Consider the following 57,671-nt stretch of genomic DNA (forward strand, 5'->3'; position numbering starts at 1 on the left):
TTGTCGACCACCGACTGACAGGTCGGCGTGCCGTTGACGTTGACGACGTTCACGGCGTTGGCGAAGCGCGTGCTGTTGATCTCGTTGCGATCGGACAGCGTGTTCTCGACCCGCGAGGCGATGAAGTTGACGTCATAGTGCCAGCCGTCGAACAGGTCGCCCTTCGCGCCGGCGCTGACCCGATAGTCGGCATTGACGATGCGGTTGCGAACCGGCGTGCTGCCCGGTCCTTCCTGCAGCAGATAGTAATGAGCGCCGACGACGCTCGAACTGCCGGCCGCCCCGCCGCAGAGGCTCTGAGCCTGACTGGCCGACAGGAAGGGATTGCTGCAATTGATGCTGACGTCCTGATCGAAGGCGCCGGACTGCTGCTCGATGGAGACGTCGCGCATCACCAGCAGGTTGCTGTAGACCTCGAGCGCGTCGTTGAAGCGATAGTTGGCGAACAGGCCGCCGGTGAATCGCTTGTCGGCGCGGATGAAATTCCAATCCTTGCGGGTGTTGCTGGCGTAGTCGGAGGAATTGGCGGTCGAGACGAAGCTCTGGGTGCCGTCCTTGTTGACATAGTAGCCGTTGTTGGCGGTGTCGAGGCGGCCCCAGGGCGTGTAGCTGGTGTTGACCGAGCACGACAGCGCGGTGGTGGTGTTGGCCACCCGGCAGGATGAATAGTCGCGTTCACGCCACTTCACCGGCTTCTGGTCGCGATAGTCGGCGAAGACGCTGATATTGCCGTCGCCGTCGGCGAAATTCTTGCCGGCGGCGAAATTGATGTTCCACCGGCCGCCGTCTGTCACGTGCTTCGAGGGTAGCGGAAAGTTCGGATACTGCGAGATCAGCGACCGCATGGCGGTGTTGTCGTTGGTGTGCTGGTAGAAGCTGTAGGACGAGTTGACCTGCACGCCGTCGAACTTCTTGTTCAGCACGAAGTTGACCACGCCGGCCACGGCGTCCGAGCCGTAGGTCGAGGACGCGCCGCCCGACAGCACGTCGACGCGCGAGATCAGGGCCACCGGCACGATGTTGAGGTCGATGGCCTGCACGGGCAGCAGGCGCTCGCCGTCCAGCAGGACCAGCGTGCGCTGGTTGCCCAGCCGGCGCAGGTTGACCTTGGCCTGACCGCCATTGTCGAAGCCAGCGCCGAACTGGTTGTTGTCGGCCCGAACCTGCGGAAGGCGGTTGAGGGCGTCCTCGATGTTCACCACGCCCTGGAACTGCAGTTCCTGCTTGTCCATGCTGACGATCGGCGCCGCCGACTGGGCGTTCGGGCGGCGGATGCGCGTGCCGGTGACGATGACCGCCTCGACCGTGTCGCCCTTGTCGGCCTTCGTTTCGGCCTGTTGGGCCTGTGCCGCCTGGGAGAAGGCCAGGGCCGACATGGCGATCGACGCCATGAGTCCCGCTTTGAACCGAGCAGATTTGCCAACCATCTTGATAGACCCCTAGGCGCGGGTGAATTCCCGGCGTCCCCTAGAGGTCAAGACGGACGCCCGCTGCGGTTCCTTGGGCGAATTGACGAATTTATGTGATTTTCACGACAATCCTTGTCCGCCGCCGGCGCCGCCGTTGGGCGGCCTCGAAATTGGCGGTTCGCTGCACCTTCCAAAGGCAGGGGCGAAAAAGGGGAGGGCGGACAGTGTTCTTGACTCGTCGCCCCCTGAGGGCGCCCCTAATAGCGCCGCTTGCCTCAGAGTCGCCCCTCCCGATGATCGACCAGACCGCGCCAAAATCTACGGCGTCGCCCGCACGGCCGCTGCTCGGCCTTTCGAGGCAGGGCGCGCCGTGACGTCCAATCGGGAACACATCGTCAGATGGGTCGCCGAGCAGGTCATGCCGCACGAGGCGGGGGTGCGCGCCTGGTTGCGTCGCGCGCGCGTGCCCGCCGACGAGATCGACGACCTGATGCAGGAGGCCTACGCCAAGCTGGTCGGCTTGCAGCAGGTCGACCAGATCGAGAGCCCGGACGGCTATTTCTTCCAGGTGGTTCGCAACCTGCTCACCGACAAGCTGCGGCGCGCCAAGGTGGTTCGCATCGAGGCGGTTACGGAAATCGAAGCGCTGTCCGTCTGTTCAGATGAGCCTTCACCCGAACAGGCCACGGCCGCGCGTCGCGAACTGTCCAGGGTGCAGGCCCTGATCCAAGCTTTGCCGGAACGCTGCCGGCGGGTATTCGAATTGCGAAAGGTGCTGGGCGTGCCGCAACGTGAAATCGCTCGACGGCTGGGCATCAGCGAAAGCGCCGTCGAGAACGAGGCGGTCAAAGGCATGCGCTTGATCATGCGCGCGCTTGAGGAAGAGGGCGCCGACTTGCGCGGCGACCGGATGAGAAAGACGAATGACCGATCGCGAAAAGGCTGAGGATATCGAGGCGGAAGCCGCCCGATGGGTCTGGCGATTGGACCGCGACGGCCGCGCCCCGGAACTGGAAGCTCAGCTCGAGGCCTGGCTCGAGGGCGACGCGCGCCGCCGCGGCGCCTTCCTGAAGGCCGAGTCGGTCTGGACCTTGCTGGACCGGGCGCGGGAAACCGGGTCGCGGCCGCTCGCCAGGCCTGCGCGGCCAGTGTCGCGCCGCGCGCTGCTGGCCGGCGCGGGCGGAGCGATCGCGGCGGCGATGGTCGGGGCCGGGGTCCTGATCCTGCGCGAGGAGCGATTCAGCACCGGCCTCGGCGAGGTTCGCCGCGTGCCGTTGGGGGACGGCTCGGCCGTCGCCATCAACACCGCCTCGGCTGTGGAGGTGGCTTTCCGGCGGACGCAGCGCACGGTTCGTCTGCAGGAGGGCGAGGCCTGGTTCCAGGTCGCTCACGACGTCCAGCGGCCGTTCGTGGTCGAGGCCGGCTCGGTCCGCGTGCGCGCCGTCGGCACGGCTTTCTCGGTGCGGCGACGGGCGAACGGCGCCGACGTCCTGGTCACCGAGGGGGTCGTCGAGGTCTGGGCCGAGGGGGCGACCCGTCCCCCCGCCCGCCTGAAGGCCGGGCAGAGCGCCTTCGTCGACGCGACCGCCGTCGTTCGGCCGGCGCTCGCCGGGCCCGAAGCCGTCGATCGAAAGCTGGAATGGCGTTACGGAAAGATCGACCTGGCCGGCGAGACCCTGGGCGAGGCGGTGGCCGATTTCAATCGCTACAACGACCGCAAGCTGGTTATCGCCGATCCGGGCATCGCCAGCGAGCGGCTCTATGGCGCCTTCAACACGGGCGGTCCGGACGCGTTTGCCGCGGCGGTCGGCGCCAGCCTGGGCGTCGAGGTCGAGGTCCGCGACAGCGAAATCATCCTGGGTCGGAGGCGTACATCATAGCCGCGCCGACCGTTCCCGAAGATGTCGCGCAGGGTGCGGGCGCATCGCCTTGCTCCGGGTCGAAAACGTGGTCTTCGCCTGGGCGCCGGCGACGCCTTCTGGTCTGCCTGGTCGCGATCGGGGCGGGGTTGGCCCAGCCGGCCCTGGCGGGCGTGAAGACCTTCCACATCAAGGCCCAGGACGCCGGACCGGCCGCGACGGAATTCGCCCGCCAGGCGGATGTGCAACTGGTGCTGTCCGCCGCCGCGGCCAGAGGCAAGCGCACCAACGCCGTGAACGGCGCCTTCGACGTCGGCGAGGGGCTGGAACTGATGCTGAAAGGCACGGGTTTGCGGGCGCGTCGGCTAGCGCCGGGGATCTATGTCGTCACCCAGGAGGCCAGGGCTCCGCCGGTGAAGCCCGTGGCAGTCCCGCTAGGCGCGCCGCCCGAACTGGTCACGCCATCGCCCATCGACGCGTTGGTGGTGACGGGCACGCGCATCCGTCGGGCCAACACCGCCGCGGCCGCGCCGGTGACGACCCTGTCCCAGGCAGACCTGCGCCTGGGCGGCGTGCTTAATCTGGAGGAGGCGATCAACCGGCTGCCCGAGGCGCGCGCCGACACGACGCAGTTCACCAACGGCTCGGACGCCGACGGCCGGGCCCAGATCAACCTTCGCAACCTGGGTCATCAAAGGACCCTGATCCTGCTGGATGGCGAACGCCTGGCGCCCGTGCAGGCGGTCGACCTCAACATCATACCGGCCGCCCTGGTCAAGCGCATCGACATCCTGACCGGCGGCGCCTCGACCGCCTACGGCTCGGACGCGGTGGCCGGGGTCGCCAACTTCGTGCTGGATCGCGATTTCGAGGGCGTCCGGATCGACGGCGGCTACAGCGTCTACCAGCACGCCAACGACGATGTCGCGGTTCGCGGCGTGGCCGCCCGCTTCGCCAATGTGAAGACCCCGGCTTGGCGCAAGACCGACGGCGTCCGCAAGGATTTGACGATCGCGGCGGGGACGCGGTTCGCGGGAGGGCGCGGCGAGATCGCGCTTTTCGGCGCCTACCGCAGCCAGGATCCCGTCCAGTGGAAGGACCGCGACTTCTCCGCCTGCCGGATCGTCGCGGCCGAGACCGACGGCGGGCCATCCTGCGCGGTCAGCACGCTCTACACGCACCACGGCCGGTTTCGGCCGATCACCGGTCCCTCGGCGGGGCAGGTCTTCTACACCGGCGCGGACGGCGTGTTCGCGCCGGAAGCCGACGGCGACCTCTACGCGACCAACACCCGCGAGAGCTTCAACTTCATGAGGTCCGACGAGCGCCGATCGGCGGGCGCCTTCATGAATTTCAAGGCCTCCGAGGCCGCCGAATTCCACGCCAGCCTGCTCTACATGAAGGACGCGACCTACAGCCAGTTCTACCCCTACATCAACACCGCCGACGTCCCGACGGGCGGCTTCCAGATCAACTGCCGCAACCCGTTCCTGTCGGCCAGCCAGGCGGCGTTGCTCTGCGGTCCGGCGGCCGGATCGAGCCAGTTGGTCTCCACCGCATACACCGCGATCATGAGCGGTCCCGCCACCCGGCCGCTACGCGCCGAGGCGATCAACCAGGACTACCGGATCAGTCTGGGCGTCGGCGGCGAGGTGTTCGAGCATTGGCGCTACGACCTGTCGGCGATCCGCTCGGTGGTGTTCAGCTCGCTGTCCGACAGCAACGAGATCGACCCGGTCCGGCTCAACAACGCCCTGAACGTCGAACTGGTCGATGGAGCCCCGACCTGCGTCGCCAAGCTCAGCGGCGTCGATCCGGCCTGCGTGCCAGCCGACATCTTCCGGCAGAACGGATTGGATCCGCGCTTCTACGCCTACGCTTATCGCGACTATGTCTGGGCCAACCATTATGGCCAGACGGATCTTGTCGCCAACCTGTCGGGGGACCTGACCGGCTATGGCGCGAAGAGTCCGTGGGCCAACCGGGGCCTCGCCGTGGCGCTTGGCCTCGAATATCGGGCGGACTCCCTCAAGCAGAAAATCGATGCGGCGACACTGGCCTTCGAGCAGTTGAGCCCGCCGTTACGCGGCCGGCAGTCGGTCTATGAGATCTATGGCGAGATGCAGGCGCCGATCGCCGAGGGACGGCGCGGAGTCGAACGCCTGGAGGTCAATGCGGGCGTTCGATATTCCAAGTACGATACCGACGACGACCTTCTGGCCACCCGAAAATACGAGCTGCAGTATCAGCCCACGCGCGACTGGCTGGTCCGCGCCAGCCTGAACAAGGCCGCCCGGGCGCCGAACATCTCCGAGCTCTATACCGGCTCGAGCTACGGCGTGGTCGGTCTGTCGGATCCCTGCTCGGGCGCTTCTCCCACGGCCAGCCTCGTCGCCTGCCAGCGGACCGGCGTGACGGCCGCCCAGTACGGCCACATCCCCGATTGCCCCGACCATCTGTGCCAGACCTATGGCGGCAACGGGAACCGGAGCCTGCGCGCCGAGAACGCCAGGACCCGGACCATCGGCCTGGTCTATACGCCCCGAGCCCTGCCGGGCTTCAGCCTGTCGGCCGACTACTACCGGATCGCGGTGAAGGGCTACATCGGACCGATCCTGGCCGACAACGTGTTCCGGAACTGCCTGGACAAGGGCGGGGACTACTACTGCCAGTTCGTGCACCGCGCAGCCGACACGGGCGGCCTGTTCGGCAGCCCGGCGACCGGCGGGTACATCGCCGCCGGCGCCCAGAACACCGCCCTGCTGATCAACGAGGGCGTCGACGTCCAGGCGAGCTACGACCTGTCGCTGGGCGCGCTCGGTCGGCTTGGCTTCGACCTGACGGGGGTGCGGCTGGTCACCACCGGCGGCAAGAGCGCGCCGGACGATCCCCTGCACAACTGCGCCGGCTATTTCGGGCCGCCCCAGTGCTACGCGCCCCAGCCGCTTTGGCGCCATAACCTCGGCGTCACCTGGCGGCCGCCTTGGCGCGAGGCGGTCGTGGCCCTGACCTGGCGCCACATCGGCCCGACGCGGCTGGCCGCCAACAGCGCCGATCCGACGATCAACGCGGGCGCGACGCCCTACGCCTATGGGCCGTTCACCAGGCTCGAGGCCTACGACTATATCGACCTCGGGGTCTCGGTGCGGCTGCGCCCAGGCCTGACCGTGCGCGTGGTGGCCAACAACCTGTTCGACAGGACCCCGCCGGTCGTTCCGTCGACCTTCGTGGACGGCACCACCAACAACCCCAACACCTACACCGGAACCTACGACCCGCTGGGGCGCGACCTGCATCTCGCCTTCAGCCTAGGCTTCTAGGCCGGCTCTTTTCCATCCTTTCCTTGAGTTCTGTCATGACGCGTCATCGTCCCTTTATCTCCATAATCGCCATCGCGCTTGGGCTTGCGGCGCCCATCACAGTCGCTTGGGCGCAAGGCGCCGTTCCGGCGGGTTTCGCCGCCCCGCCGCTGCCGGCCTTGGGCGTCAACACAGTCGCCGATGTCGAGCCGCGCGTTCCGCGGCCGCCCGGAGAGCCCTGCGTCGCGCCGCTGTTCGCCCCACGGCAATTCGAGGGCGTGGAGCCGGTCGCTTTCGCCTACGCGCCGCCCGCCGGCTGTCGCGGCCCCTGGGCCAAGGTCGTGCTGGAAGCCGATTTCGACGTCAGCGCCGGCCGGCAGTTCGACCGCACCGCCATCATCCACCTGGGCGGCGTGAACCTCTATTACGGCACCACGATGGAGCCACGAAAGGCCATCGCGCCGGCCTGGCATGTGGAGCGGGACGTGAGCGACTACGCCGCTCTGCTAACCCAGCCGGGCGCCGGCGAGGTGCTGATCGCCAATGTCGTTAACGAAACCTACACCGGACGTCTGACCGCCAGCGCGCGTCTGCTGTTCTATCCCGCCGCAGCCTCGACGTCGCCCCCGGCCGCGCCGCAGCTCGTGCAGCCGATCTCCAACGGCTTGGCCAAGCTCACCAAGGACAACGACCGCCTGGCGCGGACCGTGGTGTTGCCGACCAATGTCGAGCACCTGGCGCTGGACGTCATCGCCCAAGGGCAGGCCGACGACGAGTTCTGGTACGACTGCGTTCCCGACGTCCTGGCTTCCGACAAGGAAGGCCGATGCGGGGGCGGGGCCTTCCGACAGGTGGAGGTGTTCATCGACGGCCAACGCGCCGGCTTGGCCTCGCTGTTTCCCTGGATCTTCACGGGCGGGATCAATCCGTACCTATGGTTCCCCGTCCCCGCGCCGGAGACCTTGAACTTCACGCCGTCCCGGATCGACCTGACGCCGTTCGCCGGCGTGGTGAACGATGGCCGGCCGCATCGCATCGAGGTTTCTGTCCCTGGCGTGCGCAACTACTACCTGGTCACCGCCAGCCTGCTGGTCTGGCGTGACGCCGGGGCCAGCTCGACCCGGGGACGGCTGGTGCGCAACACCCTGACCGCGCCGCGCGAGACCACGGACGCTCGTCGCGTGAAGGCCGACAAGCAGGGCCTCAATGGGCGGATCGACACGCGCCTGGTCCAGGACGGGGAAGTGGCGGGCGTCCTCCAGACCTCCCACGGCGAAGTCGCCACCCGGGTACGCTACGCCATGTCGTTCTCGAACCGCCAGGACTACGTCTCCAACGACAAGGTCCAGATCGGGCGGATGCGACAACTGACGCGCCTGCGGGTCGACACGCGGCGCACCGACCCGTCCGGAACCGCCACCCGTCGGGAAGTCCTGTCCTACCCGTTGAGCACCGTCACCCAGGAGACGGTCACGGTCGACGGGACCGACCAGACCGCCACTGTCGATCTGACCTTGGGCCGGACCGAGCGCGAAGTCGCTTCGGATGGTCGGGTCTGGACCCGCGCGCTCAGCAACCACGTCGCGCCCACCGCCCATGGCCAGTTCAACCGCGCAGCCCGGCGCTTCCAGAACGCTTCGGGATCATCGGTCCAGCGATATCGGCTCGAGGACAGCGCCATCGGTTGCTACGGCCGCACCGTCGTCGTGAAGGACAACGCCGTGGTCACGGCGCGGGACGGATGCTGACCCGAAGGATCGCGACCGGGCGTCTCGCATGAAGCGGACCTGAGACTCCGCGACGGCGTCTGGCCGAGGCCGCTGACATCGGCGGCCGTCGGCCGACGGCGTCGAGACCCGCCATTTTCATGGCCCCAAGAATTTGCTTGGAGAGCGTTACGGTATAACATAATAGAGGCGGGAGCATTCTTTCATGAGGGTCAAATGCGACTGCGTACGATGTTGCTGGCGGCGGCCGGAGCCGGGGGTCTGTTGGCCTGCGCCAGCCAAGCCGGAGCCCAGGATCTAGGCCATTCGGTGTCCGAGGTGGTGATTACCGCTTCCCCCCTGGCGGGTGACCCCGATCGCTTCGCGACGATCGTCGAGCAGGTGAGCCGTGACCAGGTTCTGAGCAACGGCGGGGCCAGCCTGGCCGACGCCCTGCGCAACGTGCCTGGCGTGGCCGGGACGGGCTTCGCGGCCGGCGCCAGCCGTCCAGTCATCCGCGGCATGGACGCCCAGCGCGTGAAGCTGGCCGAGAACGGCCTGTCCAGTTCGGACGTCTCGGACGTCGGGCCCGACCACGGCGTGCCGATCGATCCGCTGGCGGCGCAGCAGATCGAAGTGGTCCGCGGCGCGGCCACCCTGCGCTACGGCAGCCAGGCGATCGGCGGCGTGGTCAACGTCATCAACAACCGCATCCCGCTCAAGCCGATCGACGGGATCGAGGGCGAAACGACGGCGGCCTATTCCACCAGTTCGGCGACGGGCGAGGGCACGGTCAGCCTTGATGCGGGGCAGGGGCCGTTCGCGGTCCACCTGGACGGCTTCGGTCGTCGGGCCAGCAACTACGACACGCCCGACGGCGTGCAGCCCAACTCGTTCTTCCGCGGCAACGGCTATTCCGGCGGCGCGTCCTACTTCTTCGGCGACGACAGCCGCGTCGGCGCCAGCGGCACGCACTACGAAGCGCGCTACGGCATTCCGTCCGACGACACCTTCATCCGCATGAAGCAGGACAAGGGCGCCGTGGGCGGGTCGTTCAAGTTCGGCCAAGGCCTGCTGCAGCGGATCAACGTCGATGCCGGCTACGCCGACTATACCCACAGCGAGATCGATCCCGAGACCAATGCGGTCCTGTCGACCTTCAACAACAAGGAGTGGGACGGCCGCGCCGAAGCGCTGTTCGGCGCCACCGGGCCGCTCTCGGCCTCGGCGCTCGGCGTCCAGTTCCAGGACCGCAAGTTCAGCGCCCTGGGCGAGGGGGCCGACTATCTGCTGCCCACCCACACCCAGAGCGCCGCGGCCTTCGCCTTCGTGGAGGCCCCGATCGGAGCCCTGCAGTTCCAGGGGGCGGCGCGCGTCGAGCGTGTGAAGATCGACGGCACGCCGGCCACGGGGATCGAGACGAGCCGCGACTTCACGCCCTTCAGCCTGTCGGGCGGCTTCACCTACGACGCTTCCGACGCCCTGCGCCTGGGCCTGACGGTCGCCTCGGCGGCGCGGGCGCCGGCCCAGACCGAACTGTTCGCCCGGGGGCCGCACGACGGCCCGGCGACGTTCGAGACCGGCGATCCGGAGCTGAAGATCGAGCGCGCCAATTCTCTGGAGGCGACGGCGCGCTACAAGCTCGGTTCGGAAGGCCGTATCGAGGCCTCGGCCTGGGCCGCGCATTTCGACAACTACATCTACGGCGCGCTGACCGGGCGCCTGTGCGATGAGGACGGGGTCTGCGCGGCTGGCGGCGATGGCGAGCTCAAGGAACTCAACTACGGCCAGCGCGACGCCAACTTCTGGGGCCTTGAGGCCAAGGCGTTCTTCCCGCTGGCCTCGGTGGGCGGCGGCAAGCTGTCGGGCCAGGTGCTGGGCGACTATGTCCGCGCCAAGTTCACGGGCGGCGGCGGCGACGTGCCGCGCATCCAGCCCGGCCGGTTCGGGGGCGGTCTCGACTGGGACAACGACGTCGTCGACGCCAGTTTCCTGGTGCTGGCCGTGTCGTCGCAGGACCATGTCGGCGTGGCCGACCTGGCGACCGACGGCTACACCTCGGTCGACGCCCAGGTCCGCTGGAAGCCGTTCAAGGCCAAGCCGGGGATCGCGTTGACGCTCGTCGGCCACAACCTGGCCGACGAGACGATCCGCAACGCCACGGCGCTGAATAAGGATTCGGTCGTCATGCCGGGCCGCGACGTCCGCCTGGTGCTCAGCGCCAAGTTCTGACCGGGCGCGGCGATCCCGCCTTCCACGAGGCGGGATCGCTGGCGAACCGGTCTGCTCGCTTTCAAGGCTCAATACGCCCGTATGATGTGAGGTCCACATCGTGCGGGCGTCTTGCTTCTGGAGGGCAGGAGCCAGCAGAGCGGCCCGTCGGCGTTCGGACGGGCGTCTCCAAACAGGTTCAGATCCGATCGAGGCGGGGCTATGGGCCAGCCCGACATCACCGTCCGTCTGACCAGCTTGAAGCCCGCGACCCTTCCGACAGCGGTGTCTTTCGCGGGCGGTATAGACAACGTTGTCGTAGTCTCATACGACAACGTTGTCGTTGCGGCGCTCGAACCCGCCCGACGGAAGGCCTCCGCCGGAGGGGCCGGAGGAAACACAGGGCATTTCATGATCATTCGCACCCTCACGCTCGCCTCGAGCCTCGTCGTCCTGGCGGCCACGACCTCGACCCATGCCGCCACGCCCTCCGACCGGTCCTGGATGAATCCGAAGCTCTCGCCGGACGAACGCGCGGCGCTGCTGGAGAAGGAGCTGACCCTGGACGAGCGCATCGGCTTGGTCCATGGGCCGATGTCGATGCCGATCTTCGGGATCACCAAGCCCGAGGGCGCGATCGGCTCGGCCGGCTACATTCCGGGCGTTCCGCGCCTGGGCGTGCCAGCCCTGCAGGAAAGCGACGCCAGTCTCGGCGTCACCAACCCGCTGGGCGTGCGGCCGGGCGACGGCGCCACGGCGCTGCCGTCGGGCCTGTCGCTGGCGGCGACCTTCAACGCCAAGCTGGCCTATGAGGGCGGGGCGGTGGTTGGGCGCGAAGCGCGGGCCAAAGGCTTCAACGTCCAGCTGGCCGGCGGCGTGAACCTGGCGCGCGATCCTCGCAACGGCCGCAACTTCGAATATCTGGGCGAGGACCCCTGGCTGGCCGGCAACCTGGCCGGCGCGTCGATCAAGGGCATCCAGGACCAAGGGATCGTTTCGACAATTAAGCACTTCGCGCTGAACGGCCAGGAGACCAGCCGCCATTTCGCCAATTCTGTGATCGATGAAGCCGCGCACCGCGAAAGCGACCTGCTGGCCTTCCAGATCGCCATCGAGAAGGGCCAGCCCGGTTCGGTGATGTGCGCCTACAACCTGGTCAATGGCGACTACAGCTGTGGCAACAACCACCTGTTGAACACGGTTCTGAAGGGCGATTGGGACTACAAGGGTTGGGTGATGTCGGACTGGGGCGCGGTCCACGCCACCGACTACATCGTCAAGGGGCTGGACCAGCAGTCGGGTGAACAGCTGGACGCCAAGGTCTGGTTCGGCGCGCCGCTCAAGGAGGCCGTCGAGAAGGGGCAGATCCCGGCCGCGCGGCTGTCGGACGCCAGTCGTCGCATCCTGCGTTCGATGTTCGCCGTGGGCCTTTTCGAAAAGCCGGTGGCGCCTGGCGGCGCGATCGACTACGCCGCTAACGCCGAGGTGGCCCGCGCCGCGGCCGCCGAGGGCATCGTCCTCCTGAAGAACCGCGAAGGCCTGCTGCCGCTGGCCGGGACCGCCAAGACCATCGCCGTGATCGGCGGTCACGCGGACGCCGGCGTGCTGTCGGGCGGCGGCTCGTCCCAGGTCGTGCCGCCGGGCGGCGCCAAGCGGGTGGTGCCGCTGGGCGGCGAGGGCATGATGGGGCCGTTCCGCAGCGAGTACTTCAACGGCTCTTCGCCCCTGGCCGCCATCCGCAAGGCCGCGCCGGACGCCAAGGTCACCTTCGACGACGGGCGCTACGTGTCCGCCGCGGTCGCCGCAGCCAAGGCCGCCGACATCGTGGTGGTGTTCGGCAACCAATGGATGGGCGAGGGCGAGGATGCTCCCGACCTGTCGCTGCCGGACGGCCAGGACGCCCTGATCGCCGCGATCACGGCCGCCAATCCCAACACCGTCGTGGTGCTGCAGACCGGCGGTCCGGTGTCGATGCCCTGGCTCGGCCAGGCCGGCGCGGTCGTCGAGGCCTGGTATTCGGGCGCCAAGGGCGGCGAGGCGATCGCCGACGTCCTGTTCGGCGCGGTCAATCCCTCGGGCCGCCTGCCCATGACCTTTCCGGCCGCCATCGACCAGTATCCGCGCGCTCAACTGCCAGGCCTGGGACTACCGGAAAAGACGCGCTTCGACGTCGTCTATTCCGAGGGGGCGGAGGTCGGCTACCGGCGCTTCGCCAAGACCGGCGAGAAACCCCTGTTCCCCTTCGGCTACGGCCTGTCCTACACGACTTTCGGTTTCGCGAACCTGACCGTGACCGGCGGGCCGACCCTGACGGTGAGCTTCGATGTGGCCAACACCGGCCAGCGTCCGGGGAAGGCCACGCCGCAGGTCTATCTCACCGATGCGGCCGGCCAGCCGGTTCAGCGGCTGATCGGATTCGACAAGGTCGATCTCAAGCCCGGCGAGACGCGTCACGTCGCCCTCACCGCCGACGCGCGCCTACTCGGCCGCTTCGACGCCAAGGTCAACCGCTGGGTGCTCGACGCCGGCCGCTATCAGGTCGGCGTCGGCGGCGCGTCGAACGACCTGGCTCTACGCGGCGCCGCCAACCTCAAGGCCGAAACCCTGAAACCCTGACCTTCGTCGTCCAGGAAGCGCCAGGCCGTCAGTGAGACGACCTGGACCCCGGTTGCGGAGTGGACGCCTCGCGCAAGACGGTGCGCGCGGCGCTCACTGTTCGCGGAACGATCGGAACAGGCGCTGCTGCAGCGGCTCGACCAGGTACTGCAGGGCCGTGCGCTTGCGCAGGGGCACCACCACCTCGACGGGCATGCCGGCCTTCAGCATCGGCGCCTCGCGGCCCGGCTGCTTCAGGGCGGCCAGCTCTTCCGGCGGCACGGCGACCTCGGCGCGGAAGTAGCGCGCCCCGGTCTTCTCGTCGGTGAAGCCGTCGGCTGACAGCTTGGTCACCTTGCCCTCCAGCAGCGGCAGGTGGCGGTCGTGGAAGGCGCTCAGCCGCACGTCGGTGGTCTGGCCGACATGGATGTCGTCGGCGTCGTTGGCCGCGACCCGGGCCTCGATGACCAGCGGCGCGCGGCGGGGCACGATCTCCATCAGGGTGTCGCCGGGCTGGGCCAGGCCGCCGACCGTGAACACCTTCAGCCCCACCACCTGGCCCGAGGCCGGGGCGCGGACCATGCCGCGGGACAGCTGGTCGCGGGCCGCCGACAGCTTGGGCTTCAGCTCGTTGAGGTCGACCTCGGCGGCGCGCAGGTCGACGATGACCTCGTCCATCCGCTGGCGGTCGCCCTGCAGGGCCTGCATCCGGGTCTCGCCGATGCCCTCGCGGGCGCTGGCGGCCTGGGCGCGGAAGGCGCCGTCGGCCCCGGTCAGGTCGGCGGCGGCGCGCTCCAGCGCCCGCACCCGGGTCAGGGGCGCATAGCCCTGGGCGGCCAGCTTCTTCATGCCCTCTAGCTCCTCGCCGATCAGCCGCTGCTGCTCGCGATTGGCGGCCAGCTGGCGCTCATAGCCGTGGATCTGTTCGCTGAGCTGGCTGGCGCGTTCGCCCAGCACCCCGTGCTGGGAGTCCCGCGCGCCCCGCCGGGCGGCCAGCTGGCGGCGCTCCAGCGCCAGGGCCTCGTCGGCCAGCAGCTTGTCCTCGGGCGCCAAGCCGATGAAGGCCACGGGAACCGGCGGCTCGGCCAGGCCGTCGCGCTCGGCGATCAGTCGGGCCCGCTGGGCCTCGACCGCGAACAGCCGCGAGGCCAGGGCCCGCTCCTGGGCGCGGATGTCCTGGACATTGATCTCGACCAGCACCTGGCCCTGGCGGACCACGTCGCCCTCCTGCACGCGCAGGGCCGAGATCACCCCGCCCTCGCGGTGCTGCACCGCCTGGCGGCTGCCCGACACCGCCACCACGCCGGGGGCGTAGGCGCCGGCGTCCAGCGGGGCCAGGGCCGCCCAGCCCAGGAAGCCGACGAAGAAGGCCCCCGCCGCGGCTAGGCCGACGCGCAGCTCCCAGCGGGTCCCGTCGCTGGGACCGTCGTCCTCCAGCACCCCGGCCGGGATGATGTCGTCATAGGTCGAGCGGATCAGCGAACCGGTCATGGCTGCCTCGTGGCGCGAAGGTCGGCTTCGGTGTTAGCGGCGCGCGGCAGGCTGGCGACGCGCGATTCCAGGGCCTTGAGCACCTCGCGGCGCGGACCGTAGAGGTCGACCACGCCCTCGCGCAGCACCAGCAGCTTGTCGGCGATGCCCAGGATGTTGAGCCGGTGGGCGATGACCACCAGGGCCGCGCCCCGGGCCTTCTGGGCGGCGACGGCGTGCTCGAGCGCGGTCTCGCCCTCGGAGTCGAGGTTGGAGTTGGGCTCGTCGAGCACGAAGATCCGCGGCTCGCCGTACAGGGCCCGGGCCAGGGCCAGGCGCTGGGCCTGGCCGGCCGAGAGGCCGCCGCCGTTGGGGCCCAGCTGGGTCTCGTAGGCGTCGGGCAGCCGCAGGATCATCTCGTGCGCCCCGGCGGCCACGGCCGCGGCCACGGCCCGGGCGTCGATCTCGGCCGGGTCGCTCTCGAGGATGCTGGCGAAGCGGGCGATGTTCTCCTTCACCGTGCCGGCGAACAGGCCGCAGTTCTGCGGCAGGTAGCCGATATGGGCGGCCAGTCGCTCCTGCTGCCAGTCGGCAAGGTCGGCGCCGTCGACGCGGATGCAGCCGTGGTCAGGGGCCAGGGCCCCGACCAGCAGCCGGGCCAGGGTGGTCTTGCCGGCCCCGCTGGGCCCGACCACGCCGATGATCTCGCCAGGGTTCACGTCGAACGACACGCCGCGCAGGATCATGCCGGACCCGTCCGCGGTGCGGACGCTGGCCTGCTCGGCCCGCAGGCGGCCTTGAGGATCGGGCAGCCGGGTGCGCGGGATCGGGGTCGGGGCCTGGCGGAACAGCTCGACCAGGGTGTTGAAGCCCTCGCGGGCCTGGATCACGCCCTTCCAGGCGCCGACGATCTGCTCGATCGGCGCCAGGCTGCGGCTGAGCAGGATCGAGGCGGCGATCACCCCGCCGGCCGAGATCTCGTGCTTCACGGCCAGCCAGGCGCCCGTGCCCAGGGCCAGGGACTGCAGGGTCAGGCGCAGGAAGCGGATCAGGCCCGAATAGACCCCGCCGGTGAACTGGGCGCCGGCCTGCAGGCCGACGGCGGTGCGGCGTTCGATCAGCTGGCGGACGATCAGCGGCTGGCGCATGCCTAGGGCCCGGACTAGGCCCCCCTGCGAGGCGATGGCCTCCTGGGCGGCGTAGGCCTGGGTCGAGGCTTCGTGCAGCGCCCCCAGCTTGGCGCGGGTGGCCCGCTCGTTGAGGATGGCCAGGACCAGCAGGGCCAGGGCCCCGCAGACCGAGATCGCGCCCAGCACCGGGTGGAGGATGAAGCACAGGGCCAGGTAGATCGGGGTCCAGGGCGCGTCCAGCAGGGCCAGGGCGGCCGGGCCGGCGACCACGCCGCGGAAGGCGTCGAACTCGCGCATCGCCTGGCGCAGTCGCGGCCCCGCCCCTCGGTCCAGGCCGCCGGTCAGGCGGGCCAGGACCTCGGCGGCCAGTTCGCGGTCGAGCCGCAGGCCCAGCCGGACCAGGACCCGCTGGCGCAGGCTGTCCAGCATGGCCAGGGTGGCGAGGGCGAAGACCACGGCCACCGTCAGGAAGACCAGGGTCAGGATCCCGCCCGTGGGCAGGACCCTGTCGTAGATCTGGAGCATATACAGCGTCGGGGCCAGGTAGAGGATGTTGACCAGGGCGCTGAAGCCGGCGGCGATCAGCACGTGCCGCCGGCAGGTTCGCAGCGCGGTGGCGAGCGGCTCAGGGATCTGTTTCCGGGTCCGAGCCGCTCGTTCCCCAGCCGCGCTGCGCCCGCTCATGCCAACACGTCTTCGTGATAGCGGACCAGGGTCTCCACGAAGAGGTGGTCGTCGGCGCTGCACGAATAGAACACGCCGTTGACCGTGCCGTGGTTGTTGTACTCGTCCAGGGCGGTGTGAAGCGCCGCGCCGGAACCCTGCCATGCCGCGCTGTTCTGCTTGATGGCCGGACCGTTGAAGTCGGCGATCCCGTCATGGTTGGCGTCGGCATATTGCTGCAGCCAGTCGATCGCCAGGTCCATCTTGTGGGCCGGGCTGTTGAGGTCGGCGGGACTGCCGGCCCCGTTCCCGGCCTCGAAGTTCAGCCAGGCGGCGATCACGTCGCGTCCGAGGACATAGCGGGCGTCCTGCGACGGCTTCATCGAGGCGTCGATGACCTTCAGGGCCAGGGCCAGCGACATCTGCAGGGTGTCCTCGCCGGCGTCGGTGACCCCGTTGCCGTTGTCGTCGCCCAGCAGGATGTAGCGTTCCTCCTTGTTGCTGTTGCCCGGGTCGGGCCCGTCGTTGATGCCGTTGTTGAAGGCCAGCAGCTCGCCGGTCGGGAACTCGGGACCGGACTTGGTCTCATTGCCGACCGTGCCGTCCCAGAAGGTCAGGCCGTTGGGCGACAGCCAGAAGCCGGGGGTGCGGGTGCCGACGCAGTCGATCAGGCCATAGTAGTAGGCCAGGTCATGGTCGGTCGCCGTGCCGCCGGAATAGGTTCCTGTGGCGGTGGCGTCGTTGACGTGCTGGCCGACGGTCCACGGGGCGTTGATGATGAACTGGTCGGTCTCGCCGACATCCAGCGCGCCCAGGGCCATGGCCGTGCCGGGGGCCGCCCCGTTCAGGTCGAACACCGAGTCGGTGACCGTGGTGTTGGTCAGGGTGACGTTGCCGGTGTTGGTGACCACGAACTTGAACTGGATGCTCGCGCCCGAGGTGGCGATCGGCCCCAGCGGACTGTCGGCGTCGTCCCAGGTAGCGCCGCCGTCGATCGACACATACTTCTCGATGTCGATGCTGGCCCGTTGCGCGACAGGCACATTGGCGTCGTCGGTGTCGGGGTCGGTCTCGTTGGAGTCGGCCGTGGCGGTGTTCTGCAGCAGGCCGTCGCCGCCGCCGTTGGAGTCGAGCTCGGCCTGGGTGACGGTATGGGCCGCCGTGTAGCTCCAGGTTTCGCCGACATTCAGCACGCCGTCATTGTTGCCGACGATGTCGGCCCCGCGGACGATCGAACCGACGTCCGCGAACGGATCGGTGACCGTCACGCCGGTCAGGCTCGTATTGCCGGTATTGGCGACGCTGATCGTGTAGCTGATCAGCTCATTGGCCGTATCGGCCGTACCACCAGGCACCGAGGCGTCCTTGGTGATGTTCAGCGAAGCACGCTGTTCGACCGGCACGCTGGCGTCGTCGGTGTCCTCGCCGGTCTCGTTGGAGTCCGCCGTGGCGAGGTTCTGCAGCAGGCCGTCGCCGCCGCCGTTGGAGTCGATCTCCGCCTGGGTGACGGTGTGAGCCGCCGTATAGCCCCAAGTCTCGCCGACTTCGAGCAGGGCGTCGTTATCGCCGACCACGTCCGCGCCGCGGGCGATCGAGCCGACGTCCGCGAACGGGTCGGTGACGGTCACGCCGGTTAGGGTGGTGTTGCCGGTGTTGGCGACGGTGATCGTGTAGCTGATCAGCTCGCCGGCCGCGTCAGCCGTACCACCGGGCACCGAGGCGTCCTTGGTGATGTTCAGGCTGGGCCTTTGATCGACCGGCACGCTGGCGTCGTCGGTGTCCTCGCCGGTCTCGTTGGAGTCCGCCGTGGCGACGTTCTGCAGCAGGCCGTCGCCGCCGCCGTTGGAGTCGATCTCCGCCTGGGTGACGGTGTGAGCCGCCGTGTAGCCCCAGGTTTCGCCGACTTCGAGCAGGGCGTCGTTATCGCCCGACACGTCGGCCCGGCGCACGATCGAGCCGACGTCCGCGAACGGGTCGGTGACGGTCACGCCGGACAGGGTGGTGTTGCCGGTGTTGGCGACGGTGATCGTGTAGCTGATCAGCTCGCCGGCCGCGTCGGCCGTACCCCCAGGCACCGAGGCGTCCTTGGTGATGTTGAGGGCAGGGTTGCGGGCGACCGGCACGCTGGCGTCGTCGGTGTCCTCGCCGGTCTCATTAGAGTCCGCCGTGGCCACGTTCTGCAACAGGCCGTCGCCGCCGCCGTTGGAGTCGATCTCGGCCTGGGTGACGGTGTGGGCCGCTGTATAGCCCCAGGTTTCGCCGACTTCGAGCAGGGCGTCGTTGTCGCCCACCACATCCGCGCCGCGGGCGATCGAGCCGACATCCGCGAACGGATCGGTCACCGTCACACCGCTGAGCGTCATGTTGCCGGTGTTGGCGACGGTGATCGTATAGCTGATCAGCTCGCCGGCCGTGTCGGCCGTGCCGCCGGGCACCGAGGCGTCCTTGGTGATGTTCAGGGCCGGGTTCTGGGCGACAGGCACGCCGGCGTCGTCGGTGTCGGCGCCGGTCTGGTCGCTGTCGGCCGTGGCGGTGTTGCCGATCGTGCCGCCAGCATCGATCTCGGCCTGGGTGACCGTGTGGGTGGCCGTGTAGTGCCAGGTCTCGGTCAGGTCGAGGACGTTGTCATGGTCGACGTCGCCGCTGTTGAAGCCGCTGGACAGCACCGGGGCCAGATTCGACACGAACGGGTCGGTCACGACCACCCCGGTCAGGGGCACATTGCCGGTATTGGCGACGCTGATCGTGTAGCTGATCACCTCGCCGGCCCAGTCGGCCGTGCCGCCGGGGACGCTGGCGTCCTTGGTGATGTTCAGGGCCGGATTGGGCAGGAAGTTGCCGATCTGGACGCTGTAGTTGCCGACGCTGGAGACGTCGACCGTCTCATAGTCGCCGGTGGTCTGCACCCAGCCGGCCTGCAGCACCTCGTCGATGCGCACCGACTCCAGGGACGTGCCGACGCCGGCGAACTGGAACGTGCCGTCGGCGGCGGTGACCGTCGAGCGTTCGCCCAGGTCGAGCACGCCGTTCGCGTTGCTGTCGATGAAGATGGTCCAGCCGGCCAGGCCGACCTCGCCCGCGTCCTTGACGCCGTCGCCGTCAGTGTCGCCGAACTTGACGCCGTTGATGGTCGACACCCTCTCGGTGTTGAACTCCTCGAAGCCGTCATTGGCCGCGTAGATGGTGCCGGGCGTGCCGAAGTCGGCGAACAGGGTGATGTAGTCGGTGCTGAAATCGGCGCCGGCGAACGACGATACCGGCACATAGAAGACGTAGTCGTCATTGCCGCTGCCGGACGAGTGGGCGTCGAGCAGCAGCCGGGTGTCGCCATTCCCGTCCAGGTCGAAGACCTTGGTGAAGTCGGAATCCAGTTCATGGGTCGCTGAGACGTAGTCCGCGCTCGTCGCGGGATCCGAGGAATAATAGAGCTTCAGGCTGGTCAGCGAGATCAGGGTGTTGGCGTTGGTCTGGTTGAGGTCGAGCCGGAACTCGAAATAGTCCACGCCATTGATGATTTTGACCGGAATGTCGTTGAACGTCAGGCTGCTAGTCTTGCTCTGGTCGGTGTCGAGAACGCCCGTGGCGTCGGTGTTGAAGCCCTTTTCGTCGCCATCGTTGTCGTCGATGCCGAGGAAGGGCGAATAGATGCCGGTGCCCGATCCGATCGGGTCGCCATAGGTTACGATGACGCCGTCGATCGTGGTGGTACTGCCGGGTGTAGTAAGGTCGATGTCGGCCATGACTGGCTCCTGAACATTCCGCGCGCGCGGGCAGGTCCCGCTCGGCGGCGCCGATCCAAAGGAAGGCTTCAGTCACGGCGTCGACGTCGGAGCTTGCTGGGAAGGGCCCCGGCGTCGATACCGGAGGCGCGCGCGCCATCTCCTGAACGTTGGAAGGGGAGTAGGGAGGGCTCCCTACATGTATCCACGACCATCGCCGCCCACGGAACGCCACGTTCGCCAACGCGAAGCGAAACAAGCGTTAGCGATCTTCCCGGACGCGATCCGTGTCAATAGTATTGATAACTATGTCTAAGTGGCAATTTGTAAATGAATACGCAATCTAAACTACGCTATAAATCGAAATCTATTAGTACTATATCATTAATCATTCTTGCTCAATGATCCGCCTCGTTAGGTGAGTGCCTAACCTACTCGCAAGGCGGCGTGCGTGACGGATGTGATCAGCCGCTTCCTCCCCGGCTTCGAATGACAGCGCGACCCTGCCAGATGATCATCAAGGACGATGGCGGGAGCCGTGGTCGGGCGCTCGGCAACGCTGTGCGGCCTATCCGGGGTCGCGCTAGGCGGGGCGTCCGTTAAGCCGCTACACCGCCCAACCGCCGGCCGCGCGCGGCGTTGGCGCGTAGGTCCGAGAAGCTTTGGGCCACGAGCGGGTAGTCTCCAGGCAGTCCCCATTTGCGGCGATACTGCTCGTCGGTCAGGCCCAGTTGTCTCAAGTGGCGGCGCAGCGAGCGATACCGTCGACCATTCTCGAAGCTGATGATCGCGTCCCGGGTAATGCTGGCGGCGATTTCCTCGGGCGTCGGGGGCTTGCTCGGCTCCAGGCTTCGCGAAGGCGCGAGCGCCGTCTCGATCGCGGCGTAGGTGCGGGCGCAGAGGCCCGGCAGGTCATCGGGCGAAACGATGTTGTTCCTGAAATAAGCGCAGAGGACTTGAGCCGTGATCTTGGCGGCGCGCTCCTGGGCCTTGGTCATCGGGATCTCTCGAAGAAGCAGGGCCCAGGGAGCAAAAGCCTCCCTGGGCCCGGTGCGGCGTGGGGATCAGTGCGCAACGGCCGCGCGAAGCCTGTCGCCAAAGGCGCAAGGACTGGGCATCTCGACCTTCACCCCAGCTCTCGCCTTGCTCTTCAGCCAATCGCCGAGGGCTTCGGCGCAGGTATGGTCGAGGCAGGTCAGGGCCCGGGTGTCGAGGTGAACCAGTCCGCCGTTGGGCGCGGCGTCCAGGACCTTGGCGATCTTGGGCAACTGGACGAAGGTGGCCGCGCCCTCCAGGCGGATCTCGCTCTCGTGCTCGCCCAGCGTGCGTTGGGCGATGCGCAGACGCATCTTCCGCAGGTTGGGGATCAACTCGAGCAGCGTCAACGCCATGCCGACCAGCACGCCGGTCAGCAGGTCGGTGGCCACCACCGCCACGAAGGTGGCCGCCCAGATCATCGCCGGCAACAGGCCGTAGCGGGCGAACAGGTGACGGACGTGGTCCAGGCTGACCAGTTTCCAGCCGGTGACGACCAGCACGCCGGCCAGGGCCGCGCTGGGAACCTGGCGCAGCAGCCAGGGCAGCAGGGCGACGAACGCCAGGATCCAGGCGCCGTGCAGGATGGTCGACAGGCGCGAGACGGCGCCGGCCTGGACATTGGCGGAACTGCGCACGATCACGCCGGTCATCGGCAGGGCGCCGACCGCGCCGCACAGCATGTTGCCGACGCCCTGGGCGAACAGCTCCTTGTTGTACTTCGTACGCGGACCGTCGTGCATGCGGTCGACGGCGGCCGCCGACAGCAAGGTCTCGGCCGAGGCGATGAAGGCGACCGCGAGGGCGGTGAGCATCAGCATCGGATCGACCAGCCTGGCGAAGTCGCCCGCGCCGGGAACGGCAATGGCGGCGGCGATCGACTCCGGCACGGCGATCTTCTGGACGTCCAGGCCGAAGCCCGCGGCGACCAGGGCGCCGGCCAGCACGCCGAGCAGGGCGCCCGGGACCAGCTTCAGCTTGGCCGGACGGAACTTCTCCCAGGCTACGATCGAGCCGATGGTCACCAGGCCGACCACCAGGGCCGCCTCGACCGCGCCGAGGCTTGAGAAGGAGACGCCGCCCAGGGCGGCGGGAATGGCGGCCAGGTTTTCCAGGCCATGGGCCTTGGGCTTGTCGGCGAACAGCACGTGGATCTGACCGGCGACGATCAGCACACCGATGCCGGCCAGCATGCCATGGACGACGGCCGGCGAGATGGCCCGGAACCATTGACCCAGCTTCAGGGCCCCGGCCACCAGCTGGACCAGTCCGGCCAGCAGCAGGATCGGTCCCAGCATCGAGAGGCCGTGCTTGGAGACGATCTCGAAGACGATGACGGCCAGGCCGGCGGCGGGACCGCTGACCTGCAGGGGGGAACCGGCCAGAGACCCGACGATGATCCCGCCGATGATCCCGGTCAGCAGGCCGCGCTCGGCCGGAACGCCGGAGGCGACGGCGATGCCCATGCACAGCGGCATCGCCACGAGGAAGACGACGATCGAGGCGGTGAAGTCGCGCGACAGGATCGTGGAGAGCCCGAGCTTGCCGCCCGGCGTCGCCTTGGGGGAGGAAACGGCTGCCTGGGTCATTCGGCGGCGATGCCCAGATGATCGGCGGCGACCATGCGACGGGCCGGGCGCTGGGCGACGGGAAGGGGCGCGCCCTCGTAGACCTGCTCGAACTGGCCGGTGTTGCCGTTATAGGCCTGGATCTGCCCGGTCTCGATCTCGAAGAACCAGCCATGCAAGGTCAGCTCGCCCTTGGCCATGGCCGAGGCCACCGACGGGTGGGTGCGCAGGTGGTTGATCTGGACGACGACGTTTTCCAGCGACAGGGCGCGGGTCCGGCCATGGTCGTCGAGATGTCCGTAGCAGGAGCAGACGACGCTGTGGGCCGCATGGGCGTGGCGCAGCCAGGCCGCGACATTGGGCATCTTCTCCAGCGCCTCGGGATGCGAGAAGGCCTTCATGGCCCCGCAATCGGAGTGGCCGCACACGACGATGTCGCGCACGCCCAGGGCGACGACGGCGTACTCCACCGCCGACGAGACCCCGCCATTGGCCTGCGAGAAGGGCGGCACGATGTTGCCGGCGTTGCGGCAGACGAACAGGTCGCCGGGCGCGGCCTGGGTGATCAGCTCGGGCACGACCCGGGAGTCGGCGCACGAGATCATCAGGGCCTTGGGACTCTGGCCGTGGCTGGCCAGACGCTCGTAGAGGGCGCTCTGGGCGGGGAAGACCTGGCCGCGAAACAAGGCGGCGCGTTCGAGAAACTGTTCCAAGGGACCTCCGTCGATTGGCCGCCGCGACGCGAGGAAAGGGGAATGCAAGCGCCGCGGCGGGCGTCGCGGCGAGAATTCGCCTGACGCACCGCCGAAGATCGTTTGGGGGCTTTGCTGCGGTGCAGCGGCTTTGTGACAAAGGATGTCTGCGGCGGGTCAGAGCGCCGGCAGGCGCAACTCGACGCGTAGCCCGCCTTGGGGGCGGTTCTTCAAGACGAGAGTCCCGCCTTCGCGCTGCAGGATCTGCTGGACGATGGTCAGGCCCAGTCCCAGGCCCGCGGTGTTGCGGGCCCGCGCGCTGTCCAGGCGATGGAACGGATGCAGCACCTGGGTCAGCTCCGCCTCGGGAATGCCCGGGCCGGTGTCCTCGACAGCCAGCACCGCTGCGGAGCCCTCGTACGCCAGGGTCAGGGTCGCCTGGCCGCCATAGTGCAGGGCGTTCTCGACGATGTTGCTGATCGCCCGCTTCAGCGACACCGGCCGCGCCTGGACGGGCGCATGATCGAGGCCGGCATAGGTGGCGGGTCGGCCCATGTCCACGGCGTTGTCGACCACCGTCATGGCGATGGCCGCCAGGTCGGTGCGACGCGGCGGCTCGGGGTCCTCCTGGCCGCCCAGATAGGCCAGCAGCGAATCGAGCATGGCCGTCATCTCGTCGACGTCCGCCTCCAGCGCCTCGCGCGCCTCTGGGTCGCCGACGAAGCCCGCTCGCAGGCGCAGGCGAGCCAGGGGCGTGCGCAGATCATGGCCGACCGCGGCCAAGGCCTCGGTGCGGGCCCGCAGCAGACCGGCGATACGATCCTGCATGGCGTTGAAGGCCTTGGCCACCAGCTTCAGGTCGCCGGCCCCGGTTTCGCCGATGCGCACGTGGGCGTCCTGACCGACCTTGTCGGCGGCTTCGGCCAGGGCCCGCAACGGACGATTGAGATTGTGCAGCACCAGGGCGGCGGCGGCGATGACGCCCAGGCCCAGGATGAAGGCCGAGCCGACGCTGCTCAGCAGCACCGCCCGGGGCGCGGCCCGGATCTTGGTCTTCAGGGTCAGCCAGGTGCCGTCGCGCAGCTTCAGCGCCGCCTTGAGGTGGGTGTCCCTGGGCAGGGCGTGGTCCTGCGCGGCGTTGAAACGCAGGTCGCGGCCACGCAGCCGGGGCGCGGCCTCTCGGAACTGGTCCTTGAATTCATGCTCGACCGAGCGCTCGCGGTCGACCAGGCTGGACCGGGGCGACCAGATCAGCTGGGTGGCGCGACTGGACAGGGCCGCCGCTTCGGCGACGCGTTCGGTGCGCGGGACGTTTTCCAGGATCGCCGCGGCTGCGACCATCTGCTCGGCGGCGCGCCGGATCTGGTTATCGCGATTGGGATAGAGGCGGCTGTTCTCGAACAGGATGGAGCTGCCGATGAACTCCAGGGCCACGGCCAGCATGAGGACCAGGGTGACCTGACCGACCAGGCGCTGCGGCCAAAGCCGCAACGGCTTCATCGACGCTCCACCGCCGCCGTGAACAGGTAGCCCACACCGCGCACTGTCCGCAGCAGCGCCTCGGCTTGGCCGCTCATGGCCAGTTTACGGCGGAGCCTGCTGACCAGGACGTCGATGCTGCGGTCCGAGGCGTCGGAGAAGCGCGCGCGAGACATTTCCAGCAGGCGCTCGCGGCCGATCACGCGCTGGGGGGAGCTGACGAAAGCCAGCAACAGGTCGAATTCGGCCCCCGACAGCTCGACGAAGGTCCCATCCGGCGACAGCAACTCGCGACGGCCCGGGTCCAAGCTCCAGCCGGCGAAGGTCATCTGCTGGTGGCCGCGCGGCTGGCTGGACTGCGACCCGCCCTGAGCGCGGCGCAGGATGGCGCGAATGCGGGCGATCAACTCCTTCTTGCTGAAGGGTTTGCCGATGTAGTCGTCGGCGCCGAGCTCCAGGCCGATCAGGCGGTCGGTCTCGTCGTCCCGGGCGCTGAGCATGACGATGGGCACGTCGCTCTCGCGCCGGATGCTGCGACACAGATCAAAGCCGTTGCTGCCGGGCAGCATGATGTCCAGCAGGATGAGGTCGACGGTGTTGGTCTCGAGCACGCGGGTCATTTCGGCCCCGTGGCCCGCGCTGAGGGGCTGGAAACCCTCTTCGCGCAACAGCCGCATCAGGAGCGTGCGCAGGGCCGGATCGTCCTCGACGATCAGGATGGTCGGCGCCAGCGGCGCTGTCGCCATCTCGCGCGGGAGGGCGATCGATCCGTAGCCTGAAGAATCCATATGCCCGGGGTACTTAGGCGCGGCGACCGCGCGAACAAGGCCGGAGTCGACGATTTTCCGTCCAACCGCGAACCGAAAATCCAGGATGCACGAGAAGCGTCCTGGACGAGGCTGGGCCTTGCACACGCGCGGATTAGAGCCGGCCGGGGGAGGGGGGCCGCTTGGACCGGTCAAGTGTTCAGCGGCCTTTCGAAGAAGGGGACTAGCTGGCGCGACGAGTATCGGAGGCGACATCCTCCTGCTTGGCGCCGTCCGGCCTTGATGGCTCGTTGGCCTTCGGAGAGGACTGACCGGGCGAGACCGCGGCATCGGCCGCACGCTTCTGGAGGGCCTTCTTGGCGACCTCCTGGGTGAAGGTCAGGCCTGTGCCCGCGGGACCGGCGAGAGCGGGAGATGCCATCAGGCAGACGGCGGCGAAACTGAGGGACGCGAAAACTTTCATGTGGAAACAAACTCCAGGAAACAAAAATAGGGGGTTCAGCCGCCCGCCGAGGTCTCGGCCTTCGCCTGGGCGGCGGGCAGGGCTCGGCGATAGGCGTCGACGGCTTTCAACAGGCCCTCGATCTCCGCATGGGTGATGGCGGTGCGATGCTCGTCGCCGCCGTCGGACTTGAACTTGAAGCTCCAGGCGCCCGGCGCGGCGGCGGCGCGGCGCAGATCGTTCTCGGAGATGTCGAAGGCGATCTCCTCGCGGCAAAGTTCGGGCGCCTCGAACACGAAGCAGTGGCCGGCGTTGTCCTTGATCCTGGTCACCGGCGCATGGACGGGCCATTGGGCGGTTTCATAGGCCACCTCGCCGTAACCCCGGACCGGGCCCATGTAGGTGAGGACCTGGCGGACCTCGAAGCGGGTGGCGCCCGAGCGCTTGTCGATCACGGCGCGCAGGTGGTTGTCGTTGGTTGACGTGCGAAACAGGCCCTTGCCGGTCTGGAAGCCGCGTTCGGAGCTGATCACGGTCTCGACATCCAGCGGATCGTCGATGACCAGGGCGCGGGCGTGAAAGTGGTCGGCGCCCAGGGCGGTCTGCTTGGTCGGCAGCAGCGTCGTCTCGGCGCTTGCCGGGCCGCTGGCGGCCAGGCCGGCCAGGGCTGCGAGAGCCAACAAAGCGGTACGGGTCTTGCTCATCCTTGTTCTCCCGAACAGGCCGCTCCGTCGGGAGCCGCTCGCCATGGTTCGAGAGTGGCGAGGCAGCCTTTCGGCTCTGCATCGCGTTTGTGACAAAAGATGACAGCGGAAGCGTCTGGGCGCCGCATGAGGTTGGCGACGATGAAGCGCCCTCCGGCGGTGATCCGAGCCAATGACCTCAATGACGGGCGTGGATGTCAATGGGTTGGGAAAATATTCCTACTTCGGTGGGGCTCGATCTTGCACGGCGGCCGTGGTTGGCGAACCATCGGCTTGCTCCGTGCGATCTGCAGATGTTGTCCTCGCCTGCTCGGCCGCCACGCGCTCTGGTCGCGGCGCAGCTGTGAACCTCAGGACTTTCGGATGGTTTCTTTGGAGGAGGAACCGAGGCGCCCCGGTGCGAAACCGATCAGAGAAAATCCGTTTCGCGAGCCCGCGCCAAATCTGGAAAGAAGAATCTCATGGACGCGACATCTCCCCACGACTTGATCATGGCCAATCGGGTCACGGACACGCCGGTGTTCAACCGGGCCGGTGATCGCATCGGCCATATCGACAATCTGTCGATCGACAAGGTGTCTGGCCAGGTCGTCTACGCCCTGCTGTCATTCGGCGGCTTTCTCGGCCTTGGCGACAAGCTGCATCCGCTGCCTTGGGACCGGCTCGAGTACGATCTGGAGAAGGGCGGTTACGTCGTTCCGCTCAGCAAGGAACAACTGGAAGCCGCTCCCGCCCTCACGCGCGGCGATCTCGAGGATCTGGGCGCCGGCGCGGACTGGCGGGACAGCATCGGCGCCTATTACGGCAGCCTCGGCGCGACGCCGTTCTGACCGAGGGATCGTCCTGGCGGCGGCTTGACCACAACGCGCACGATTCCGGTCGCTCGCCAGCAGAGGCCGCTGGCGCATCTTTGAAGACCCCCTACGCGCCGAACGAAGATCGGTTAGCTGCAATCGCGTTGATTGCAGGGATGCTCGCTCCCGGCTCGCCACGCCTTGACCAGCTGACGCCGGTTGGGCGTGTAATGTTCCGCGAGGAAATCGACCTTCACGATCCGGTCGGTGTGAAACAGACGGAAGTCCGAAGTCAGTTCACACCATCCGGCAACGAACCGCTGATTCTCGATGAAGCCCAGCATGATCGGCCAGATGATTTGTTCCGTCGGCGGGTCGATCTCGTCGGCGCAGGTGACCCGCATCTTTCGCTGCTCGCGCAGGGCCTGCCTGACCTGCGCTAGGTCGACGCCCGACACGCGCCCGTCGCCCCGGCTGACGAAGAACGCGCTATCGTCCAAGGCGCGCCGCATGTCCGGAGCAAGCACGCTGTTGATCTTCGCCAGGGCGTTCTGGACGGCGCGCGCCAGGCCCTCGTCGGTCTGTCGGCTCACCCACTGGGCGCCGATGACGAGCGCATGAAGCTCTTCCTCGGTGAAGGACAGCGGCGGCAACAGGAAACCTGGCCGCAAGATATAACCCACCCCCGGCTCGCCATCGATGTCGGCGCCCATAGCCTGAAGCGTGGCGACGTCGCGGCGGATCGTGCGCAGCGACACGTCGAGTTCGCGCGCGAGCTCCCCGCCGGACACCGTTCCACGGCGCCGGCGAAGGGCTTGCAGGAGGTCGAACAATCGATGGCTTCGGGACACGTCAATCCATGGCGACGAGGCTCTTTCCACCAACCTTTTGGCCGGCTTCGAGAGCGGTGATCAGCGCGATAGCTTCGCTCAGCGGCACTATGTCTCCGATGGGCAGCCTGAAGTCTTCATCTCGGGCGGCCTGAGCAAGACCGTCGAGCATCTCGGCGGTCGGTGTGCAAATGACCGGCTTTAGTCGACGGTTGAACAGCGCGCCGATGAACTTGCTTGGAGACGGGTTCAGGTCAAGGAAAACGCCGTCCTTGCGAAGCATGCCCAGGCCTTGCGCCGTCGTCATGGTGGCGGCCGTGTCGTAGATGACGTCGAACCGCTCGCCGATCGTCGAGACGTCGGTCGTGCGATAGTCGAAAACTTTCTGGACGCCGAGTTGTTTGGCGCGGTCCATGTCACGAGCGCTGCAACTGCCCGAGACGAGGGCGCCGTGCAGTCTCGCGATCCGCACGGTCGCTTCCCCGACCGCGCCGGCGCACCCGTTGACGAAGACGTGCTGGCCGGCCCTGAGACGAGCCTTGTCGATCAGGCCGGTCCAGGCCGTGGCCCCCGGGGCTCCAAGGCAGGCGGCGTCTTCGAAGGACACGTCCTTGGGCTTTTTGGCCAAGGCGGTTTCCTTGGCCAGGACCGCCTGCGCCAAGGCTCCGGCTTCCTTGAAACGGGCAAGGCCGAACACCGCGTCGCCGGGCTTGAAGCGGGTCACGTCGGAGCCCACCGCGATCACCGTGCCGGAGAGGTCCATGCCCATGCCCCGTGGAAACGCCTTGCCGGTGACGATCTTCATCACGCCATTGCGCATCTTCCAGTCGATCGGGTTGATGGCAGAGAACTTCACCTGCACGGCGACCTCGTCCCCGGCCGGCGCGGCCAATTGAAAGTCCTCGAGCCGCATGACCTCGGGGCCGCCATACTGGTGATATTGGATGCGCTTCATTGGCGGTGGCGCAGGCCATGGATCTTGATCACGAAGGTCTCCTTCCGGTTTGTCGAGGAGACGCAGCTATGGATTGCCATGAGGACAGTTTCTGGCGCCATGGTTGGTGAGACGATGAAGCATGCCGCCGGCGGTCGGGTGGAGGTTGCCGCGTACATAAGTCGCCAGGCTCTGCGGCGAGAGATTGACCAAGCCGTAGCGCGCACCGAACCGCGTCGCCCAATTCTCCAGGTGACAGACGCCGGGGGCCTCGACCGCGAAGTCGTCAATGACCTGTTCATTGCCCGACACACGAGTGACGGGCGTGAGAAAGGGCGTGGACGCGGCGGTCGCCACGCCCAGCACCAGAGTCTTGAAGGTCATGCTCGGCTCGGCGGCCTCTAATTGGGATCGTCGAGGGTGAAAAGGTCTGCGGCTTCGTCATAGGCGAAGGCTTCGGCGTAGCGGGCCCAACTGGTGACCGCCTTCAAGGTCTGCTCGGCGTAGTCGGGCGACATCGAGTCCTCCAGTTCGTCGCGGAACCGGCGGGCCGGGGCTTGATGTGAGGTTCGTTCGTCCAGCACGCGGCGGATATGGCCGGCCAGCGGCACATGGGTCAGAAGATGCTGGGCGAACAGCGACTTGCGCGCATCGACTTCGGCTTCCGCATAGCGCAGGGCCGCGGATGTCAGGCGCAGGTCGCCGCCTTCGAGCTCGGCGAACCGCAACAGCTGCAGCGTCTCGGCGATCGGGAACAGCGCGTCGGCCTCGTACTGTAGCGCCTTGGCCAGGTCCGGCATGTGGGCCTTGCCGTCGAAAGGTGCGCCATGCACCGCCTCGATCAAGCCGGCCAGGATGTTGGTCGAGACCCGAGGCAGCACCATGCTGACGCCCGAGCCAGGGAACAGCCCCTCGTTCTGGCGGCCGCCCTGCGCCTGTCCTGGCTGGGTCATCTGCACGTAAATGCCCTCGACCAGGGCCCGAAAGGCGGGGTCCAGGCGGTTGCGCGGCTGGGGAAGGTCGACCTTGACCGTCGAGACCACGCGTCCGGGATTGGACGAGAACACCAGGATGCGGTCGCACATCAGCACCGCCTCCTCGATGTTGTGCGTCACCATCAGGATCGCCTTGATCGGCATTCGGCCCTCGCACCACAGGTCCAGCAGGTCGGTGCGCAGGGTTTCGGCGGTCAGCACGTCCAAGGCCGAGAACGGCTCGTCCATCAGCAGGATCGAAGGGTCGACCACCAGGGCGCGGGCCAGGCCGACGCGCTGGCGCATGCCGCCCGACAGCTCCTTGGGATAGGCGTTCTCGAAACCGTCCAGGCCGATCAGATCGATGGCCGCCAGGGCCCGCCGCCTGCGCTCGTCCGGTTTGACCCGCTTGGCCTCGAGCCCCACCTCGACGTTCTGCAGCACCGTCAGCCAGGGGAACAGGGCGAAACTCTGGAACACCATGCTGACGGTGGTCGGCGCTTCCCCGGCCCGGGTCGGGAAGTCGATCTCGCCCGAGGTCGGAGTGATCAGGCCGGCGATCGACCGCAGCAGGGTCGACTTGCCCGAGCCCGAGCGGCCCAGCAGGCCGACGATCTCGTTGTCGCGCAGGGTCAGGTCGACGTCGTCGAGCACCAGCAGGTTGGCGCCGCCAGCCTTGCCGTAGAGGTGACGCACGTCGCGCACGTCGACGAGGACGTTGTCCCGGGCGGCGGTTTGGATGGGGGTGAAATGGGTCATGGGATGTCCTCCCTAAGCCAGACGGAGACGGCGCTCGGCGAACCGGTACATCGGCCGCCACAGGGCGCGGTTGAAGGCGATGACGAAGATCGACATCACGGCGACGCCGAGGGTGACGCGGGCGTAGTCGCCGGCGGCCGTGGCCTTGGCGATGAAGGCGCCCAGGCCGGCGGCCTCCAGATGCTTGTCGCCCCAGGTGACGGCCTCGGCGACGATGCTGGCGTTCCAGGACCCGCCGGAGGCGGTCAGGGCGCCGGTGACGTAGTAGGGGAAGATCCCCGGGATCCCGACCTGCCGCCACCATTGCCAGCCGCGCATCCCGAAGATCCCCGCCGCCTCCTTGAGGTCGCCGGGAATGGCGCTGGCCCCGGCGATGACGTTGAACAGGATGTACCACTGGGTCCCCAGCACCATCAGCGGCGACAGCCAGATGTTGGGGTTCAGGTGGAAGGCGACGATCGCCGCCACCGCGAACGGGAACATCACGTTGGCCGGAAAGGCCGCCAGGAACTGGGCGAGCGGCTGCAGGCGCTCGGCCCAGGCCGGACGCAGGCCGATCCACATGCCGACCGGAACCCAGACAACCGTCGCCAGGGCGATCAGCACCACCACCCGGACCAGCGTCGCCAGCCCTAGGCCGAACGCGGTCAGCAGGTCGGCGAACGCCAGATGAGCGCTGAGGAATTCCCACAGCACCCAGGCGCCGCTCAGACCCAGGCCGACGACCAGGGCGATCCACAGGCCGTCGAGCACCCGACCGGTGCCGGCCGGCAGGGCCTGTGGCTGGAACCGCGTTCTGGGGATCGATGGCCAATCAACCGCGGCCATGGCCTTGGCGGGCCAGGTCAGCGGCGCGACCAGGATACGCAGCCAGCGGGTGCGGCGCACCAGGTCGTAGAGCCACGACCCGGGCTGCTCGCCCGAGGCGGTCTGCTCGAAGCGGAACTTGTCGGCCCAAGCCACGATCGGCCGGAACACCAACTGGTCGTAGAGCAAGATGACCACCGCCATCGCGCCCACGCCGATGGCCACCGCCTTGATGTCCTGGCGAGTGATGGCCAGCGATAGCCAAGAGCCGATCCCAGGCAGGGTGACGGTGGTGTTTCCCACCGTGATCGCCTCCGACGCCACGACGAAGAACCAGCCGCCCGACATCGACATCATCACGTTCCACACCAGGCCGGGCGTGGCGAACGGCAGCTCCAGCCGTACGAACCGCCGCCAGGGCGAGAAGGCGAACTGGCGGCTGACCTCGTTCAGGTCCGACGGGATCGAGCGCAGCGACTGGTAGAAGCTGAAGGCCATGTTCCAGGCCTGGCTGGTGAAGATGGCGAAGATCGCCGCGCACTCGACGCCCAGCTGGCGGCCAGGGAACAGGCCCATGAAGAAGGTGACGGTGAAGGTCAGAAAGCCCAGCACGGGCACGGACTGCAGGATGTCCAGCGCCGGCACGATGATCAGCTCGGCCTTGCGGCTCTTGGCGGCCAGCGTCGCCACAGTGAAGGTGAAGACCAGCGAGGCGCCTAACGCCAGGAACATCCGCAGCGTGGTGCGCAGGGCGTATTCGGGCAGGCGAGCCGGGTCCAGAGTCACCGGCGTGGCATGCAGCACGGCCAGGGACTGGCTCATGTCCTCGGTCCCGCGCACGATCAGGATCGCGGCGGCGGCCAGCAACAGGAAAGCGATTAGATCCGCCCAGGACGGGACGGTTCCGACGCGTAGAAAGCGCGCGAGCGGGCGCGCGGCCTTGGGGTCTCCGGACAGGAAAACCATGGGGCTCACCTCGTGATTGGCCGCGAAGGCCGTCACGGAGGAAGCCTGCTGCCAGACCCTACCGGGACGCCTCTCGCGGCGTGTTGGATCGACTGTAACTGTCGCTGGGCATGGGTCTGAGGGTCCGTTAGGGGCCTATGCTGCGTCGCAGCGGGAAGCTTGGCGGCGGAATGATCCTCGCCGGTGCGCTTGTCAAGTTGCTTCGCGACGCCGAACGGCCGGCGCGCATTCGCCAGCCGTTCGGTAGAGGTTGGCGCAGGCCGGTGGCCGCCCTTTTGACGGCTACTGCGCCTCGCGCTTGGTCGTGACTTTCCCGAAGACCGGAGCCTTCACGGTCGTCAGGCGGTCGGTAGCGTCACCCGTCAGATCGAAGAAGACGATCCGATTAGCGCCGCGCCGCATCCACGGAGCGGGCGCGTACAGGGTGTGCACGGGTCCGATCGACCAGAACCGGCCCAGATTGCGCGCGCCGAGCCAGAGCTGCCCTTTGTGGAGACCGCGCAGGTCCAGATAGGTGTCCGCGGGCTGGTCCACCGTCATCTCGGCTTCGTAGAAGCAGGGGCCGACGCAGGGCTCGGGCGACATCCGCAGCTTGGACAGGTCGTCCATCGGCACGCGGAACATGCTCCAGTCGTCCAGCGGCGCGCCGTCCAGGGTGACGGCGCCGGTCAGCCCCGTCTGCTCGGTCCGGATGGCGTGCGAATAGTTGATGCGTCCGGTGTTCTCGACCAGGATATCGAGCGTGGCGGGGCCGGCCCGCTGGGGCAGCTCCACCGTTTCCTGGCCGAGACGGCGATCCAGCGTTCCGACCAGCTTCTGGTCGACATAGACCTGGGCATAGCTGTGCATGCCCTTGAGGACCAGGGCGCCGGCCTTCCCCTTGGCGAGGGGGACACGGTAGAGGACGTAGCCATAGTTCTGACCAAGCTCCTCGAACGTCAGCGGTTGCTTGGCGCGGACAGGCTGGGGAAGATTGAGCCATAGCGAAGCGCTGCGCCGGACCGGAGAGATCGGGAAGGTGGCGGCGACGGTCGGCGCGGGCGTGGGCGCGGCTGGCTTGCCGGTGACCTCGGCGATGGCCGAGGCCAGCAGCCCGTATTTATAGCGCGGGTTGCCGGCTTCATCGAGCGGCGCGTCGTAGTCGTAGCTGGTGGTGTCCGGATGGTAGTCGGTCCCGGTGTGCGAATCCGCGCCGTTCATCCAGCCGAACGTGGTGCCGCCGTGGAACATGTACAGCGACACCGAGTAGCCGCGCTTCAGCATGAAACCCAGCTCTTCGGCCTCCTTGCGGCCGTCGGTCTCGTGATGATCCTCGCCCCACTTGTCGAACCACCCCGCCCAATATTCGCCGACCATCCGCACCCCGTCGGGCCGGAACGCCTCAAGCTTGGCGACCGCGTTCTCGGCCCCGCCCGAGCCGAAGTTCACCACGGAAGGCAGCTGCGGCAGGGACCCCTTGGCGAGGTCGGACGCCTGGTTGGAGGTGAACAGCACGCCGTCGGCCAGTCCGGCCCGGCGGTAGGTCGCTTCCAGCCCCTTGAGATAAGCCTGGTCGCTGCCGAATGCGCCGTATTCGTTCTCCAGCTGCACCGCGATGATCGGGCCGCCGTTGCGCAGCAGCAGCGGCTTGACCTCCTGGCCCAGCCGCACCATCCACCGCTCGACGGCGGCGGTGTATTTCGGGTCGGTCGAGCGCAGGACGAGGCTGCGGTCCTTCAGCAGCCACGACGGATAGCCGCCGAGTTCCCATTCAGCGCACACATAAGGGCCCGGCCGCAGGATCACGTCCAGCCCCTCGGCCTGTGCGGCGCGGATGAACGCGGCCAGGTCGTTCTGGCCGGTAAAGTCGTAGACCCCGGGGCGCGGTTCGTGCGCGTTCCAGAACGCGTAGGTAGTGATGGTGTTCAGGCCCATCGCCTTGGCCTTGCGTAGGCGGTCACGCCAATAGGCGCGAGGGATGCGGACATAGTGCATCTCGGCCGAAATGATCTGGTAGGGCTTGCCGTCCTTCAGGAACCCGGCGCCGTCGACCGCGAAGCTGTGCACAGGCGCGCGGGGCTGCGCCTTGGCGGGCAAAGACGATAGCGCCGACGCTGAAAGCGCCGCGCAAAGCATCAGTCGAACAGTCCGCTTCACATGTCTCTCCCGCACCCATGGCGCCGATCCCTCAGAATCGATCTTCCCGAATAGGACGGCCTTACCTTAGCGATGACGAGCCCGGCTAGGATACGGCTTCTCGGCGGTCGGCGCACGCCTGTTGCGCGCCCTCCCGCCGTGGCCAGGCTGGCGACCGACGCTCGCGCTGCTCGACCAAAGGGCGGCGACGGCGTATCGCCTTTCACGAGACAGAAGAAAGGCGCGTGCCGGTCATGAGGCTGCTGCTGGTCGAGGATGACGGCATGCTGGGCGCGGCGATGCGGCGCGGTCTCGAGAAGGCCGGGCACGGCGTGGATTGGGCGCGCGACGGCGACGAGGCGATGGCGGCGCTTTCGACCCAGACCTACGCCGTCATCCTGCTGGACCTGTCGCTTCCGGTCATCGGCGGTCTGGAAATCCTGCGCCGCCTGCGAGCGCGCCAGGGCGCGACGCCCGTCATCATCGTCTCCGCCAACGGACGAGGCGATCAGAAGATCGATGGCCTGGACGCCGGCGCCGACGACTACCTGGTCAAGCCTTTCGACCTGGATGAGCTTCTAGCCCGGATCCGCGCCCAGATCCGGCGCAGCGAAGGCCGCGTCAACGATGTGCTGCAAGCCCAGGACGTGACGCTCGACATCGGCTCGCGGCAGGTCCGGCGGGCTGGAGAGCCGGTGCAGTTGACGGCCAAGGAGCTGCGAGTGCTCGATATCCTGATGCGTCGGGCCGGGCGCTTCGTCAGCAAGGACGACCTGGAAAACGGTCTCTACGACGCCGCCGGCGGCGTCGAGAGCAACACCATCGAGGTGACGATCTACGCCCTGCGCAAGAAGCTGGGCGCGACCTTCATCGTCACCGCCCGTGGGCTTGGCTACATGGTGGGCAAATGAGGCCCCTGTCGTCGTCGCCGCCTCGGACCTCGCTCGCCGGCCAGTTGTTCCGGCGCGTGATCCTGCTGCTGGCCTCCATCGTCGTGGTCATCTGCGCGATGATGTTCTGGACCGCCCAGGACGAGATCAACAAGGTCTATGACGGCCAGTTGATCACCGGCGCCAACGTGTTGCGCGCCCTGATGAGCGACGAGATCCAGGAACGCAAGGATGTGACGGCCGTCGCCCCGCCCTTGGAAATCGGCGACGAATGGTTGAGCCAGGAGGACCGCAAGGCCTTCGACGCCTACGCCAACTGGCGAATGTTCCGGATCTGGAAGGCCGGACGTCTGGTGCTGGGGTCGGACACCGGCCCGGTCCTGACGCCGCCCGCGCCCGGGCAGAAAGGCTTCCAGACCTTGCGGTCGGGTCGCCACGCCTGGCGTATCTTCAGCCTGCCCATCCGGGACGCCGGGGTGACCGTCCAGGTCGGCGAGCGCACCAGCATCCGTTCCGTCTTCGTCAACCGCATCCTGGTCGAACTGGCCATTCCGCTGCTGCTGCTGATTCCGGCCAGCCTGGCGCTGATCTGGCTGGCCCTGACCGATGGCCTGCAGGCGCTGCGAGGCTTGGTGGCGGCCATCGGCAGGCGCGGTTCGCGTGATCTCAGCCCCCTTGAGGTCGAAAGCTGGCCCCAGGATCTCCAGCCGCTGGCCCGTTCGGTCAACGATCTGCTGCAGCGTCTGGAGCGCAGCTACGAGCACGAACGCCAATTCATCGACAGCGCCGCGCACCAGCTTCGCACGCCCCTGGCGGCCTTGAGCCTCCAGGCCCAGCTGATCGCCCAGGAAGACGACCCTCAGGAGCGGGCCATGCAGGTAGGCCAACTTCGCGAGGGCGTGGCTCGGGCCGCCGAGCTGACGGAACAGCTGCTGACCCTGGCGCGACTGGGACCTCAGGTCGGCCCCGACCTCGTCGCCGATCCCCGCGTCGAGGTCGCCGTCGCGCTGGCCGAGATCGCGGTGGTCGCCGCCGACCGGGGCGTGGCCCTGGCCGTGGAGGGGCAGGCGCCAACGGTCATGGGCGACCCGGCCCTGGTGCGGCTGGCGGTCGCCAATCTCGTCCAGAACGCCGTCAACTACACGCCTGCCGGCTCCGAGGTGCAGGTGACCCTGTCGGCGGACGACAAATTCGTCTGGGTGACGATCAGCGATCACGGCCCAGGCATCCCGGCCGACGAACGCCAGCGGGTGTTTCAGCGCTTCTTCCGCGGGGTGCATGCGCGAGGCCAAGGTTCCGGCCTGGGTTTGGCGATCGTCGAGGAAGCCGTTCGCGTGCTGGGTGGACGCCTCGCGCTCGAGGAGCGTTCCGACGGCGAGACGGGGCTGGAAGCCAGCCTTGGCTTGCCGCGCCGGTCCTAGAACCGCTCCAGGACGACCGTTGTCCACAATGACCTTGGCTTTGCCCGCATTGCTTCAGCTTCGCATCAGCTTGGACGCCTAGACCGCCGCTCTCGAACGGGAGAGGCGCATGCGGGTATTCTGTGATTTCGACGGCACGATCGCCAAGGTCGACACCACCGACCTGGTTCTGACCCGTCTGGCGGATCCGGCCTGGGAAGGTCTCGAAGAGCGCTGGACGCGCGGCGAGATCACCGCCGCCGAGTGCATGCGCGGCCAGGTGGCGCTGATCGGCGGCGACGACACGGCTCTGGACGCCGTGCTCGACACGGTGGAACTGGCCGAGGGTTTCGCCGCCTTCGTCGCCTGGTGCCAGGCTCATCACGTGCCGTTGACCGTGGTCAGCGACGGCGTCGACCATTTCATCGTCCGGATCCTTGAACGTCACGGCCTGGGCCGTCTGCCGGTGATCGCCAATCATCTGGTCGGCAATGGCGAGCTTGGGCGGCGGCTGGAGCAGCCCTGGTCGCGCGCTGGGTGCGCCGCCGGCTCAGGCGTCTGCAAGTGCCAGGTCGCGGCCCGGTCCGACGAGCGGGCCAACGATCTTCGCGACCTGATGGTCTTCATCGGCGACGGGCGCTCGGACTTCTGCGTCTCGGGCCGGGCCGACCTGCTGTTCGCCCGCGACAAGCTGGCCGCCTACGCCCGCTCACGGGCCATGCCCCACCACGAATTCTCCGACTTTCACAGCATCACCGCGACGCTCGCAGCCGCCCATGAGCGCCTGGCCCGTCGCGCCGCCATCTGACTGGAGTTCACCAGAATGTATGACGCCGAACACACCGTCCTCGACGAGGCCGCCCTGCGCGACCTGGAGGCCCAGTACTGCTCCTATGGCGACACCGTCCACTACCTGCCTGATCCCAAGTTCTTCGACGGCTGCGAGGGCTCGTTCATGTACGACAGTCAGGGTAGTCAGTTTCTCGACCTTCAAATGTGGTACTCGGCCGTCAACTTCGGCTACCGCAACCCGCGCCTGAACACCGTCGCCCACCGCCAGCTCGACACCCTGCCGCAGGTGGCCAGCCAATACCTGCATCGTGAGAAGGTCGAGCTGGCGGCGCTGATCGCCCAGGACGCCGAGAAGAAGTTCGGCCGCAAGGGCCGGGTGCACTTCAACGTCGGTGGCGCCCAGGCGGTCGAGGATTCGCTGAAGCTGGTGCGCAACGCCTCGGGCGGCAAGCAACTGATGTTCGCCTTCGAGGGCGGCTATCACGGCCGCACCCTGGGCGCCTCGGCGATTACCTCGTCGTACCGTTATCGCCGGCGCTTCGGCCACTTTAGCGACCGCGCCCAGTTCATTGAATTTCCGTACCATTTCCGCGGCCCCAAGGGCATGAGCAAGGAGGAGTACGGCGAGGCCTGCGTGGCCAAGTTCGCCCGCCTGTTCGAGACCGAATACAACGGCGTGCTCGACACCAAGACCGGCCAGGCCGAATACGCCGCCTTCTATATCGAACCCATCCAGGGCACTGGCGGCTATGTGATCCCGCCGCCCAACTTCTTCATCGAGCTGAAGACGGTCCTCGACCAGCACGGAATCCTGCTGGTGGTCGACGAGATCCAGATGGGCATGTACCGGACCGGAAAACTGTGGTCGATCGAGCACTTCGGCGTGCAACCTGATGTGCTGGTGTTTGGCAAGGCCCTGACCAACGGCCTCAACCCGCTGTCGGGCGTCTGGGCCCGCGAGGAGCTGATCAACCCGGAGATCTTCCCGCCCGGCTCGACCCACTCGACCTTCAATTCCAACCCGATGGGCACGGCCGTGGCGCTGGAGACCCTGCGGATGACCGCCGAGGTCGACTACGGCGCCCAGGTCATGGAGAAGGGCGCCTACTTCCTCGAGGGTCTGAAGGACCTGCAGAAGCGCTGGCCGCAGATCGGCGACGTCGACGGCCTGGGCCTGGCCCTGCGCGCCGAGATCTGCGAGGCCGACGGCTTCACCCCCAACAAGGCCCTGCTCAACCGCATGGAGGCCGAGGGGATGAAAGGCGACATCGACATCGACGGCAAGCGCTACGGCCTGATCCTCGACGTCGGCGGCTACTACAAGAACGTCATCACCCTGGCTCCCTCGCTGGAGATCAGCAAGGACGAGATCGACCTGGCCCTGAAGCTCCTGGACGCGGTGCTGCGGCGTTGCGTCGACTGAGCGACAGGATGCGCCCCGTCATCCTGGACCTCGACGGCGCGTTCGAGGGCCAGGGCGACCTGGTCGCGGAGGTCCTGGGAGCCGACGGCGCCCAGGTGACGGCGCGGGACCTGGGTCCGGCGCTGCGCCTCTGGAGCCGACCGCCGGCGCTGACGGCCTTGCGTCAGCGGCTGAGCCAGGCGAGCGCCCGTGCGGGTCCCAACCTGGTGTTCACCGGCTCGGGCGACTTCCACCACGTCTCGCCGCTCTTGATCGAGCGCGCGATCGCCGCCTCGGACGCCGGGCCGGTGACGGTCGTGCACTTCGACAATCACCCCGACTGGGTGTTGTTCGACAACGGCCTGCACTGCGGATCCTGGGTCGGCCAGGCGGCGCGTCTGCCCGGTGTGTCACGCCTGCTCACCGTGGGCGTCTGCAGCCACGACATCGATCGGCCCTCGCCTCAGGGTGCGGATCTGGACCTGATCAAGGACGGCCGCCTGGAACTCTACGCCTATCGCGAGCCGCGGGGCGCGGCGAACGTCAACCTGTGCGGCCGCGACTGGCCGACGATCGAGGCGGTGGGCGAGGGGGCTTTCGTCGACCTGCTGGCGTCGCGCATCGAGACCGACGCCGTCTACATCACCATCGACAAGGACGTGCTCAGGGCCGAAGACGCGATAACCAACTGGGACCAGGGCCGCACCAGCCTGGCGCTGCTGGAAACCCTGATCCAGCGCCTGGCTCAAAACCATCGCCTGATCGGCGCCGACATCGTCGGTGACTGGTCCAGGCCACGCTACGGCGGCGGCGTGGTCGCGTCCTTGCTGAAAAGGGGCGAGGCCATGCTGGACCAACCTTGGCGCGGTCCCGATCGCAAGGCGGCCCTGCAACTGAACCAGGCGGTCAATCGACGCCTCCTGCGTCTGTTCGTGCAGGTCGCCGCATGACCCTCGATCCGACCACCATCGGCCTGCTGGCCTATTGCATCGCCGCCGAGATCGGCCGCGAACTGTGCTTCAAGTCAGCCGCCGACGGCGCCCAGAGCGCGACGCACTACGCGGTGGGCCTGGCGCAACGTCCGCTGCTGTGGCTGGGCCTGACCCTCTGGACCAGCGAGGCGGTCGCCCTGGTCCTGGCGCTGGAGCGGGCGCCGCTGTCGGTGGTCTATCCCATCACCAACCTGCCCTATGCCGGCATTCCGATCGCCGGCGCCTTGCTGTTCCGCGAACGCTTGAGCCGCAGCCAGATGGCGGGCGCGGCCCTGATCGCCGTCGGCGTCGTCTGCGTGGGAGCGTCGGGCCTGTGACGCTCATCGACCACGGCTTTCGCCTGGCCGCGCCCGGTCGGCCGGGCGTGTTGCTGATACATGGCCTCACGGGCGCGCCCGGAGAGATGAAGTTCCTGGCCAAGAAGCTGCACCGCCGCGGTTTCGACGTCTTGGTTCCGCAACTGGCCGGCCACGGCGCCGACCAGGCCGCCTTGCTGGCCAGCACCTGGCGCGACTGGCTGGCGTCCGTCGTCGCGGCCTACGACGCCTATGCGCAGGAAATCGACGAGATCCACGTGGCCGGCGTCTGCGTCGGCGGCGCCTTGGGGTTGGCGCTCTGCGCCCTGCGGCCCCGGATCAAGACCGCCGCCGTCTATTCCATGACCTTCGAATACGACGGCTGGAACATGAAGGGTTGGATGAAGGGGGCCTGGCTCATCCAGGCGGTGGCCAACCTGCCCGGCGTGCGCCGGATCAGCTTCGCCGAACCCTATCCCTTCGGCCTGAAGGACGAGCGGCTGCGCGAGCGCGTCGCCAAGGCGCCGGAATCCTTCATCGAAGGCGCCCTGGATCGCCTGCCTTTCGGGGCCTTGTTCCAGATGTATCGACTGGGTCGGCATGTCGAGCGGATCGGGCGCGACGTCCATGCGCCCTGCCTGATCCTGCATGCGCGCGAGGACGACATGAGCCACCCGCGCAACGCCTGGCGCTTGCGCGAGACGCTGGGCGGACAGGCCGATGTGCGGCTGCTCGAGGACAGCTACCACATGATCCACGTCGACCAGGAGCGGACCCTCGTGGCCGACATGACCGCCGCCTTCTTCGGCGCCGAGGTCGAGGCGCCCGCCCGGGTCGCGCCCGTCCATGCCTGACGCGTTCGCCCCCAGGATCCGGGTGGTCGACACCATCGGCCAGATCGATCGCGACGCCTGGAACGCGCTGTTCCCCGGAGAGCCCGAGGACCACGACTACTTGGCGGCCGTCGAAGCGGCCGGGCTGGAGGGGTTCGGCTGGCGCTATGTCGTCGCCGAGCTGGACGCTCGCCTGCTGGCGGCCGCACCGGTCTTCATCACCCGCTACGCGCTGGAAACCACCCTGGAAAAGGGCGCGGGCCGGGCCGCTGTCAGGGTCCTGGGTCGCGTTCTGCCCGGACTGACCACCCTCCGCCTGGCCTGCCTGGGCTCGCCCTGCACCGAGACCGCCCAGATCGGTTGGGCGGCCGGACTATTCCCGGATCAACGCGAGGTCCTGACCCGGCGGATGTTGGCCGCGCTCGACGAGACGGCGCGCGTGGAGCGATGCGGCCTGGTCGCCGTCAAGGATGCGCCCGAGGCGGCCGCGGCTGCCTGGGCGGCGGCCCTGGAACCCGCCGGCTACCACGCCGTACCCGGTCTGCCGACGGCCGAGCTGGTCATCGATTTCGACAGCGTCGAGACCTATCTCAGCCGTCTGTCGCCCGCCACGCGCAAGGACATGCGCCGCAAGCTGCGGGCTTTCGACCAGGTGCGCGTCGAGGTGCGCCGCGATCTTTTCGGCCTGGAAGACCAGGTGATGGCGCTGTACGCCGGAACCCGGGCGCGCGGCGACCTTCAGTTCGAGACCCTGACCGCGGCCTATTTCACCGGCGTCCTGCGCCGGATGGGCGAGCACGCGCTGTGCGTGCTGTACTTCGTCGGCGACGAACTGCTGGCGGCCAATCTGTTGCTGATCGGCGATGGCGTTTTGCTGGACAAGTTCTTCTGCATGAGCGCCGAAGGACGTCGCCACAACCTCTATTTCCTCAGCTGGTTCACCAATCTGGAGCTTTGCCTGGAGCGCGGTCTGGGCCGTTATCAGAGCGGCCAGGCGGCCTATGACAACAAGCTGCGGCTGGGCAGCCGGCTGCTCCCGACCACCTTGCATTTTCGACATCGAAACCCGGTGGCCAACCACCTGCTGCGTTGGATCGCGCCGCTGCTGGCGCCGACCCAACCGTCTGCGCCCTTCCGGGAGGCGGCGGCATGACCCTTCCTGTCTCGACCTTTCGCGGCCGCTGGGCGCGCCGTTTGCTGTTCCTCGCCTTGCCGCTGTTGGGCCTGGCCTATCAACTGACCGCCAAGGAGACGGCCGACGCCATGAGCGGCGCGCCGTTCGGGACGCAATGGGTCCTGAGCGCCCTAACGCTGCACTGGGCCCAGGCGATGATCGCCCTGGAGATCGTCGGCTTCGGCGTCTGGATGGTCGTGCTGTCGGAGGTCAAGCTGAGCGAGGCGTTCCCGCTGTCGGCGCTGAGCTACGTGCTCGTCGTGGTGGCCAGCTGGACCCTGTTTCACGAGCCGGGCGGCGTCCTGCAGGTGCTGGGCGGCGCCGCGATCCTGGCGGGGGTCTGGCTCGTCGGGCGCTCGCCGGACGCCGAAGGATGAGCGGTTCTTCCCGCGGCGTCGCCTTGGGCGTGCTGCTGTTCGCCGGCGCCTTGGCGACCACGGCCGAGGCCGCGACCGATCCAGGCTGGACCGTCGATGTGGGTGTCTTCACGCGCGTTCGACCCGACCACCTGGGATCGGACCGCTACACCTTCGACCTCCTGCCGATCGTGTCGGCGCGGTGGGGTGATCACCTGACCGCCAGCCTCGACGACGGCCTGAAGTTGACTGCCCTGACCCGCGGCGCCTGGTCGTTCGGACCGGTCGTGGAATATCGCCAGTCCTACAACGACCGCCTGACGCGCGGCGCCTACCGAATGCCCGACGCGATCGAGGTCGGCGGCTTCGCCAAGACTCGAACCGCGCTCGGCGACGTCGAGCTGCGTCTGCGCAAGGCGACCGACGGCTACGACGGCTGGTCAGGCGACTTGTCGTTCGACACCGGCGCCCAGGTCACGCCACGTTGGACGGTCGGCGGCGAGGCCCGGCTGTCGTGGGCCGACGACGACTTCTCGCGTGAATATTTCGGCCTGCGCCGTCGCCAGCGCGAGACCCTGAACCTGCCGACGTTCCGTCAGAACGACTTCGTCAGCCTCGGCTTCGAACTGGACGCCCAGCGACGGCTAGGCCAGCGCACCGCCTTCGTCGCCACGCTCAGCGGGGATCGCATCGTCGGCGAGGCGTGGGAGAGCCCGCTGCTACGGACCCGCAACGTGCTCACCGCGGGCGTCGGCGTCACCTATCGGTTCGGTCGCGCCGAACCAGCATTGGGAGACTAGGCCATGGGCAGGATTTCGACGGGCTCTCCGTCCGCCGCGTCTGGCGCCACGATCAAGCGGAAGGGCGGCGCCGTCTTTCGCTACACGGTTTGGGACCTGATCCCGGCGCTGCTGGTCTATGTCCACCTGGGGCTGATCCTGTTCTTCTTCCTGGCCTGGCCGGCCTTGTCGTGGCCTGAACGGATCGCCGGCGCTTGCCTTTACGGACTGGCCATCGGCTGGAACCTGGATTCGGTGTCGCACAACTTCATCCACAACCCCTTCTTCCGATCGCCCCTCCTGAACCGGATCACCGAGTTCGCCCTGACGTTCGAGCTGGGCACGCCGCAGACCATGTACCGCTTCGTCCATATGCGGCACCATGCGGGCAATTCCGACCGCCCGGCGCCGGACGGCGAAACCGTCGACCCGATCTCGATCTACAGGCACGGCGCCGAGGGCAAGGCCGAGCCGATGCTGTCCTACGTCTTCCTGCAGTTCTGGCGCGATGACGGTCCGTTCGAGGTCGCCCGGCAGATCCGCGCCAAGCGACCCGACGAGGCCCGGCGCGCGCTCCAGGAGTTCTGGGCGATGGTCGCGCTCTACGCCGCGATGGCGGCGATCCACTGGCAGTTCGTGCTGCTGCTGGCGCCCTTCTACTATCTGGGCCAGTGCTTCTCGATGCTGATCGCCTATCACGAGCACCTGGGCGCCGATCCCAAGGCGCCGCCGGCCATGGGCGTGTCGACCTACGCGCCGCTCTACAACCTGATCTTCCTCAACAACGGCTATCACGCCGAACACCATCACCAGCCCAAGTGGCATTGGTCGCGCATGGCGGTTCTACGCCGACAGAGCCTGGCCGAGCAGGCCGAGGCGGGCACGCGCGTCATCCGCCACGCCCACATGTTCGGCTTTCTGGAAGCCTCTTCGGCTGAGGTGCCCACGGCCAGGCGTCCGTCGTCCGTGCGCCTCTAAGCATACGCGTGTAGCGCGCCTGATCTGAGCCAGCGCCCGACGCCGCCACGGGACGGCGTCGGGCTGATCCCGTCAGTCGAACACCAGCACCCGCTTGCCCGCTTCGGGCCGGGCGGCGGTCTCCTCCAGGGCCGTGCGGAAATCCTCCAGCCGGTGGCGATCAGCGATCGGCACGACGACCGCGGGATCGGCCAACTCGTCCAGAACGCTCTTCAGGTAGTCGGCGTCCTCGGGAGGCGGCGGCGCGAAGAAGTAGCGATAGACGTAGGCGCGGATCTCCTGCAGCTCCATCAGCACCCGCAGGGCCGTGGTCTTGAACGGTTCTGGATCGTAGGCGCCGACGATCACCGCCCGACCGCGGAAGGTCAGGGCGTCCAGCAACTGGGTCAGGACCTCGCCGCCGACCGCGTCGGCCACGCCGTTCAGCCCCGCCCCGCCGGTGACGGCGCGCACGGCGTCGGCGAGCGGTACGTCCAGCTCAGCCAGCGCAATCACCGCCTCGGCGCCCAGGGCCTCCAGGTCGCGGCCGGCGATCCGCCGGCGCACCACCGCCACCACGCGCACGCCGCGCCGGCGGGCCATCTGGATCAGCAGGCTCGAGACCAGCGAATGACCGGCTGTCACGGCCAGCCATTGCCCGGCTTGGACCTCGCTAGTCGTGAGCAGGTCGCGTGCGGTAATGGCCGGCATCAGCTGGGCGGCGCGGTCGATGGGGTAGTCGTCCGGCAGGGGGATCAGGGCCTGAGTGTCGATCGCCGCATATTCGGCCCAGACCCGGCCGGCGCTAAAGGCCACCAGGGTTCCCGCCGCCAGGGTTCCGCCCGAGACCACCCGTCCGACGCCGTGGTTGCCCACCACCTGGCCCGGCAGCTGGGGCCGCTTGGCCTCGGGATAGAGTCCCTGGGTGAAGAAGAAGTCGCCCGGGTGGATCCCGGCGGCGACCATCCGCACCAGCGTCTGGCCCGGACCCGGCTGGGGTTCGGGAATGTCCCGCAGCTCCACGACGTCGAGGGGCGAACCGATCTGGTCCTGAACAAGCGCTTTCATCGATGTGAACTCCATGATCCTCGACAGAGGTCTCGAGGCGCGATGGAGATGTCGTTGCGCTCACCATGGGACAATCGGCGCTTGCGGAGCGCTGTTTTCCAGATCTGGGATAATCTCGACCTTGCGCCCGGACGCTGTCCGCCCGATCTCCAGCGCGCAGGACCAGGAGACCATCGCATGCTGGGCTATGACGACGTGGCGATCTTCCTGCGCGTGGCGCGCGAGGGCAGCTTCGTGGCGGCCGCCCGGAGCCTGGGCCTGCCGACCAGTTCGGTCAGTCGCCGCGTCGCGGCTCTGGAGGCGCGGCTGAAGACCCAGCTGCTGCGCCGCACCACCCGTGCGGTCGGCCTAACCGATGACGGCCGCGCCTTCGTCGATCGCTGCGCGGCGGCCATGGACGAGATCGAGGCCGCCACCAGGGGTCTGGATCTGTGCAACGCCCGCCTGTCGGGCCGCCTGACAGTCACCGCCCCTTACCACGTCTGCAATGAGGATTTCGCGCCCCACCTGCTGGACTTCGCCGCCGCCCATCCGGACCTGGTCATGGACCTGCGGCTGACGAACGGCGCGCCCGACTTGATCGAACAGGGCGTCGACGTCGCCTTTCAGCTGGCCCCGCTTCCGGATGGACGCCATGTGGCCCGCAAGCTGTGGGCCGCGCCCTATGGGGTGTTCGCCAGTCAGGCGTTCCTCGACCGCCATCCGGAGGCCGTCGGCCTGGACCATCCGCGCCGTCTGGCCCGCCTGCCGGCGATCGCCACGCCGCCGATCAATGGCTGGCGGTTCGTCGATCCGGGCGGCGAGACCTTCACCTTCGCGCCGCGCACCTTGGGCGGCACGGTCGACGACCTGTCGCTGGGCGCTCTGGCCGTGCGGCTGGGCCTGGGCGTCGGCTACCTGCCCAAGGGGCTGGCCCGCCGCTTTCCGGACCTGATCGAGCTGACGCTGTCCGGCTGGCGGGTCGCCGACCGCGAGCTCTATGCCCTCTATCCGGCGGGCCGGCAGATGTCGCCCAAGGTGCGCGCGGTGATCGACCATGCCCTGGCCGCCCGCGCGGCGCATCAATAGCGCCTCGCGCGTCACGCCGAGGCGGACGCAAACTCAACCCGCCGCCGAGCGGCAGTGCTTGTCGATGAACTGCTGATGTCCGGGCAGGCCGTTCACCCGATCCTGGATGCTGGTGCGAACCTTGGCCAGCCGCAGTTTCAGCTCGTCCTCGGACAGCAGGTCGGCCACCGGGTGGTGGTCGACGGGCGTCAGGCCCTGGCCCATCAGCACCGCGAACCAGCTCTGTTCCTTGAACAGCTCGTGGTGCACGACCATCGCCTCGCCGCGCGCGCGGAAGATCTCCAGTCGCGTGGCCAGGCTGTCGGGGATGCTCATCGCCTTGCAGTAGCGCCAGAAGGGCGTGTCCTCGCGCTCGGTGATCTTGTAATGGGCGATTAGGAAGTCGCGGATGTTGACGTAGTCGGCTTCCATCTCCGCGTTGTAGCGATCGATGATCAGCGGGTTGAAGCCGCCCTTGGGGAACATCGCCAGCAGCTTGGAGATGCCCGCCTGCACCAGGTGGATGCTGGTGCTTTCCAGGGGTTCCATGAAGCCGCTGGCCAAGCCCAGGGCGACGCAGTTGCCGATCCACGACTTGCGGCGGCGGCCCGTGACGAAGCGCAGGATGCGCGGCTCGGCCAGGGGCGCGCCGTCCAACCGGGTCAGCAGCAGCCGGGCGGCCTCGTCCTCGCTGATGAACTGATCGCAGAACACGTAGCCGTTGCCGGTGCGGTGCTGCAGCGGAATGCGCCACTGCCAGCCCGCCTCGCGCGCGATGGCGCGGGTGTAGGGGACGGGATCCTCGACCTTGGCGCAGGGCACGGCGGCGGCGCGGTTGACCGGCAGCCAGTGGCTCCAGTCCTCGTAACCCGCCTTCAGCGTCTCCTCGATCAGCAGGCCCCGGAAGCCCGAACAGTCGATGAACAGGTCGCCGCGGATCGTCTGGCCGTCCTTCAGGAGCAGGCTCTCGATCAAGCCGTCCTGGCCGTTCCGCTCGACCTTGACGATCTGCCCCTCGACCCGGCGGGCCCCGCGCTTCTCGGCGTAGCGGCGCAGATAGGCGGCATAGAGGCTGGCGTCGAACTGGAAGGCGTAGTTGATGTTGGGCAGGTTGGTCGGGCGGCCGTCGCCAGTGCGCCCGAACTTGCCCTGGCGGGCGGCCTCGGTCTCGGCGTTGAAACGGCCGTGGTCGGTTCCGCCGCCGGTCTGCATCCAACGTAGCCAGTAGTGGTTGAAGTTGATGCCATCCATGTCGACACCGAACTGGCCGAACGGGTGGAAGTAGCTGTGGCCCTCGCGACGCCAGCCGGCGAATTCGATGCCCAGCTTGAACGTGGCGTTGGTCTCACGGACGAACTCGTTCTCGTCGATGCCCAGCACGCTGTTGAACATCGTGATCATGGGGATCGTGGCTTCGCCGACTCCCACCGTCCCGATCAGCTCGGATTCGACCAGGGTGATCGTATAGGCCTGGGTTCCCATGACCTTGGACAGGGCGGCCGCGGCCATCCAGCCCGCCGTGCCGCCGCCGACGACGACGATGTCGCGAATACGTCGGGAAGGCGTCGGGGGAGCGGGCATGAGGCGACCTTCAGAACGAGGCGGACGAGGGTGGGGGCGCGAACAGTTCCAGCTGGGCCTCGATGGACGGCATCTCGCGCACCTCGGCGGCGATGAAGCCCAGCATGCGCTTGAAGCTCTGGATCTGTTCCTCTCGCGGCATGGCGTCGGCCTGCGGATCGTGGTTCCGCGGGATCAGGCCGTGGCCGATCAGGATCGAGATCCAGTTCTCCTCCTGGAATGTCTCGTCCTCGTAGAGGGCCACCGCGCCCCGGGCGCCGAACAGGTCAAGCTTGTAGGCCAGTTCGGGCGGCGGTTCGGCGGACCGCGCGGCGTCCCAGAACGACTCGTCATGGCGCTCGTTGAGCCGGTAGTGAGCGATCTGGAAGTCCCGCAGGTTCCGGACGTGGGACAGCATGGCCTGGTTGTAGGGCTGGGCCTCCAGCAGATTGTCGGCGTCCACGGGGAACAGGGTGATCAGGTGCGAGAGCCCCAGGTGGATCAGGTGCAGCGGCGCGGCGTCCAGAGGCTCCAGGCAGGCGGCCGCCTCGCCGATGGCGATGCAGTTGCCGGTCCAGGGCGTGGAGCGACCTCCGGCGGCGAAGGCGCTGACCACCACGTCGCCCAGCGCCATGCCGGCCAGCACCGAGGCGGTCCGCGCCATCTCCTCGTCGGAGATACGCCGAGAGTCGTAGGCCGCGACGACGGGCGTGCGGTCCTGCAGCGGGAACATTCCGGTCCAGCCGGCCCCGAAGGCCGAGATGCGGCTCATCGCCGGCAGCGGGTTCAAGCGCGGGCCCGAGGCGGCCAGGATCCGATCGCAAGGGAACCAGGACGACCAGGACTCGAACGGAACCTCCAGCGCCCGGCCGGTCAGGACCGCGTCGGGGCCCGAGGCGTCGACGAACAGGTCGGCGGCGATGCTCGCCCCGCCATGCAGGGTGACCGAAGCGACGCCGGCCGGCGTGCGCGCCACCCGGTCCAACGTCCCGGCCACGCGCTGCGCCCCGGCCGTCATCGCCTTGTGGCGCAGCAGCCGGACATAGGACTGGGCGTCCAGGTGATAGCCGTTGCGCGCCCTGGAGAAGCTGTCGGTGGCGTCATTGTGGACGATGAACCGACCGTGCTTGGCGGCCGCCGCGCCGAGGGAAAAGTCCTCCAGCGCCACGTTCAGTCCCTCGGCGCGGGCTTTCAGCCAGTGGTGCAGGAAAGGAACCTGGCGCAGGGCGGCGCCCTGGCTGTCATAGGCGTGGACGAACGGAGGACGCGAACGCGACCAGTTGGCGAATTGCTGACCCAGGGCGTAGACGCCCGAACAGGCAGCCAGCACCTCGGACTCGTCCAGGCCCAGCAGCCGGTGCAGGCCCTCCAGCGCCGGCAGGGCGACCACCGCGTCGACGGTCCGCAAGGCTGAAGGCAATTCGACGACCGTGACGCTGACGCCTTGGCGGCCGAAGGCGCGTTGCAGGGCCAGGGCGGTCATCCAGGCGGCGACGTCGCGGCCGACCACGGCGACGCTGCGGATAGGCCGGCTCACGACGCGGCCCTTTCCCGCAGGCGAACCGCGGCGGGGGAGGGGCAGTAGTCGTCGACGAAGGCGGCGTGGTCGCTCATGCCCCGGGCGGCGAGGGCGACGCTGTCGCGCAATGCGTCCATCTCGGCGACGATCCGCTCATAGGGCAGGTTGTCGACCAGCGGGTCGTAGTGGGCCGGGCGCAGGCCCTGGCCGACGAACACCGACAGCCAGCTAGGCGGGGCGAACAGCCCCTGGCCGTACTTGTGGATGTGGCCCCGGTGCTGGAACAAGGCCATCCGTCGACGCAGCGATTCCGGCACGTCCATCTCGCGGCAATAGGTCCAGAGGGGCGCATCGTCGCGGGTGTTGGCGTGGTAATGCAGGATCAGGAAGTCGCGCACCCGCTCGTATTCCACGTCGACCAGCCGGTTGAACTCCGCGACCAGCGCCGGGTCGATGGCCTTGGCGGGCATCAGCTTGAGCAGGTTGGTGATGGCGATCTGGATCAGATAGATGCTGGTGCTCTCCAGCGGTTCCAGGAAGCCGCTGGCTAGACCCACGGCGATGCAGTTGCGATGCCAGGACTTCTCCCGTCGGCCAGCCTGGAAGCGCAGCGGCCGCGGATCGTCCAGCGCCGCCCCATCCAGATTGGCCAGCAGGGTGGCGGCGGCCTCGTCGTCGCTGATGAACCGGCTGGAATAGACATAGCCGTTGCCGGTGCGGTGCTGCAGCGGGATCCGCCATTGCCAGCCGGCCTCGCGCGCGGTGGAGCGGGTGTAGGGCGTCAGCGGCCCGGTGCGCTCGCAGGGCACGGCCAGGGCGCGGTCGCAGGGCAGCCACGGGGTCCAGTCCTCGTAACCGACCTCCAGCGCCTTGCCCATCAGCAGCGACCGGAAGCCTGAGCAGTCGATGAACAGGTCGCCCTCGATCACCTCGCCCGAGTCCAGGATGATCGCGGCGATGTGGCCGTCCTGGGGGCGCAGCGTCACGTCCACGACCTTGCCTTCCGTGCGGCGCAGGCCTCGGGCCTCGGAGAACTCGCGCAGGAAGACGGCGTAGAGGCTGGCGTCGAAATGATAGGCGTAGGCGAAGGTCGAGTTGATCCCGCCTTCGTCGGTGGTGGGGAAGTCGAACCGGTTGAGACGGCTGGCGACGATCGGCAGGCAGAAGTCCTCGATATCGTCGGCGCGGCCGCCTTGGCGGGCCTTGGTCCAGTACTGATAGAACGGCACGCCGCCCATCGGCTTGCCGTGCACGCCGAAGGGATGGATGTAGGACGAGCCCTTGAAGCCCCAGTCCACGAACTCGATGCCGAGCTTGAACGTGGCGTTGGTCTTGCGCATGAAGTCGGCTTCGATGACGCCGATATATTCGTTGAATTCCTTGATCTGGGGCAGGGTGGCTTCGCCCACGCCGACGATGCCGATCTCGTCGGACTCCACCAGCCTGACCTCGCAGACGCCGGGACGCACCGCGCCGACCAGGGCCGCCGCGCACATCCAGCCCGCCGTGCCGCCGCCGACGATCACCACCCTCAAAGGTGCTGGCATCGAGAAAACTCCGCTCCTTGGCGCCGCCGCTCGAACGCCGGAGGACTCTAATTCGAAAGCCCGCCGACCCGCGTGAGGCGAATGATCGAGCGCGCCGTCGGCGATGTCAAAAAATCGGGGCGCCTGGACCGGCGCCCCGAGGGGAGGGAAGGCGCCGCGATCGCTCGCGGCGCACCCAGTGGTAGGACTAGTACTTCAGGCGCACGCCCATCTGTATGCGGCGGTCGTTCTTGAACCAGCCGTTGGGAGTGAGCTTGCCGCCCTTGTCGAAGTCGGTGACCTGTTGACGCAGCACCGTCTCGGTGGCCAGCAGGTTGCTGCCCTGCAGGCTGATCTCGGCGTTGTCGCTCACCTTGTAGCGGATCGAGGCGTCCAGGAAGCCGGCCGCGTCCTGCCAGACCGGGAAGGCCACGCAGCAGTCCACCGCCGTCACCAGGTACTTGGAGCGCCAGTTGTAGGCGGCGCGCGCCGCCCACGGACCCTTCTCGTACATCAGGACCACGTTGTAGGCGTGCTCCGACAGGCCCTCCAGCGAGTCGACCTTGATGCTGTCGGCGACCGCCTGCAGGCCTCCACCGCCAGTTCCGCCGCCGCCGTCGTTGGAGACGGGGGTGATGTTGCTGTTCACGATGCCCTTGTTCTTCACGTAGGTGTAGTTCGCCTGGATCCCCAGGCCGTTGAACGGCGCGGGCAGGAAGTCGAAATAGCGCTGGTAGGCCAGTTCGACGCCCTGGATCTTGGCGCCTTTGCCGTTGACGGGCTCATTCACCTCGACGGTGCGGGTCACGCCATTGCTGGTGAAGGTCTCGTTGAACGTCCCGAACTGGATGTAGTCGTGGAACTGCTTGTGGAAGACCGCGACCGACAACGATCCGACGTCGGCGAAGTAATGCTCGAGCGACAGGTCGAACTGATCGGCCGTTACCGGTTTCAGGCGCGGGTTCTGAGAACTGGCCGTATAGCGCGGCGCCAGTCCGGTGATGACCCCCGCCGAATTGCGCACCCAGCGCGGGTCGCCGGGATTGTCGACGCTGGGCAGGTTGATGCTGATCGACCGGTAGTTCTTCAGGTTGCCCATGTCGGGACGCGCCATCGCCCGCGACGCGGCGAAGCGCAGCAGCCACTTGTCGTTGATGTCGAACTTGAAGTTGAAACTCGGCAACCAGTTCTCGTGCTTGGTCGAAATCGTGGTCGGGGTCGTAGCGCCCGAGTTGAACGCCCGATCCTCCGCCGAGATGTAGCAGCCGATGGTCTGAGTGATCTCGGGAGTCGGCTGTCCGGGGAGGGGCGCGCCCCGCGGTTCGCAGACCAGCTGGCTGGAGTTCAGGGTCACGGGGAAGGCCGTCGACCCTTTGCTTTCCACCGTCGTCTCGACATAGCGGACGCCGATGTTGCCGGAATAGGTGTGGCCGAACAGCGTGCCGTTCCGGCCGCCGAACTTCAGCATGGCGTAGGCGGCCTTGCTTTCCTCGGAGACGTTGAGGATTTCGGACGGCAGGAAGCAGTTGGTCTCCGCCGAGCGGCGTCCCTTGCCCGAACACAGCGCGTTCCAGTCGCCCACGCCGGTCGAGGCCGATCCCAGCGCCTGCTGCATGCCGGCGTGGTCCTTCAGCTTGTCCATGTTGAAGAACACGAACTCCTGGGGCGTCAGCAGGCCGCCGCCGAAGAAGTCGTTGCTGAACCGCCGGGTGTCGCTCAGGCCGCGCTGATAGCCGGTGAAGGTGCCGCCCGCGCCGTTCGGCGCCGGCGCATAGCTGTCGATGTTGTACCAGGCGGCGTTGTTGCTCCAGGTATTGGCGATGTTGCCCCAGTTGTAGCTGCCCCAGCGAACGGTCTGGTCGCGGTCGGCGTAGCGCACGCCCACCTTGATCGAGTCCAGCCAGTCCGACTCGAACAGGTACTGGGCGTCCAGCCGCGTCGCGAACTCGTCGCCTTCGGACTTTTCGATGTGGTCCTGGACGTAGTTGTAGCGGTAGGCGTTCGGGTTCAGCAGCCCGCCAGGCGCTAGATTGATGTTGGTGCCGGGCAGCAAGGTCAGCTTCGGGTGATCGCCGGTCGCGTCCAGGCCGATATTGGCGAACGACTGCTGGCCCACGCCGATATCGTAGTTGTCGACCGTGGCCTCGACCTTCTGGACATCGAAGTTGAAGCGCCACTGGTCGGTGGGGTTCCACTTCAGATTGAAGCCGAGGTCCTCGGTGACGTTGGTGCCGACGTTGTAGCGGGTGTCGGTCGTGAAGTCGCCGCCGCGACGGGCCGGCGTACAGCCGTTCCAGCCATAGCAGGCGTTGACCATCTGCTGGCCCGAGCTGTTCTGCGCGACCTGCGCCGAGCCGGCGTTGTCCGCGCCCCACCAGCCGATGTCCGAGGTCATCACCCCGGTCTGGAAGTTGCCCTGATCGTCGAACGTGAAGTCCGGGGTGCCAGGGGCGGGCTGCGGGATCAGCAAGCTGCCCGGAGTCACGTGGAACGAGGTGGGCAGGGCGAACAGGCTGAACGGGCTGGCCCCGATCACGTATTCTTCCCACTCGTTCTTGTACTTGGAGCGGTTGTACTGAAGCGTGGCCAGGAACTTGTGGTCGTTGTCCTGCCACTGCGCCGCGAAGGCCGCGCCGTTGCGGGTGCGATCGTAGGTATTGTCGCGGTAGGACACGCTGGACGGGATGTATTTCAGGCCCTTGCCCGGATAGATGCCCTCGTCGAAGATCGCGGTCCGGCCGTATTGGATGCCTTCCGAATTGGTCACGACCTTCGAATAGGCGTAGTTGGCCATCAGGCCGAACTCGCCGATCTTGGTGTCCCAGCGGTCGCTCCAGATGCCCGAGACGCTAGGCGTGACGCGGTCGGCCAGGTCGCCGTAGGTGGCGTCGACCGACAGGGCGAACAGCCGGCCCTTGGAGTCGAATGGCGTGCGAGTGCGCAGGTTGATCGTACCGGCGATGCCGCCCTCGATCAGTTCGGCGGTCTGGTTCTTGTAGGCGTCGACGCCGGCCATCAATTCCGGCGAGATGTCGCCCCAACCCAGGCCGCGCGACGAGTTGGCGGTGAAGCTGTCGCGGCCGTTGAACTCCGACCGCACCTGCGGCAGGCCGCGGACGATGACGCCCGAGGGCTCGGCCGAGAAGTGGGCGGTGTCGGAGGTGGCGGCGAAACGGTTGACGGTAATGCCGGCCACGCGCTGCAGGGCTTCGGCCACCGACTTGTCCGGGAAGGCGCCGATGTCGCTGGCGGTGATCGAGTCGACCACGGTGTCGGCGTCGCGCTTGAGCTGTTGCGCCGATTTCAGCGCCTGGCGGACGCCGGTGACGACCACTTCGGTGACCGCGGTATCGTCCGCGGTCGTTGCCTGGGCTTGCTGGCCCGGCGCGGCGGCCTGGGCGAAGGCGAGCGTCGGCGTCACCCCGATCGCCACCGCTCCCAGCGCCAGGGCGGATGCGCCGTAGCGCATCGCCTGTCGCGCGGACACGCGTTTGGAACTTGTCTTCTTCATTCCCTCTCTCCTCCCTAAGAGACTATTTTTCACGACGGCCAAGGCCGCGGCTGTTCTTCATCGCGACCTTTGGTGGTCGCTTCTCGACTTGAAAGGGGCTGGCATGGGCGGCTGCCGACGACGTCGGACAGGTCCGTTGGTCCCCGAAATCACGCGCTTGCCCTGCGCGATTTCAACTGCCCCTCAAAGCCCGTTCGCTGGGACAGCGCTGTCTCGACGCGCTCGCCGACTGACGCTATCCCAACGGCTACGTTACGACATCGTAATGGAAGCGCAACGAAATTAAATAAAACAAATTACAGAAAGCATTGCCAGGCGCCGAACGGGCCAGACCAGTCCCTGTGGCCTGCCTCCTTTGGCCGCGCTATCGTCGACCTCACACCGCAGAGACCGAAGCCTTGATGACCGCCGCAGCGCAGATCCCCGAGTTGGACAACGTCACGCCCGAGCGATTCCGGGACGAGATCGTGCCGGCCGCGCGGCCGGTCGTGATGCGCGGGCTGGTCGGCGATTGGCCGGTGGTGGCCGCTGGCCGGACCTCGCCCGTGGCGGTCTGCGACTATCTGCGGCGGTTCGACCACGGCCAGCAGGTCAAGACCCTCTCGGGCTCGCCCCGGATCGACGGGCGGTTCTTCTACAACGACGACCTGAGCGGCTTCAATTTCCAGCAGCAGCCGGCGCGGGTGTCGACCGTGCTGGATTTCCTGATCGAGCACGCCTGCGATGAGCGACCGCCGGCCTTGGCCGCCCAGTCGATCACCTCGCGCGACAACCTGCCGGGGTTCTCGGCGGAGAACCGCCTGGGGCTGGTGGCCGACACCGTCGATCCGCGGCTATGGATCGGCAACGCCGTGACCGTCGCCACTCACTATGATCCGGCCGAGAACATCGCGTGCGTGGTGGCGGGCCGACGGGAGTTCACGCTGTTCCCGCCCGACCAGATCAGCAACCTCTATGTCGGCCCCATGGAACTGACGCCGGCCGGGGCGACCATCAGCCTGGTGGCGCTGGACGAGGCCGACCCCGAGGTCCATCCCCGGTTCGCCGCCGCCCGCGCCGCGTCCATGACCGCCGAACTCGAACCCGGGGATGCGATCTACATCCCCTATCTCTGGTGGCATCACGTCCGCTCGCTTGAGGCGATCAATGTGCTGGTCAATTACTGGTGGACGCCGCCCTCGGCCGTCTATGGCGCGCCGCGCGACGCGATGATGCACGCGATCCTGGCGATCAAGGCGCTTCCGCCCGCCCATCGCCAGGCGTGGCAGGCGGTGTTCTCCCATTACGTCTTCCAGGCCCAGGGCGACCCGGGCGAGCATCTGCCGCCCAAGAGCCGGGGGGTGCTTGGTCCGATTGGTCCCGACCAGGCGCGCAGTCTCCGCACGATGCTCGCCCGGGCGCTCTCGCGTCCCTAAGGGCAATCGCGCGGAAAATCGGCGTCTGGGGTTAACGGGGCAAGGCTTGCGCCAGCGCCGTGGCCATACGTTCGATCTGGGCCGCCGTGAGATCGATCGCGAAGGGCAGGCCGATCGTCGAGCGCGCCAGGCTCTCGGTGTTGAGCAGGCGGTCGCGCGGGCATTCGGCGAACGCCGGACCGATGTGGCAGCCTTCGCCCCACCAGCGGCGGGTGTCGACGCCTTCGGCTTGCAGGACCGCCTCGACCATGTCGGCTGTCCCGTCAGGCAGGCCAACGACGCAGACGCTGGTCGTCCATCGCGAGCCCCAACCGGACTGGAACCGCACCTGTGGAACGGCGGCCAGGGCCCGTCGCAGGGCCTGGGCGGCCATGAACCAGCGCAGGCGGTCGGCGGGCCAGCCGTCGAGCGCGGCCAGGCCGACGGCGGCGGCGTATTCGCTGAGCTTGGCGTTGGTGGCCACGCACAGCGCCTCGCGGGAGCCGTCGAAGCCGAAGCTGGTGAGTCGCCTGACCCGGCGGGCCAACTCGGGGTCTCCAGTTGCCAGGAATCCACCTTCGCCGAGGCCTAAAACCTTGGTGGCGTGCAGACTGACCACCATCGGCAGGCTGGCGTCGACCGCACCGTCGAAGGCGGCGGCTGCGTCGATCAGCACCCGCACGGCTGTCTCGTCCTGGAAAGCGCGCCAGGCGGCGAGATCGGGCATATGGCCGAACGCCGCGACGGGAATCACCGCCGAGACCGGTCCCGGCGCGTGAGCCAGCCGCTCGCGGACGACGGCGGGGTCGAGCATCCAGGTCTCGGCGTCTACGTCGACGAACCATGGCGTCAGCCCCGCCTGGCGCACTGCGTGGGCGGTGGCCACGAAAGTCCAGGACGGCGTAGCGCACAGCGAACCGGCGGGCAGGTCCATCGCCTTCAGGGTGAGGGTCAGGGCCTGAGTGGCGTTGACGGCGGTGACCACTTGGGCGCCGTCGCCGAAGCGGTGCGCCAGACGGGTCTCCAATTCCATCAGCAGCGGGCCGAAGTTCGAATACCAGCGCGCCGTGTCGATGCGCTGCAGGTAGGGCAGGATGTCCTCAGCCGCCGGCAGGCGCGGACGAGCCACTGGCACCTTCTGAAAGGCAGGCGTTTCCGCCAAGGGCGTGCGAATGGCGCTTGTGCGAGTCAACTGACTTCCCCCTCCAACGAAGGTCGAGCCTGTCGTCAATACGGTTAACAGAACCC

43 protein-coding genes (1 of these 43 running past the window's edge) are annotated in these 57,671 nt (G+C 67.8%); 20 read left to right on the plus strand and 23 right to left on the minus strand.

Annotated elements, in window-relative coordinates; genetic code table 11:
- On the minus strand, positions 1 to 1,391 hold the beginning of the coding sequence (locus J2X41_RS06660) for a TonB-dependent receptor domain-containing protein (RefSeq protein ID WP_310080630.1). It extends 1,528 nt beyond the left edge of the window; only the first 1,391 of its 2,919 coding nucleotides appear in the window; the start codon lies at positions 1,389 to 1,391; the stop codon falls past the left edge of the window.
- A 436-nt stretch (positions 1,392 to 1,827) separates the two neighbouring features.
- On the opposite strand from J2X41_RS06660, the gene J2X41_RS06665 reads away from it, so the two are divergent.
- From J2X41_RS06665 to J2X41_RS06690, 6 genes are all read left to right on the plus strand, one after another.
- A complete protein-coding gene (locus J2X41_RS06665) occupies positions 1,828 to 2,355 on the plus strand; it encodes a sigma-70 family RNA polymerase sigma factor (RefSeq protein WP_310080632.1) in 528 nt (175 codons plus the stop codon).
- Positions 2,333 to 3,289, plus strand: coding sequence for a FecR domain-containing protein (locus tag J2X41_RS06670; protein WP_310080634.1), 957 nt, complete (start codon positions 2,333 to 2,335; stop codon positions 3,287 to 3,289). The genes J2X41_RS06665 and J2X41_RS06670 overlap by 23 nt, the downstream gene beginning before the upstream one ends.
- Positions 3,290 to 3,417: 128 nt before the next feature.
- Positions 3,418 to 6,588: a TonB-dependent receptor gene (locus tag J2X41_RS06675; protein WP_310080636.1), complete on the plus strand. Its 3,171-nt coding sequence runs from the start codon at positions 3,418 to 3,420 to the stop codon at positions 6,586 to 6,588.
- Positions 6,589 to 6,623: 35 nt separating this feature from the next.
- On the plus strand, positions 6,624 to 8,315 hold the full coding sequence (locus J2X41_RS06680) for a peptide-N4-asparagine amidase (RefSeq protein WP_310080638.1): 1,692 nt from the start codon (positions 6,624 to 6,626) through the stop codon (positions 8,313 to 8,315).
- Between the two features lie 195 nt (positions 8,316 to 8,510).
- The gene (locus J2X41_RS06685; RefSeq protein ID WP_310080639.1) at positions 8,511 to 10,505 is read left to right on the plus strand and encodes a TonB-dependent receptor domain-containing protein; all 1,995 of its coding nucleotides are present in this window, start codon (positions 8,511 to 8,513) and stop codon (positions 10,503 to 10,505) included.
- 390 nt (positions 10,506 to 10,895) lie between these two features.
- On the plus strand, positions 10,896 to 13,100 hold the full coding sequence (locus J2X41_RS06690) for a beta-glucosidase (RefSeq protein ID WP_310080641.1): 2,205 nt from the start codon (positions 10,896 to 10,898) through the stop codon (positions 13,098 to 13,100).
- A 93-nt stretch (positions 13,101 to 13,193) separates the two neighbouring features.
- Here J2X41_RS06690 and J2X41_RS06695 read toward each other — a convergent pair whose 3' ends face one another.
- The 10 genes from J2X41_RS06695 to J2X41_RS06740 form a co-directional block, all read right to left on the minus strand.
- Positions 13,194 to 14,570: an HlyD family type I secretion periplasmic adaptor subunit gene (locus J2X41_RS06695; RefSeq protein WP_310080642.1), complete on the minus strand. Its 1,377-nt coding sequence runs from the start codon at positions 14,568 to 14,570 to the stop codon at positions 13,194 to 13,196.
- On the minus strand, positions 14,567 to 16,363 hold the full coding sequence (locus J2X41_RS06700) for a type I secretion system permease/ATPase (protein WP_310080644.1): 1,797 nt from the start codon (positions 16,361 to 16,363) through the stop codon (positions 14,567 to 14,569). Before J2X41_RS06700 ends, J2X41_RS06695 begins: the two co-directional genes overlap by 4 nt.
- A complete protein-coding gene (locus J2X41_RS06705) occupies positions 16,360 to 20,082 on the minus strand; it encodes a DUF11 domain-containing protein (RefSeq protein WP_310080645.1) in 3,723 nt (1,240 codons plus the stop codon). Before J2X41_RS06705 ends, J2X41_RS06700 begins: the two co-directional genes overlap by 4 nt.
- A 578-nt stretch (positions 20,083 to 20,660) precedes the next feature.
- Entirely contained in the window at positions 20,661 to 21,059 is a 399-nt protein-coding gene (locus J2X41_RS06710) for a MucR family transcriptional regulator (protein WP_310080647.1), read from the minus strand.
- Between the two features lie 66 nt (positions 21,060 to 21,125).
- The gene (locus J2X41_RS06715) at positions 21,126 to 22,685 is read right to left on the minus strand and encodes a SulP family inorganic anion transporter (protein ID WP_310080649.1); all 1,560 of its coding nucleotides are present in this window, start codon (positions 22,683 to 22,685) and stop codon (positions 21,126 to 21,128) included.
- Positions 22,682 to 23,377, minus strand: a complete 696-nt coding sequence (locus tag J2X41_RS06720; RefSeq protein WP_310080651.1) for a carbonic anhydrase — start codon at positions 23,375 to 23,377, stop codon at positions 22,682 to 22,684. The genes J2X41_RS06715 and J2X41_RS06720 overlap by 4 nt, the downstream gene beginning before the upstream one ends.
- 156 nt (positions 23,378 to 23,533) lie before the next feature.
- Entirely contained in the window at positions 23,534 to 24,856 is a 1,323-nt protein-coding gene (locus J2X41_RS06725) for an ATP-binding protein (RefSeq protein WP_310080653.1), read from the minus strand.
- Complete coding sequence (locus tag J2X41_RS06730; protein WP_310080654.1) at positions 24,853 to 25,623, minus strand: response regulator transcription factor; 771 nt, start codon at positions 25,621 to 25,623, stop codon at positions 24,853 to 24,855. The genes J2X41_RS06725 and J2X41_RS06730 overlap by 4 nt, the downstream gene beginning before the upstream one ends.
- 202 nt (positions 25,624 to 25,825) lie before the next feature.
- Positions 25,826 to 26,065, minus strand: a complete 240-nt coding sequence (locus J2X41_RS06735; RefSeq protein ID WP_310080655.1) for a hypothetical protein — start codon at positions 26,063 to 26,065, stop codon at positions 25,826 to 25,828.
- A gap of 35 nt (positions 26,066 to 26,100) precedes the next feature.
- Entirely contained in the window at positions 26,101 to 26,748 is a 648-nt protein-coding gene (locus tag J2X41_RS06740; protein ID WP_310080656.1) for a hypothetical protein, read from the minus strand.
- A 461-nt stretch (positions 26,749 to 27,209) separates the two neighbouring features.
- On the opposite strand from J2X41_RS06740, the gene J2X41_RS06745 reads away from it, so the two are divergent.
- Positions 27,210 to 27,578, plus strand: a complete 369-nt coding sequence (locus J2X41_RS06745) for a PRC-barrel domain-containing protein (protein ID WP_310080657.1) — start codon at positions 27,210 to 27,212, stop codon at positions 27,576 to 27,578.
- 113 nt (positions 27,579 to 27,691) lie between these two features.
- Here the strand turns inward: J2X41_RS06745 and J2X41_RS06750 are convergent, their stop codons facing one another.
- From J2X41_RS06750 to J2X41_RS06775, 6 genes are all read right to left on the minus strand, one after another.
- Positions 27,692 to 28,375 carry a YafY family protein gene (locus tag J2X41_RS06750; protein ID WP_310080658.1) on the minus strand — a complete coding sequence of 228 codons (684 nt, stop codon included), beginning with the start codon at positions 28,373 to 28,375 and terminating at the stop codon, positions 27,692 to 27,694.
- Between the two features lie 19 nt (positions 28,376 to 28,394).
- Positions 28,395 to 29,327 carry an NAD(P)-dependent alcohol dehydrogenase gene (locus tag J2X41_RS06755; RefSeq protein WP_310080659.1) on the minus strand — a complete coding sequence of 311 codons (933 nt, stop codon included), beginning with the start codon at positions 29,325 to 29,327 and terminating at the stop codon, positions 28,395 to 28,397.
- 66 nt (positions 29,328 to 29,393) lie between these two features.
- Positions 29,394 to 29,690, minus strand: a complete 297-nt coding sequence (locus J2X41_RS06760; protein ID WP_310080660.1) for a hypothetical protein — start codon at positions 29,688 to 29,690, stop codon at positions 29,394 to 29,396.
- Positions 29,691 to 29,707: 17 nt separating this feature from the next.
- On the minus strand, positions 29,708 to 31,039 hold the full coding sequence (locus tag J2X41_RS06765) for a nitrate/sulfonate/bicarbonate ABC transporter ATP-binding protein (protein ID WP_310080661.1): 1,332 nt from the start codon (positions 31,037 to 31,039) through the stop codon (positions 29,708 to 29,710).
- Between the two features lie 12 nt (positions 31,040 to 31,051).
- Positions 31,052 to 32,812, minus strand: coding sequence for an ABC transporter permease subunit (locus J2X41_RS06770; protein WP_310080663.1), 1,761 nt, complete (start codon positions 32,810 to 32,812; stop codon positions 31,052 to 31,054).
- A 282-nt stretch (positions 32,813 to 33,094) separates the two neighbouring features.
- Positions 33,095 to 34,888: a beta-galactosidase gene (locus tag J2X41_RS06775; RefSeq protein ID WP_310080664.1), complete on the minus strand. Its 1,794-nt coding sequence runs from the start codon at positions 34,886 to 34,888 to the stop codon at positions 33,095 to 33,097.
- Positions 34,889 to 35,181: 293 nt separating this feature from the next.
- Here J2X41_RS06775 and J2X41_RS06780 point away from each other — a divergent pair, with 293 nt between their 5' ends.
- The 11 genes from J2X41_RS06780 to J2X41_RS06830 all read left to right on the plus strand — a co-directional run bounded on the left by J2X41_RS06780 (position 35,182) and on the right by J2X41_RS06830 (position 44,819).
- Positions 35,182 to 35,838: a response regulator transcription factor gene (locus J2X41_RS06780; RefSeq protein ID WP_310080735.1), complete on the plus strand. Its 657-nt coding sequence runs from the start codon at positions 35,182 to 35,184 to the stop codon at positions 35,836 to 35,838.
- Complete coding sequence (locus J2X41_RS06785) at positions 35,835 to 37,238, plus strand: ATP-binding protein (protein WP_310080666.1); 1,404 nt, start codon at positions 35,835 to 35,837, stop codon at positions 37,236 to 37,238. The genes J2X41_RS06780 and J2X41_RS06785 overlap by 4 nt, the downstream gene beginning before the upstream one ends.
- Before the next feature lie 109 nt (positions 37,239 to 37,347).
- On the plus strand, positions 37,348 to 38,025 hold the full coding sequence (locus J2X41_RS06790; protein ID WP_310080669.1) for an MtnX-like HAD-IB family phosphatase: 678 nt from the start codon (positions 37,348 to 37,350) through the stop codon (positions 38,023 to 38,025).
- Positions 38,026 to 38,040: 15 nt separating this feature from the next.
- The gene (locus tag J2X41_RS06795; protein WP_310080671.1) at positions 38,041 to 39,432 is read left to right on the plus strand and encodes an aminotransferase class III-fold pyridoxal phosphate-dependent enzyme; all 1,392 of its coding nucleotides are present in this window, start codon (positions 38,041 to 38,043) and stop codon (positions 39,430 to 39,432) included.
- Between the two features lie 8 nt (positions 39,433 to 39,440).
- Entirely contained in the window at positions 39,441 to 40,361 is a 921-nt protein-coding gene (locus tag J2X41_RS06800; RefSeq protein ID WP_310080673.1) for an arginase family protein, read from the plus strand.
- On the plus strand, positions 40,358 to 40,720 hold the full coding sequence (locus J2X41_RS06805) for a permease (protein ID WP_310080674.1): 363 nt from the start codon (positions 40,358 to 40,360) through the stop codon (positions 40,718 to 40,720). Before J2X41_RS06800 ends, J2X41_RS06805 begins: the two co-directional genes overlap by 4 nt.
- A complete protein-coding gene (locus J2X41_RS06810) occupies positions 40,717 to 41,553 on the plus strand; it encodes an alpha/beta fold hydrolase (RefSeq protein ID WP_310080675.1) in 837 nt (278 codons plus the stop codon). The genes J2X41_RS06805 and J2X41_RS06810 overlap by 4 nt, the downstream gene beginning before the upstream one ends.
- On the plus strand, positions 41,546 to 42,685 hold the full coding sequence (locus J2X41_RS06815; protein ID WP_310080677.1) for a GNAT family N-acetyltransferase: 1,140 nt from the start codon (positions 41,546 to 41,548) through the stop codon (positions 42,683 to 42,685). The genes J2X41_RS06810 and J2X41_RS06815 overlap by 8 nt, the downstream gene beginning before the upstream one ends.
- Positions 42,682 to 43,083: an EamA family transporter gene (locus J2X41_RS06820; RefSeq protein WP_310080678.1), complete on the plus strand. Its 402-nt coding sequence runs from the start codon at positions 42,682 to 42,684 to the stop codon at positions 43,081 to 43,083. Before J2X41_RS06815 ends, J2X41_RS06820 begins: the two co-directional genes overlap by 4 nt.
- On the plus strand, positions 43,080 to 43,862 hold the full coding sequence (locus J2X41_RS06825; protein WP_310080679.1) for a MipA/OmpV family protein: 783 nt from the start codon (positions 43,080 to 43,082) through the stop codon (positions 43,860 to 43,862). The genes J2X41_RS06820 and J2X41_RS06825 overlap by 4 nt, the downstream gene beginning before the upstream one ends.
- A gap of 3 nt (positions 43,863 to 43,865) precedes the next feature.
- Positions 43,866 to 44,819, plus strand: a complete 954-nt coding sequence (locus J2X41_RS06830; protein WP_310080680.1) for a fatty acid desaturase — start codon at positions 43,866 to 43,868, stop codon at positions 44,817 to 44,819.
- 72 nt (positions 44,820 to 44,891) lie between these two features.
- On the opposite strand, the gene J2X41_RS06835 is transcribed toward J2X41_RS06830, so the two are convergent.
- Entirely contained in the window at positions 44,892 to 45,866 is a 975-nt protein-coding gene (locus J2X41_RS06835) for a zinc-binding dehydrogenase (protein WP_310080681.1), read from the minus strand.
- A 177-nt stretch (positions 45,867 to 46,043) separates the two neighbouring features.
- On the opposite strand from J2X41_RS06835, the gene J2X41_RS06840 reads away from it, so the two are divergent.
- Entirely contained in the window at positions 46,044 to 46,934 is an 891-nt protein-coding gene (locus J2X41_RS06840; RefSeq protein ID WP_310080683.1) for a LysR substrate-binding domain-containing protein, read from the plus strand.
- A gap of 33 nt (positions 46,935 to 46,967) precedes the next feature.
- Here the strand turns inward: J2X41_RS06840 and J2X41_RS06845 are convergent, their stop codons facing one another.
- The 4 genes from J2X41_RS06845 to J2X41_RS06860 all read right to left on the minus strand — a co-directional run bounded on the left by J2X41_RS06845 (position 46,968) and on the right by J2X41_RS06860 (position 55,029).
- The gene (locus J2X41_RS06845; RefSeq protein ID WP_310080684.1) at positions 46,968 to 48,494 is read right to left on the minus strand and encodes a tryptophan 7-halogenase; all 1,527 of its coding nucleotides are present in this window, start codon (positions 48,492 to 48,494) and stop codon (positions 46,968 to 46,970) included.
- Positions 48,495 to 48,504: 10 nt separating this feature from the next.
- Positions 48,505 to 50,010: a tryptophan 7-halogenase gene (locus tag J2X41_RS06850; protein ID WP_310080685.1), complete on the minus strand. Its 1,506-nt coding sequence runs from the start codon at positions 50,008 to 50,010 to the stop codon at positions 48,505 to 48,507.
- Complete coding sequence (locus J2X41_RS06855) at positions 50,007 to 51,539, minus strand: tryptophan 7-halogenase (protein ID WP_310080686.1); 1,533 nt, start codon at positions 51,537 to 51,539, stop codon at positions 50,007 to 50,009. The genes J2X41_RS06850 and J2X41_RS06855 overlap by 4 nt, the downstream gene beginning before the upstream one ends.
- A gap of 187 nt (positions 51,540 to 51,726) precedes the next feature.
- Positions 51,727 to 55,029 carry a TonB-dependent receptor gene (locus tag J2X41_RS06860; RefSeq protein ID WP_310080687.1) on the minus strand — a complete coding sequence of 1,101 codons (3,303 nt, stop codon included), beginning with the start codon at positions 55,027 to 55,029 and terminating at the stop codon, positions 51,727 to 51,729.
- A gap of 401 nt (positions 55,030 to 55,430) precedes the next feature.
- On the opposite strand from J2X41_RS06860, the gene J2X41_RS06865 reads away from it, so the two are divergent.
- On the plus strand, positions 55,431 to 56,444 hold the full coding sequence (locus J2X41_RS06865; protein ID WP_310080688.1) for a cupin-like domain-containing protein: 1,014 nt from the start codon (positions 55,431 to 55,433) through the stop codon (positions 56,442 to 56,444).
- A gap of 31 nt (positions 56,445 to 56,475) precedes the next feature.
- Here the strand turns inward: J2X41_RS06865 and J2X41_RS06870 are convergent, their stop codons facing one another.
- Positions 56,476 to 57,552, minus strand: coding sequence for a DegT/DnrJ/EryC1/StrS family aminotransferase (locus J2X41_RS06870; protein WP_310080689.1), 1,077 nt, complete (start codon positions 57,550 to 57,552; stop codon positions 56,476 to 56,478).
- Positions 57,553 to 57,671: the final 119 nt, after the last annotated feature.

Origin of the sequence: Caulobacter sp. BE254 (assembly GCF_031457295.1) — a bacterium.
Classification (GTDB): domain Bacteria; phylum Pseudomonadota; class Alphaproteobacteria; order Caulobacterales; family Caulobacteraceae; genus Caulobacter.

Bases quoted from the DNA above. Each gene is read 5' to 3' on its own strand.
- J2X41_RS06665 (WP_310080632.1), top strand. From the start codon at position 1,828: ATGCCGCACGAGGCGGGGGTGCGCGCCTGGTTGCGTCGCGCGCGCGTG.
- J2X41_RS06670 (WP_310080634.1), top strand. From the start codon at position 2,333: ATGACCGATCGCGAAAAGGCTGAGGATATCGAGGCGGAAGCCGCCCGA.
- J2X41_RS06680 (WP_310080638.1), top strand. From the start codon at position 6,624: ATGACGCGTCATCGTCCCTTTATCTCCATAATCGCCATCGCGCTTGGG.
- J2X41_RS06685 (WP_310080639.1), top strand. From the start codon at position 8,511: ATGCGACTGCGTACGATGTTGCTGGCGGCGGCCGGAGCCGGGGGTCTG.
- J2X41_RS06690 (WP_310080641.1), top strand. From the start codon at position 10,896: ATGATCATTCGCACCCTCACGCTCGCCTCGAGCCTCGTCGTCCTGGCG.
- J2X41_RS06695 (WP_310080642.1), bottom strand. From the start codon at position 14,570: ATGACCGGTTCGCTGATCCGCTCGACCTATGACGACATCATCCCGGCC.
- J2X41_RS06700 (WP_310080644.1), bottom strand. From the start codon at position 16,363: ATGAGCGGGCGCAGCGCGGCTGGGGAACGAGCGGCTCGGACCCGGAAA.
- J2X41_RS06705 (WP_310080645.1), bottom strand. From the start codon at position 20,082: ATGGCCGACATCGACCTTACTACACCCGGCAGTACCACCACGATCGAC.
- J2X41_RS06710 (WP_310080647.1), bottom strand. From the start codon at position 21,059: ATGACCAAGGCCCAGGAGCGCGCCGCCAAGATCACGGCTCAAGTCCTC.
- J2X41_RS06715 (WP_310080649.1), bottom strand. From the start codon at position 22,685: ATGACCCAGGCAGCCGTTTCCTCCCCCAAGGCGACGCCGGGCGGCAAG.
- J2X41_RS06725 (WP_310080653.1), bottom strand. From the start codon at position 24,856: ATGAAGCCGTTGCGGCTTTGGCCGCAGCGCCTGGTCGGTCAGGTCACC.
- J2X41_RS06730 (WP_310080654.1), bottom strand. From the start codon at position 25,623: ATGGATTCTTCAGGCTACGGATCGATCGCCCTCCCGCGCGAGATGGCG.
- J2X41_RS06735 (WP_310080655.1), bottom strand. From the start codon at position 26,065: ATGAAAGTTTTCGCGTCCCTCAGTTTCGCCGCCGTCTGCCTGATGGCA.
- J2X41_RS06740 (WP_310080656.1), bottom strand. From the start codon at position 26,748: ATGAGCAAGACCCGTACCGCTTTGTTGGCTCTCGCAGCCCTGGCCGGC.
- J2X41_RS06745 (WP_310080657.1), top strand. From the start codon at position 27,210: ATGGACGCGACATCTCCCCACGACTTGATCATGGCCAATCGGGTCACG.
- J2X41_RS06755 (WP_310080659.1), bottom strand. From the start codon at position 29,327: ATGAAGCGCATCCAATATCACCAGTATGGCGGCCCCGAGGTCATGCGG.
- J2X41_RS06760 (WP_310080660.1), bottom strand. From the start codon at position 29,690: ATGACCTTCAAGACTCTGGTGCTGGGCGTGGCGACCGCCGCGTCCACG.
- J2X41_RS06765 (WP_310080661.1), bottom strand. From the start codon at position 31,039: ATGACCCATTTCACCCCCATCCAAACCGCCGCCCGGGACAACGTCCTC.
- J2X41_RS06770 (WP_310080663.1), bottom strand. From the start codon at position 32,812: ATGGTTTTCCTGTCCGGAGACCCCAAGGCCGCGCGCCCGCTCGCGCGC.
- J2X41_RS06780 (WP_310080735.1), top strand. From the start codon at position 35,182: ATGAGGCTGCTGCTGGTCGAGGATGACGGCATGCTGGGCGCGGCGATG.
- J2X41_RS06785 (WP_310080666.1), top strand. From the start codon at position 35,835: ATGAGGCCCCTGTCGTCGTCGCCGCCTCGGACCTCGCTCGCCGGCCAG.
- J2X41_RS06790 (WP_310080669.1), top strand. From the start codon at position 37,348: ATGCGGGTATTCTGTGATTTCGACGGCACGATCGCCAAGGTCGACACC.
- J2X41_RS06795 (WP_310080671.1), top strand. From the start codon at position 38,041: ATGTATGACGCCGAACACACCGTCCTCGACGAGGCCGCCCTGCGCGAC.
- J2X41_RS06800 (WP_310080673.1), top strand. From the start codon at position 39,441: ATGCGCCCCGTCATCCTGGACCTCGACGGCGCGTTCGAGGGCCAGGGC.
- J2X41_RS06805 (WP_310080674.1), top strand. From the start codon at position 40,358: ATGACCCTCGATCCGACCACCATCGGCCTGCTGGCCTATTGCATCGCC.
- J2X41_RS06815 (WP_310080677.1), top strand. From the start codon at position 41,546: ATGCCTGACGCGTTCGCCCCCAGGATCCGGGTGGTCGACACCATCGGC.
- J2X41_RS06820 (WP_310080678.1), top strand. From the start codon at position 42,682: ATGACCCTTCCTGTCTCGACCTTTCGCGGCCGCTGGGCGCGCCGTTTG.
- J2X41_RS06825 (WP_310080679.1), top strand. From the start codon at position 43,080: ATGAGCGGTTCTTCCCGCGGCGTCGCCTTGGGCGTGCTGCTGTTCGCC.
- J2X41_RS06830 (WP_310080680.1), top strand. From the start codon at position 43,866: ATGGGCAGGATTTCGACGGGCTCTCCGTCCGCCGCGTCTGGCGCCACG.
- J2X41_RS06835 (WP_310080681.1), bottom strand. From the start codon at position 45,866: ATGAAAGCGCTTGTTCAGGACCAGATCGGTTCGCCCCTCGACGTCGTG.
- J2X41_RS06840 (WP_310080683.1), top strand. From the start codon at position 46,044: ATGCTGGGCTATGACGACGTGGCGATCTTCCTGCGCGTGGCGCGCGAG.
- J2X41_RS06845 (WP_310080684.1), bottom strand. From the start codon at position 48,494: ATGCCCGCTCCCCCGACGCCTTCCCGACGTATTCGCGACATCGTCGTC.
- J2X41_RS06855 (WP_310080686.1), bottom strand. From the start codon at position 51,539: ATGCCAGCACCTTTGAGGGTGGTGATCGTCGGCGGCGGCACGGCGGGC.
- J2X41_RS06860 (WP_310080687.1), bottom strand. From the start codon at position 55,029: ATGAAGAAGACAAGTTCCAAACGCGTGTCCGCGCGACAGGCGATGCGC.
- J2X41_RS06865 (WP_310080688.1), top strand. From the start codon at position 55,431: ATGACCGCCGCAGCGCAGATCCCCGAGTTGGACAACGTCACGCCCGAG.